General features: G+C 55.3%; 51 protein-coding genes, 1 pseudogene and 1 riboswitch (2 of these 53 running past the window's edge). Of the genes and pseudogenes, 22 read left to right on the plus strand and 30 right to left on the minus strand.

Annotation, left to right across the window (positions count from 1 at the left end; genetic code table 11):
- Nucleotides 1-252, plus strand: partial view of a precorrin-2 dehydrogenase/sirohydrochlorin ferrochelatase family protein gene (locus TH3_RS03360; protein ID WP_007091173.1) — the 3' end only. Its footprint begins 306 nt before the window's first position; the window shows 252 of its 558 coding nt (coding positions 307-558); its start codon lies beyond the left edge, outside the window; the stop codon is at nt 250-252.
- Nucleotides 252-995 (plus strand): phosphoadenylyl-sulfate reductase, encoded by a 744-nt coding sequence (locus TH3_RS03365; protein ID WP_139328108.1) that lies wholly within the window; start codon nt 252-254, stop codon nt 993-995. The genes TH3_RS03360 and TH3_RS03365 overlap by 1 nt, the downstream gene beginning before the upstream one ends.
- 114 nt (nt 996-1,109) lie before the next feature.
- Here TH3_RS03365 and TH3_RS03370 read toward each other — a convergent pair.
- The 3 genes and pseudogenes from TH3_RS03370 to TH3_RS03390 form a co-directional block, all read right to left on the minus strand.
- A pseudogene (locus TH3_RS03370) lies at nt 1,110-2,477 on the minus strand (IS1182 family transposase).
- A 1,125-nt stretch (nt 2,478-3,602) separates the two neighbouring features.
- Complete coding sequence (locus TH3_RS03385; protein WP_007092550.1) at nt 3,603-5,042, minus strand: deoxyguanosinetriphosphate triphosphohydrolase; 1,440 nt, start codon at nt 5,040-5,042, stop codon at nt 3,603-3,605.
- Nucleotides 5,043-5,152: 110 nt separating this feature from the next.
- Nucleotides 5,153-5,572 (minus strand): DUF4870 family protein, encoded by a 420-nt coding sequence (locus TH3_RS03390; RefSeq protein ID WP_007092551.1) that lies wholly within the window; start codon nt 5,570-5,572, stop codon nt 5,153-5,155.
- Nucleotides 5,573-5,813: 241 nt separating this feature from the next.
- On the opposite strand from TH3_RS03390, the gene gor reads away from it, so the two are divergent.
- The 4 genes from gor to pbpC all read left to right on the plus strand — a co-directional run bounded on the left by gor (nt 5,814) and on the right by pbpC (nt 16,068).
- Nucleotides 5,814-7,175, plus strand: a complete 1,362-nt coding sequence (gene gor / locus TH3_RS03395) for a glutathione-disulfide reductase (protein ID WP_007092552.1) — start codon at nt 5,814-5,816, stop codon at nt 7,173-7,175.
- A gap of 106 nt (nt 7,176-7,281) precedes the next feature.
- Nucleotides 7,282-8,650 (plus strand): IS1182 family transposase gene (locus tag TH3_RS03400; RefSeq protein WP_040059708.1). Its coding sequence is split into 2 segments (ribosomal slippage): nt 7,282-7,758 and nt 7,760-8,650, totalling 1,368 coding nucleotides; the frame shifts between segments, so codons are not numbered across the junction.
- 254 nt (nt 8,651-8,904) lie between these two features.
- Nucleotides 8,905-13,938 (plus strand): MG2 domain-containing protein, encoded by a 5,034-nt coding sequence (locus TH3_RS22215; protein WP_167710546.1) that lies wholly within the window; start codon nt 8,905-8,907, stop codon nt 13,936-13,938.
- Nucleotides 13,939-13,956: 18 nt separating this feature from the next.
- Nucleotides 13,957-16,068 (plus strand): penicillin-binding protein 1C, encoded by a 2,112-nt coding sequence (gene pbpC / locus TH3_RS03410; RefSeq protein WP_007091267.1) that lies wholly within the window; start codon nt 13,957-13,959, stop codon nt 16,066-16,068.
- A 21-nt stretch (nt 16,069-16,089) separates the two neighbouring features.
- Here pbpC and TH3_RS03415 read toward each other — a convergent pair whose 3' ends face one another.
- A complete protein-coding gene (locus TH3_RS03415; protein ID WP_007091268.1) occupies nt 16,090-16,578 on the minus strand; it encodes an Lrp/AsnC family transcriptional regulator in 489 nt (162 codons plus the stop codon).
- 179 nt (nt 16,579-16,757) lie between these two features.
- Here TH3_RS03415 and TH3_RS03420 point away from each other — a divergent pair, with 179 nt between their 5' ends.
- The gene (locus TH3_RS03420) at nt 16,758-17,774 is read left to right on the plus strand and encodes a 1-aminocyclopropane-1-carboxylate deaminase (protein WP_007091269.1); all 1,017 of its coding nucleotides are present in this window, start codon (nt 16,758-16,760) and stop codon (nt 17,772-17,774) included.
- Between the two features lie 164 nt (nt 17,775-17,938).
- Here the strand turns inward: TH3_RS03420 and TH3_RS03425 are convergent, their stop codons facing one another.
- From TH3_RS03425 to TH3_RS03440, 4 genes are all read right to left on the minus strand, one after another.
- Nucleotides 17,939-19,246: a TRAP transporter large permease gene (locus TH3_RS03425; RefSeq protein ID WP_007091270.1), complete on the minus strand. Its 1,308-nt coding sequence runs from the start codon at nt 19,244-19,246 to the stop codon at nt 17,939-17,941.
- A 73-nt stretch (nt 19,247-19,319) separates the two neighbouring features.
- On the minus strand, nt 19,320-19,943 hold the full coding sequence (locus tag TH3_RS03430; protein WP_007091271.1) for a TRAP transporter small permease subunit: 624 nt from the start codon (nt 19,941-19,943) through the stop codon (nt 19,320-19,322).
- Nucleotides 19,944-20,099: 156 nt separating this feature from the next.
- Nucleotides 20,100-21,128, minus strand: a complete 1,029-nt coding sequence (locus TH3_RS03435) for a TRAP transporter substrate-binding protein (RefSeq protein ID WP_007091272.1) — start codon at nt 21,126-21,128, stop codon at nt 20,100-20,102.
- Nucleotides 21,125-21,736, minus strand: a complete 612-nt coding sequence (locus TH3_RS03440; protein ID WP_007091273.1) for a gluconokinase — start codon at nt 21,734-21,736, stop codon at nt 21,125-21,127. Before TH3_RS03440 ends, TH3_RS03435 begins: the two co-directional genes overlap by 4 nt.
- 141 nt (nt 21,737-21,877) lie before the next feature.
- On the opposite strand from TH3_RS03440, the gene gntR reads away from it, so the two are divergent.
- On the plus strand, nt 21,878-22,903 hold the full coding sequence (gene gntR / locus TH3_RS03445; RefSeq protein WP_007091274.1) for an HTH-type transcriptional regulator GntR: 1,026 nt from the start codon (nt 21,878-21,880) through the stop codon (nt 22,901-22,903).
- 9 nt (nt 22,904-22,912) lie between these two features.
- Here gntR and TH3_RS03450 read toward each other — a convergent pair whose 3' ends face one another.
- From TH3_RS03450 to TH3_RS22780, 4 genes are all read right to left on the minus strand, one after another.
- Nucleotides 22,913-23,482 (minus strand): IMPACT family protein, encoded by a 570-nt coding sequence (locus TH3_RS03450; protein WP_007091275.1) that lies wholly within the window; start codon nt 23,480-23,482, stop codon nt 22,913-22,915.
- 48 nt (nt 23,483-23,530) lie between these two features.
- Nucleotides 23,531-24,280, minus strand: a complete 750-nt coding sequence (locus TH3_RS03455) for a sulfite exporter TauE/SafE family protein (protein WP_007091276.1) — start codon at nt 24,278-24,280, stop codon at nt 23,531-23,533.
- Between the two features lie 120 nt (nt 24,281-24,400).
- The gene (locus tag TH3_RS03460; RefSeq protein ID WP_007091277.1) at nt 24,401-25,198 is read right to left on the minus strand and encodes a hypothetical protein; all 798 of its coding nucleotides are present in this window, start codon (nt 25,196-25,198) and stop codon (nt 24,401-24,403) included.
- Nucleotides 25,199-25,210: 12 nt separating this feature from the next.
- Nucleotides 25,211-25,792, minus strand: a complete 582-nt coding sequence (locus TH3_RS22780; protein ID WP_139192060.1) for a hypothetical protein — start codon at nt 25,790-25,792, stop codon at nt 25,211-25,213.
- A 118-nt stretch (nt 25,793-25,910) separates the two neighbouring features.
- On the opposite strand from TH3_RS22780, the gene TH3_RS03470 reads away from it, so the two are divergent.
- Nucleotides 25,911-27,296, plus strand: a complete 1,386-nt coding sequence (locus TH3_RS03470) for a class II 3-deoxy-7-phosphoheptulonate synthase (RefSeq protein ID WP_007091279.1) — start codon at nt 25,911-25,913, stop codon at nt 27,294-27,296.
- Nucleotides 27,297-27,545: 249 nt separating this feature from the next.
- Nucleotides 27,546-28,031, plus strand: a complete 486-nt coding sequence (locus TH3_RS03475; protein WP_007091280.1) for a hypothetical protein — start codon at nt 27,546-27,548, stop codon at nt 28,029-28,031.
- Nucleotides 28,032-28,096: 65 nt separating this feature from the next.
- On the opposite strand, the gene TH3_RS03480 is transcribed toward TH3_RS03475, so the two are convergent.
- Genes TH3_RS03480 through TH3_RS03490 form a run of 3 tightly spaced genes read right to left on the minus strand, consistent with a single transcriptional unit; the run spans nt 28,097 to nt 30,384 of the window.
- Nucleotides 28,097-28,672, minus strand: a complete 576-nt coding sequence (locus TH3_RS03480) for a hypothetical protein (protein ID WP_007091281.1) — start codon at nt 28,670-28,672, stop codon at nt 28,097-28,099.
- A complete protein-coding gene (locus TH3_RS03485; protein WP_007091282.1) occupies nt 28,672-30,021 on the minus strand; it encodes a M48 family metalloprotease in 1,350 nt (449 codons plus the stop codon). The genes TH3_RS03480 and TH3_RS03485 overlap by 1 nt, the downstream gene beginning before the upstream one ends.
- An 18-nt stretch (nt 30,022-30,039) precedes the next feature.
- Nucleotides 30,040-30,384 carry a YbjQ family protein gene (locus TH3_RS03490; protein WP_007091283.1) on the minus strand — a complete coding sequence of 115 codons (345 nt, stop codon included), beginning with the start codon at nt 30,382-30,384 and terminating at the stop codon, nt 30,040-30,042.
- A 208-nt stretch (nt 30,385-30,592) separates the two neighbouring features.
- On the opposite strand from TH3_RS03490, the gene TH3_RS03495 reads away from it, so the two are divergent.
- The 3 genes from TH3_RS03495 (at nt 30,593) to cysS (ending at nt 35,081) form a co-directional block, all read left to right on the plus strand.
- The gene (locus TH3_RS03495) at nt 30,593-32,269 is read left to right on the plus strand and encodes an NAD+ synthase (protein WP_007091284.1); all 1,677 of its coding nucleotides are present in this window, start codon (nt 30,593-30,595) and stop codon (nt 32,267-32,269) included.
- Between the two features lie 12 nt (nt 32,270-32,281).
- Nucleotides 32,282-33,634 (plus strand): glutamate--tRNA ligase, encoded by a 1,353-nt coding sequence (locus TH3_RS03500; RefSeq protein ID WP_007091285.1) that lies wholly within the window; start codon nt 32,282-32,284, stop codon nt 33,632-33,634.
- A gap of 67 nt (nt 33,635-33,701) precedes the next feature.
- Entirely contained in the window at nt 33,702-35,081 is a 1,380-nt protein-coding gene (cysS, locus tag TH3_RS03505) for a cysteine--tRNA ligase (protein ID WP_007091286.1), read from the plus strand.
- 57 nt (nt 35,082-35,138) lie between these two features.
- Here cysS and TH3_RS03510 read toward each other — a convergent pair whose 3' ends face one another.
- Together TH3_RS03510 and TH3_RS03515 are read right to left on the minus strand one after the other, a co-directional pair.
- On the minus strand, nt 35,139-35,534 hold the full coding sequence (locus TH3_RS03510) for a carboxymuconolactone decarboxylase family protein (protein ID WP_007091287.1): 396 nt from the start codon (nt 35,532-35,534) through the stop codon (nt 35,139-35,141).
- Nucleotides 35,535-35,562: 28 nt separating this feature from the next.
- Nucleotides 35,563-35,928, minus strand: coding sequence for a MerR family transcriptional regulator (locus tag TH3_RS03515; protein WP_007091288.1), 366 nt, complete (start codon nt 35,926-35,928; stop codon nt 35,563-35,565).
- Nucleotides 35,929-36,099: 171 nt separating this feature from the next.
- Between TH3_RS03515 and TH3_RS03520 the strand changes: the two genes are divergently transcribed.
- Both TH3_RS03520 and TH3_RS03525 read left to right on the plus strand, forming a co-directional pair.
- Nucleotides 36,100-37,038 (plus strand): aldo/keto reductase, encoded by a 939-nt coding sequence (locus TH3_RS03520; RefSeq protein ID WP_007091289.1) that lies wholly within the window; start codon nt 36,100-36,102, stop codon nt 37,036-37,038.
- The gene (locus TH3_RS03525; RefSeq protein WP_007091290.1) at nt 37,038-37,745 is read left to right on the plus strand and encodes a DUF6064 family protein; all 708 of its coding nucleotides are present in this window, start codon (nt 37,038-37,040) and stop codon (nt 37,743-37,745) included. Before TH3_RS03520 ends, TH3_RS03525 begins: the two co-directional genes overlap by 1 nt.
- Before the next feature lie 17 nt (nt 37,746-37,762).
- On the opposite strand, the gene TH3_RS03530 is transcribed toward TH3_RS03525, so the two are convergent.
- The 3 genes from TH3_RS03530 to TH3_RS03540 all read right to left on the minus strand — a co-directional run bounded on the left by TH3_RS03530 (nt 37,763) and on the right by TH3_RS03540 (nt 39,740).
- Entirely contained in the window at nt 37,763-38,416 is a 654-nt protein-coding gene (locus tag TH3_RS03530; protein ID WP_007091291.1) for a LysE family translocator, read from the minus strand.
- Between the two features lie 146 nt (nt 38,417-38,562).
- The gene (locus tag TH3_RS03535; protein WP_007091292.1) at nt 38,563-39,249 is read right to left on the minus strand and encodes a DsbA family oxidoreductase; all 687 of its coding nucleotides are present in this window, start codon (nt 39,247-39,249) and stop codon (nt 38,563-38,565) included.
- 230 nt (nt 39,250-39,479) lie between these two features.
- The gene (locus tag TH3_RS03540) at nt 39,480-39,740 is read right to left on the minus strand and encodes a hypothetical protein (protein ID WP_007091293.1); all 261 of its coding nucleotides are present in this window, start codon (nt 39,738-39,740) and stop codon (nt 39,480-39,482) included.
- A 281-nt stretch (nt 39,741-40,021) separates the two neighbouring features.
- Here TH3_RS03540 and cimA point away from each other — a divergent pair, with 281 nt between their 5' ends.
- The gene (cimA, locus tag TH3_RS03545) at nt 40,022-41,635 is read left to right on the plus strand and encodes a citramalate synthase (protein WP_040060498.1); all 1,614 of its coding nucleotides are present in this window, start codon (nt 40,022-40,024) and stop codon (nt 41,633-41,635) included.
- A 62-nt stretch (nt 41,636-41,697) separates the two neighbouring features.
- Here the strand turns inward: cimA and TH3_RS03550 are convergent, their stop codons facing one another.
- The 5 genes from TH3_RS03550 to TH3_RS03570 all read right to left on the minus strand — a co-directional run bounded on the left by TH3_RS03550 (nt 41,698) and on the right by TH3_RS03570 (nt 46,379).
- Nucleotides 41,698-42,204, minus strand: a complete 507-nt coding sequence (locus tag TH3_RS03550) for a hypothetical protein (protein ID WP_007091295.1) — start codon at nt 42,202-42,204, stop codon at nt 41,698-41,700.
- 4 nt (nt 42,205-42,208) lie between these two features.
- Nucleotides 42,209-43,447, minus strand: coding sequence for an agmatinase family protein (locus tag TH3_RS03555; protein WP_007091296.1), 1,239 nt, complete (start codon nt 43,445-43,447; stop codon nt 42,209-42,211).
- 55 nt (nt 43,448-43,502) lie between these two features.
- Entirely contained in the window at nt 43,503-44,321 is an 819-nt protein-coding gene (locus TH3_RS03560; protein WP_007091297.1) for an ABC transporter ATP-binding protein, read from the minus strand.
- Nucleotides 44,321-45,142 carry an ABC transporter permease gene (locus TH3_RS03565; protein ID WP_007091298.1) on the minus strand — a complete coding sequence of 274 codons (822 nt, stop codon included), beginning with the start codon at nt 45,140-45,142 and terminating at the stop codon, nt 44,321-44,323. Before TH3_RS03565 ends, TH3_RS03560 begins: the two co-directional genes overlap by 1 nt.
- Before the next feature lie 166 nt (nt 45,143-45,308).
- Nucleotides 45,309-46,379 carry a putative urea ABC transporter substrate-binding protein gene (locus tag TH3_RS03570; RefSeq protein ID WP_007091299.1) on the minus strand — a complete coding sequence of 357 codons (1,071 nt, stop codon included), beginning with the start codon at nt 46,377-46,379 and terminating at the stop codon, nt 45,309-45,311.
- A 106-nt stretch (nt 46,380-46,485) separates the two neighbouring features.
- Nucleotides 46,486-46,593: riboswitch (guanidine-I (ykkC/yxkD leader) on the minus strand.
- Nucleotides 46,594-46,891: 298 nt separating this feature from the next.
- Between TH3_RS03570 and TH3_RS03575 the strand changes: the two genes are divergently transcribed.
- The 4 genes from TH3_RS03575 (at nt 46,892) to TH3_RS22600 (ending at nt 51,542) form a co-directional block, all read left to right on the plus strand.
- Nucleotides 46,892-47,683 carry an RNA methyltransferase gene (locus TH3_RS03575; protein ID WP_007091300.1) on the plus strand — a complete coding sequence of 264 codons (792 nt, stop codon included), beginning with the start codon at nt 46,892-46,894 and terminating at the stop codon, nt 47,681-47,683.
- Nucleotides 47,684-47,997: 314 nt separating this feature from the next.
- Nucleotides 47,998-50,097 carry a methyl-accepting chemotaxis protein gene (locus tag TH3_RS03580; protein WP_007091301.1) on the plus strand — a complete coding sequence of 700 codons (2,100 nt, stop codon included), beginning with the start codon at nt 47,998-48,000 and terminating at the stop codon, nt 50,095-50,097.
- 216 nt (nt 50,098-50,313) lie between these two features.
- Entirely contained in the window at nt 50,314-50,931 is a 618-nt protein-coding gene (gene rpsD / locus TH3_RS03585) for a 30S ribosomal protein S4 (protein WP_007091302.1), read from the plus strand.
- A gap of 200 nt (nt 50,932-51,131) precedes the next feature.
- Nucleotides 51,132-51,542, plus strand: coding sequence for a YbhB/YbcL family Raf kinase inhibitor-like protein (locus TH3_RS22600; protein WP_202965957.1), 411 nt, complete (start codon nt 51,132-51,134; stop codon nt 51,540-51,542).
- An 84-nt stretch (nt 51,543-51,626) separates the two neighbouring features.
- Here TH3_RS22600 and TH3_RS03595 read toward each other — a convergent pair whose 3' ends face one another.
- From TH3_RS03595 to TH3_RS03610, 4 genes are all read right to left on the minus strand, one after another.
- Nucleotides 51,627-53,831, minus strand: coding sequence for a mechanosensitive ion channel family protein (locus TH3_RS03595; protein WP_007091304.1), 2,205 nt, complete (start codon nt 53,829-53,831; stop codon nt 51,627-51,629).
- Between the two features lie 205 nt (nt 53,832-54,036).
- Entirely contained in the window at nt 54,037-54,372 is a 336-nt protein-coding gene (grxD, locus tag TH3_RS03600) for a Grx4 family monothiol glutaredoxin (protein ID WP_007091305.1), read from the minus strand.
- Between the two features lie 97 nt (nt 54,373-54,469).
- Nucleotides 54,470-55,378: an EamA family transporter RarD gene (rarD, locus tag TH3_RS03605; RefSeq protein WP_007091306.1), complete on the minus strand. Its 909-nt coding sequence runs from the start codon at nt 55,376-55,378 to the stop codon at nt 54,470-54,472.
- Between the two features lie 236 nt (nt 55,379-55,614).
- Nucleotides 55,615-55,848, minus strand: a complete 234-nt coding sequence (locus TH3_RS03610; RefSeq protein ID WP_007091307.1) for a BolA family protein — start codon at nt 55,846-55,848, stop codon at nt 55,615-55,617.
- Between the two features lie 329 nt (nt 55,849-56,177).
- Between TH3_RS03610 and TH3_RS03615 the strand changes: the two genes are divergently transcribed.
- Nucleotides 56,178-56,693 carry a glyoxalase superfamily protein gene (locus TH3_RS03615; RefSeq protein WP_007091308.1) on the plus strand — a complete coding sequence of 172 codons (516 nt, stop codon included), beginning with the start codon at nt 56,178-56,180 and terminating at the stop codon, nt 56,691-56,693.
- A 77-nt stretch (nt 56,694-56,770) separates the two neighbouring features.
- Nucleotides 56,771-57,160 (plus strand): GIY-YIG nuclease family protein, encoded by a 390-nt coding sequence (locus TH3_RS03620; RefSeq protein ID WP_139328299.1) that lies wholly within the window; start codon nt 56,771-56,773, stop codon nt 57,158-57,160.
- Here the strand turns inward: TH3_RS03620 and TH3_RS03625 are convergent.
- Nucleotides 57,157-57,671, minus strand: partial view of an FAD-dependent monooxygenase gene (locus TH3_RS03625; protein ID WP_007091310.1) — the final stretch only. Its footprint extends 622 nt past the window's final position; only the last 515 of its 1,137 coding nucleotides appear in the window; its start codon lies off the right edge, out of view; the stop codon is at nt 57,157-57,159. The genes TH3_RS03620 and TH3_RS03625 overlap by 4 nt on opposite strands.

The following is a 57,671-nucleotide window of genomic DNA, read 5'->3' on the forward strand; positions in this document are numbered from 1 at the left end:
GAATACTGTGATTTTTTCTCGCCAGCGCGGGTAACGCGCGGTGACCTGATGATTACGGTTTCGACCAACGGGCACAGCCCGCGTCTGGCTGGCCGTATCCGCCGCGCGATTGAAAACTGGCTGGTGCCCAAATGGGATCAGCGCCTGCGCGAGCTTTCCGGCCAACGTGAAAAATGGAAGGCCGATGGGGCGGACATGAAGCAACTCCTGAAAATGACGGACGATTATATCGACCGTCGGGGATGGTTGTGATGACCGTCATGCGCGAAGAAGACATTGTCACCGGCGGCTCTATGTCGGTCGAGGAGGCCGAGGTCCGCGCGGCCGATCTGCTGTCGCGATACGGCCACTTGCAGGGGATATCCCTGATCGAACCGATGGTGCACGAGGAATTCCAGGGCAAAATCACCATGACCTCGTCGTTTGGGACAGAGGCCGCGGCTCTGCTTGCCCTTGTCTCCGAAGTCGATCCCAACCTGCCGGTGATTTTCCTTGATACCCGCAAGCTGTTTGGCGAAACCCATCGCTATCGTGAACAGCTCGTTGATCAGCTTGGTCTGACCAATATCCAGATCATGCGCCCGGATGAAAAGCTTCTGGCGGCGGATGATCCCAACGGCATGCTGTTTGCCTCTGACACCGCCAAATGCTGCTATCTGCGCAAGGTGGAGCCACTGCAACGTGCGCTCAAGGGCTATGACGCGTGGCTGACCGGGCGCAAACGGTTTCACGGTGGCGAACGCGGGCAATTACCCGTGATCGAAACCGCCGGTACCCGGATCAAGATCAATCCGCTGGCCGGTTATAACCGGGCTGATATCGAAGATATCTTCGAAAACCGTGCTTTGCCGCACCATCCGCTGGAGGCCGAAGGGTTCCTGTCGATTGGCTGCATGCCATGCACGGATCGGGTTGATCCCAATTCGACCGATGTCCGTGCCGGTCGCTGGGCCGGGCAGGACAAAACCGAATGCGGCATCCACTACATCATCTGAAAAACCAAAGCCCGGTCCTTGTGCCGGGCTCAGACCGCTGACAAACCCCGTCATATTTTGGCGGGGTTTTTCTTTTAGAGGTGTTTGAAAGCTGGCTTGAGTGTGCCGAGGGGATTATCCCTCAGCGATTGGCCCCTTGGGGCCCAAAGCCAGGGCTATTTTCTTGATGTTTTGGGCGGCGGCGGCCAGCAGACATTGGCATTTGACATTGATCAGTCCCCGGAACCTTGCATATCGATGACCGTGAAGCTGTTTGGCATCTGCAAAAGAGCGTTCGACCGTCTCTTTTCGGCGCTTGTAAACCCGCTTACCCCACTCTGTCAGACGATAGGCGTCAGCCCGGTCTCTGGCGTCTTGCCAGACATGGCGCGTGACAGTTTTTCAGTGATGGGCGTTGGCGGTACAGGAAGCCAGCACAGGGCATGTGCGGCATTTTTCCGGCTCGCTTTGATAATGGCGATATCCATTTCGGTCGGTTGTCGCATAAGACAGAAGCTGACCTTCGGGGCAGCGATAAGCATCACGTTCAGGGTCATAAACGTATTTGCGTTTGGGGATGTAGCCTTCCCGAAGGTTCGGGCGGCGATAGCCCGTCACGCCAAGGATGTCACGATCTTCAAGGCCTTTGGCAATCGCGGCGGTCGCATAGCCCGCATCCAGTCCGACGGCGATAACATCAAGGTCAAAACGCTGCCTTTGTCGGTCAAGACGGTCGAGATAGGGAATGCTGTCATGCAGATTGGCCGGGGTGGCGTAACTGTCGGTAATGATCCCAAGCTTGCCATCGACCGTGCGGTGATCGAGATAGAAAAAGCCCTTGGGCTTGCCGTCGCGCACCATATATCCGCTGTCGGGATCGGTTCGGCTGATCTTGGTTTCTTTCTCAACCGGCTGGCGTTCCTTGGCTTTGAGCGGCTTTTTCGCATGAGCCGCCCGGTCTTCCTCAATCGCCAGATCCAGATCATCCCAATAGGCCGCGCGCGATTTGGCAACCACTTCGCGGTCCCATTTGTTCTTGTTGGCATCGGCCTTCAAATGCGTGCTGTCGGTATAGAGAACCTTACCATCCACCAGCCCGTGCCTGATCGCCTGCTCGACGATCTCGTCAAAAATATCCTGCGCAACACTGGCATCATGATATCGACGCCGCCGGTTCTGCGACAGGGTCGAGGCATCAAAGACCTTGTCGGTCAGCTTGAGTTGCAAAAACCAGCGATAGGCGACATTGACCTCAATCTCGCGCACAAGCTGGCGCTCCGAGCGCACGCCAAACAGATAGCCAATGAACAGCGCCTTAAACATCATCACCGGATCAAGGGCGGGACGGCCATTGTTCGCGCAGTACAAATCGGCCACGCGCGCATGGATAAAACTGAAATCGATCACGGCATCGATCTTACGAAGCAAATGATCGCTGGGGACCAAACTGTCGAGTGTCACCATCTCAAGTTCGGTTTGATGTGGGCTGGGTTTCTTAAGCATTCCCCATTGAATCAAAAATCCCCGCCAATGGCGAGGACTTTGTCAGCAGTCTGAGCCCGGTCCTTGTGCCGGGCTTTTCAGATTGCGGGCAAAGCCTTCCCGACCTGATCGTCATTCCCGCGACGGCGGGAATCCAGTCTCTTTCAACGGGGCATGGATTCCGGGTCTGCGCTGCGCTTCGCCCGGCATGACGGTTTTGATCCATCGCCAAACCAGTCCCGCCAGCCAACCCCGGACCGCTGACAAAGCCCTCCCAACCAGATCGTCATTCCCGCGAAAGCGGGAATCCAGTCTCTTTCAACGGGGCATGGATTCCGGGTCTGCGCTGCGCTTCGCCCGGAATGACGGCTTTGATCCATCGCCAAACCAATCCAGCCAGCCAACCAACCCCGGACCGCTGACAAAGCCCTCCCAACCTGATCGTCATTCCCGCGACGGCGGGAATCCAGTCTCTTTCAATGGGGCATGGATTCCGGGTCTGCGCTCCGCTTCGCCCGGAATGACGATTGTGATCAACCGCCAAGCCAATCCAGCCACCCCGGCAACCCGGCAACCCGGCAACCCGGCAACCCGGCCAGACGATCCCGTGCCGATCCAATCCGGGCGCAATTCGGGCCCGCTGATTCTCGGCATTGTCACGCTTCAACGACCGGACTGGACTGAACTGGACCGAACCAACTTCGTCCCGGCTATCGCTGCCCCAAACAAACGCCCTTGCCCCAAGGGCACATTTCTCCCGTCATGATAAATCACAGTTTTTCGCAAATTTCCCGCGGCCTTACGGCCCGGACGCACCACCGCCGTAATGGCTTTTCCATGCGCCAGTGACGGCCCGTTGGCGATACCGCCAGCGTCCTTTCAGACAATCAGATCGCTGTCCCGTCATCATCCCATTCCTGTTTTTGCCGCCCGAAACGCAAAAAACCCGCAAAAGCGAATCACGCTTTGCGGGTTTTGTCTCCGGACCCATTTGTCCTGTTGACTTTATCTTTATGCCACAACGAAAAGAACAAATCAAGAACTTTTTCAAAAAAAAACCGGAAAAAGTTCCCAATCAAAGCTCGGCACGGAAAGAATGGTATATTTATCAATGTCTTATGTGGGCGAACCTGCCGGGCTTTTGCGTTAAATCGTAATGCCCTGAAGCTTGCGAAACAGCGTGACCGCATAGCGGTCCGTCATGCCGGAAATATAATCCATCACCCGCATGATCCGGGCATAAAGCCCATCGGCTTCCGAAAGCTTGCCCGACAGAAGCTTGTCGATCCGGTCGGCCTGCGGCGGCAGGCGTTTGCCGTGGGTTTTATGTTCCTCGATGTCGATTGCCGCCCGGACAAAGCTGTCAAGCAGGCCATTGATCACCTCGAACCCGGCCATTTCAATCGGCAGGACATGCGGCGCGTTATAAATCCGTTCAACCGCCAGCATCTTGCAGTTTTTGGCATCCTTGCCAAGCGCCGTATTGGCCAGCAGATCACCTTCCAGCGTGCCCGCCAGCAACGCATCCTCATACGCGATAAAGGCATCGACCGCCGCCTTCACCAGATTGCCAATCGCCTTGCCGCGCAAAAAGCCGATCCGGTCATCTTCGGATTTCTCGGCATACCACGGCTCGGCCCGCAAATCGGCCCAGCGTTTTTCGGCATCACCCGGATATTTTTCCGGGTGGCGGGCAATCGGGGCAAGGGCGCGTTCGACCTGCTCGAAACTCACACAATTAAGTTCCCAGCCATCTTCAAGATCGACCACCGAATAACAGATGTCATCGGCCGCCTCGACCAGATAGACCAGCGGGTGGCGTCGCCACGCGCCGTCAAACCCGTCAAGCGGCGATAACCCGCAAACATTGGCAATCGCATGGGCAATGTCGCGTTCTGCCTGATAATATCCGGGTTTCTTAAGCCCGGTATATTCCTTTCGGCGCGCATCGGGCACCGACGTGCTGCGCGGATATTTGATAAAGCTGCCAAGCGTGCCGTAAGTCAGGTTAAGCCCGCCGTCAAACCGCTTCATTTCAAGCTGGCTGATGATGCGCAAGCCTTGCGCATTCCCTTCGAAATGCCGCAGATCTTCAAGCTCCGGCCCGGTCAGCCGCCCGGTCAGTTCTTCCTTGGCAAGGCGCGAGGTGGTGAACCATTCATTGATCGCATCTTCGCCCGAATGGCCGAATGGCGGGTTGCCGATATCATGGGCCAGGCAGGCGGCCTGCACCATGTAACCGATATCGGCGATGGTGATCGGGCTGTCTTTTGGTAGGTGCTTGACGATATGCCCGCCCGCCATAAGGCCAAGCGACTGCCCGACCGATCCGACCTCGATCGTGTGGGTCAGGCGGGTATGCACATGGTCATTTTCCGACAGCGGATGAACCTGTGTCTTGTTCTGAAGACGGCGGAACGAGGATGAAAAAATGATCCGGTCAACATCGATCTGGAACGGGCTTCTGCCATCCGGGCTTGGATGCGGATCGCCATCGGGCAGGCGGATCTTGCCATCCCGAAAATCAAGCCGGTGTGGTGAAAGCAGATTTTCCCAGCGCATTTTGGCCGGTTGCATCGAACCCATGGCGATGCGACTCCCTGTCCGTGTCGTGTGTGCGTCCGCAAACCCGACTTTAACGGGGTGGGGAGTCGGGCGCAATCGGACAAAACCGATTGCGCCAAATCAGTGTGATCTTATCCGAAGAACCAGCTTTTCGGATTATCAATCGGGCTGCCGTTAAGGGCGCGCAAAAGACCGATCACGTTGCGCCCGATGAACCACGCGGTGGTATAAAGCGCCATCAGCCCGACAATCGCCCAGCCCAGAAGCGGCACCCAGCCGATCACCAGCGTGAAAAAGCCCAGAATGATCGCATAAAGGATGCTGATCCAGAATGTGCGGATGACGAATGTGTAATGGCTGTTGGTCCAGTGATCATCATCCTCGCGCGCGACATAGGCAACGATCAGCGCGATCAGACCGGTGGCAAAGGCGGTAAACAGGGTCGCGATCATCAGGCCGTAACAGACGACAGCCGTATTGCCGCCGCGCGTATCTGCATATTGCGGGGCATTGTCAAACGATGCGTCCTGACCTGTCATCCGGTCACTCATGGGCGTTGTTCCTGTGTTGTGGGGCCGTTCATCAAATCACCGGCTCTTTTCAGCATATAGCGAGAAAATTACCAAATGCTATCTTCGGCTGGTCAACCGGCATCACAGGGGCGGTTTTCAGCGCGATAACACGAAATTCATCGCAAAGGCGCGGCTTTTGCCTCGACTCTTGTGATTTCCGCCCTACATTTGGCCCCATATCACGCAATGATCACAATGATCGAGAAATAAGGATTTCCGCATGTCGGATTATGATTATGACCTGTTTGTCATCGGTGCCGGATCGGGCGGGGTGCGGGCCGCACGCGTTGCATCTGGCTATGGGGCAAAGGTCGCGATTGCCGAGGAAAGCCGCGTTGGCGGTACCTGTGTCATTCGTGGCTGTGTGCCCAAAAAGCTTCTGGTTTACGGCGCACATTTTGCCGAGGATTTCGAAGACGCGGCAGCCTATGGCTGGACCCTTCCGCGCGAACCCAGCTTTAGCTGGAAAAAGCTGATTGCCAACAAGGATGCGGAAATTGATCGCCTGAATGGCATCTATAAAAAGCTTCTGGCGGGATCGAATATCGAACTGTTCGAAAGCCGCGCGGTGCTTAAGGATGCACACACCATTGCGGTTGGCGATAAAACCGTAACGGCGGATCGTATCCTGATTGCGGTGGGTGGCACGCCATCACTGCCCGATATTCCCGGTGTCGAGCACGCGATTTCCTCCAACGAGGCCTTCCACCTTGACGATCTGCCCGAACGTATCGCCGTTGTCGGCGGCGGCTATATCGCGGTTGAATTTGCCGGGATTTTCGCAGGCCTTGGCGCGCAGGTGACGCAATTCTATCGCGGCGATCAGATTTTGCGCGGTTTTGATCATGATATTCGCGAACACCTGGCCCGGGAAATCGTCAAAAAAGGTATCGACCTTAAGCTGAACACCAATGTCACCGCGATCAGCAAAAATGACGACGGGACGCTTTCCCTGACTCTGACCGGCGGCGGACATCAGGTTGTCGATGCCATCATGTTTGCCACCGGCCGCAAACCGAAAACCCATGGTATGGGTCTTGAGGAGGTCGGGGTGGAGCTTAAGGATAATAGTGCCATCATCACCAATGCGGGTCTGCAAACCAGCGTGCCAAATATCTATGCGGTTGGCGATGTTCGCGATCATGTCCAACTGACCCCGGTCGCGATCAAGGAAGGCATGGCGTTCGCCGATACGGTATTTGGCGGCAAACCGTGGTCGATGTCCTATAACGCCATCCCGACCGCGGTGTTCAGCCAGCCACCGGTCGGCACGGTTGGCCTGAGCGAGGAAGAAGCCCGCGCGAAGGGGGGCGAAGTCGTCATTTACAAATCGACCTTCAAACCAATGCGCCATACGCTTTCGGGGCGCGATGAAAAAACGCTGATGAAACTCATCGTCGATAAAACCACCGACGTCGTTCTTGGTGCGCACATGGTCGGCCCGGACGCCGCCGAAATCATCCAGGGTATCGGCATTGCGGTCCGCATGGGCGCAACCAAGGCCCAGTTCGACCAGACCGTCGCGGTGCATCCGTCGGCGGCGGAAGAATTCGTCACCATGCGCTTCCCGGTTGGCGACTAAATTCCGGTTTCCGGCCAGTCTTCTGAAAACAGGTGGTTTCCCGTAAACCACCTCAGACTGCTGACAAAGTCCTCGCCATTGGCGGGGATTTTTGATTCAATGGGGAATGCTTAAGAAACCCAGCCCACATCAAACCGAACTTGAGATGGTGACACTCGACAGTTTGGTCCCCAGCGATCATTTGCTTCGTAAGATCGATGCCGTGATCGATTTCAGTTTTATCCATGCGCGCGTGGCCGATTTGTACTGCGCGAACAATGGCCGTCCCGCCCTTGATCCGGTGATGATGTTTAAGGCGCTGTTCATTGGCTATCTGTTTGGCGTGCGCTCGGAGCGCCAGCTTGTGCGCGAGATTGAGGTCAATGTCGCCTATCGCTGGTTTTTGCAACTCAAGCTGACCGACAAGGTCTTTGATGCCTCGACCCTGTCGCAGAACCGGCGGCGTCGATATCATGATGCCAGTGTTGCGCAGGATATTTTTGACGAGATCGTCGAGCAGGCGATCAGGCACGGGCTGGTGGATGGTAAGGTTCTCTATACCGACAGCACGCATTTGAAGGCCGATGCCAACAAGAACAAATGGGGACCGCGAAGTGGTTGCCAAATCGCGCGCGGCCTATTGGGATGATCTGGATCTGGCGATTGAGGAAGACCGGGCGGCTCATGCGAAAAAGCCGCTCAAAGCCAAGGAACGCCAGCCGGTTGAGAAAGAAACCAAGATCAGCCGAACCGATCCCGACAGCGGATATATGGTGCGCGACGGCAAGCCCAAGGGCTTTTTCTATCTCGATCACCGCACGGTCGATGGCAAGCTTGGGATCATTACCGACAGTTACGCCACCCCGGCCAATCTGCATGACAGCATTCCCTATCTCGACCGTCTTGACCGACAAAGGCAGCGTTTTGACCTTGATGTTATCGCCGTCGGACTGGATGCGGGCTATGCGACCGCCGCGATTGCCAAAGGCCTTGAAGATCGTGACATCCTTGGCGTGACGGGCTATCGCCGCCCGAACCTTCGGGAAGGCTACATCCCCAAACGCAAATACGTTTATGACCCTGAACGTGATGCTTATCGCTGCCCCGAAGGTCAGCTTCTGTCTTATGCGACAACCGACCGAAATGGATACCGCCATTATCACAGCGACCCGGAAAAATGCCGCACCTGTCCTGTGCTGGCTTCCTGTACCGCCAATGCCCACCACCGAAAAACTGTCACGCGCCATGTCTGGCAAGACGCCAGAGACCGGGCTGACGCCTATCGTCTGACAGAGTGGGGCAAGCGGGTTTACAAGCGCCGAAAAGAGACGGTCGAACGCTCTTTTGCAGATGCCAAACAGCTTCACGGTAATCGATATGCAAGGTTCCGGGGACTGATCAATGTCAAATGCCAATGTCTGCTGGCCGCCGCCGCCCAAAACATCAAGAAAATAGCCCTGGCTTTGGGCCCCAAGGGGCCAATCGCTGAGGGATAATCCCCTCGGCACACTCAAGCCAGCTTTCAAACACCTCTAAAAGAAAAACCCCGCCAAAATATGACGGGGTTTGTCAGCGGTCTGAGGTGGTTTCCCGTAAACCACCTGTTTTTTTGTGTGATGTTTATGCTGGACGACGGACCACAAAAAACCTTTATTGTGCAGAAGGATAAAAATCAGAATTCTGCCAATAAAATAAAAATACAGAGGTTCGGATGCGTTGCGTGAAATGGCTGACAGGCCTTTTTTTCTTGATGGTTACCTTGCCGGCTTTAACGGCTCTTGCTCAGGAAAAGGGGCCGTCACAGACGCCCGTGATCTATGCCGCAAGTTTCCCGTGCGAACGCGCATCAACGCTTGTTGAACATGCGATCTGCCAGAACGAAGACCTGGCAAAACGTGACCTTGAAATGGCGCGACGTTACCAGTCGGTAATGTCCATGTCAGACCCGGATCAGCAAAACAGCATCGAAAGCGATCAGGTGGGCTGGCTTTGGGAACGCAACCGCGCCTGCAGTTTTGACGCATCGGAAACCGCAAAAATCCATGACTGCCTTGCGGGGCAATATGATGCCCGGATTGCGGTTCTTGCCGGAATGCTGCGCGGGGATATTGTTCTTCAGAATGTGTCGGTGGCATCGGACAAAGCGGTGAGCGAAACCTGCTTTGTGTTTGATCACGAATTGCGTGCCGATCAGGATCTTGAATTGCGTGCCTATATCGAATTGTCGCCAAAACGGGACTATTCGGCGCGCATTTCCAACGGCGCGCTGTGTCTGTTTGGCCTTCCGCATTCGCAAACCACCAATGTTACCCTGCGCAAGGGCCTCAGAGGCCCCCACGATTTTGCCCTGTCAGAGGATATCAGCCACGATGTGAAGGTCGGGACGCGCCGTGCCACGATTTCACTGGGTACAAACAGCTATATCCTGCCAAAAAGTGATACACCGGTCTTGCCGGTTACAACGGTCAATCATGATCGTGTGGCGCTTAAATTCTATCGCGTGGTGGAACGAAACATCGTTACGACGCTGACCCGCAATCTTCTGGCGCGTGAACTTGATAATTGGGACATGCGCCAGATCGGCAATGATATCGGGGCGGAAATCTGGTCTGGAACGCTTGATATTCGCAATCGTCCGGATCAGGACGTCGTCACCCAGATTCCCCTGCGCGATATGGTTTCGGACTTCAAGCCGGGGCTCTATGTTCTGGTCGCAAGCGATCCGGATCAGGATGAAAGCTGGGCCAATCAGCCGACTCAATGGTTGGTGGTCACCGATCTTGGTCTTTCGGCCTATAGCGGCGAAAATGGTCTGTCGCTTCAGGTCCGGTCGCTTAAATCGGCTGAACCGGTCGGTCGGGCGACGGTGCGGCTTGTCGCCCGCAATAATGAAATACTCGGTGAAGCCGTCACCAGGGCGGATGGCTGGGCGGACCTTTCGGGGGCATTGTTAAACGGCACCGGCGGCAAACAGGCGGTTTATCTGACCGCAGAAACCAGAGACGGTGATTTTTCGTTTATTTCGCTGACCCAGCCAGCACTGGAGCTGTCGGACCATGGTGTCGCGGGCAAGGCGCCGCCCAAACCGCTGCAAACCTATCTGTACTCGGAACGTGGTATCTATCGACCGGGCGAGACGGTGAAGCTTGGTTATTTGCTGCGTGACGACAAGGCCAATGCGCGCGCCCAAATCCCCCTGACCATTGTTTTGTACCAACCCGATGGCAAGGAAGTTTTCAAAACCGTTCAGTCCCCGGATGATTTGGGCGGCGGGCGTGTCGATATCCCCATTTCAGGCGCTGCCGCGACCGGGAAATGGCGGATTGCTGCCTATAGCGATCCAAAGGCCGATGCCATCGGCAATCTTGAAATTCAGGTCGAGGAATTCGTTCCCGAACGTCTTGAAGTCAGCGCGCATGTATCGGCCCCCTATATGGCCTTTGGTGCATCCATGCCGGTTGATGTTCAAACCGATTATCTGTTTGGGGCCCCGGGAAGTGGCCTTCGGGTCAGCGGGGATGCCTTGCTTCAGGTTGATCACAAACCGTTTGAGACCTATGGCGATTATTATTTTGGCTTGGCATCGGAAACGGCGCAAATCCGCAATGCTTTCGACCCTGTAAAAAGCGATGACAGTGGTTACGCCGAACTGAAGGTTCCGGCCTTTGACGAGGTTGATGTTTCCTCGCCGCTGCGCGTCCGGCTAAACATCGAGGTTGCCGATATCGATGGCCGTCCCAGCCGGGCGACCGTCAATCTGCCGCTGCGCAATAGCGACACCTTTGTTGGTGTAAGAGCCCGCTTTGATGGCGATACCCTGTCTTATGGGCAAGCCGCGACATTTGATGCAATCGCGCTGAATGCCACGGGTGATCCAATCGCCAATCATGAATTGCAGATCGAATGGGTCCGCGAGGAACGCGATTACAACTGGTTCTATCAGGATGGTCGCTGGCAATCGAGTTACGAAAAATATGACATTCCCGTTGATCGGGAAATCGTCACGACCGGCCCGGATGGCGTTGTTTCGTTCGATCGCGGATTTGATGACTGGGGATATTATCGCGCGGTCATTCGCGATACCCAGACCGGCAGTGCGGCCGATCATACCTTCCATGTCGGCTGGTGGTCGAACGGGCAATCCCCCGACCGCCCCGATCAGCTTGCCCTGACGGTTGAGGCCGACGACGTCAAACCGGGTGATACGATCAATGGCTTTGTCAAAGCACCGTTCGAAGGCAGACTTCAGGTAACGGTTGCCCACAAAAACATTCTCTGGCGTCAGGAATTTGATCTTTCGGCGGATGGCACGGAATTCAGTATCCCTGTCCGCGCGGAATGGGGCAGCGGCGCCTATGTTCTTGCTACGGCCTATCGTGCGGGTCTTGATACCGATCAGCACGGTCCGTTCCGTGCCGTCGGGGCCAAATGGATTTCGTTTGACAGTGAAAGCCACAGATTGAAAGTCGATTTTGACCTGCCCGACGAAGTCCTGCCATCCAGTCATCTTTCGGTGCCGGTCACGGTTTCGGGCGAGGTGGTTGGTGATGAAGACCTGCGCGTCAATGTCTTTGCCGTTGATGAAGGCATCCTGCGTCTTACCGGTTTCAAGACACCGCGCCCTGATCTTGATCTGCTGGCACAACAATATCTGCAACTTGGCTATTATGATCTTTATGGTCATCTGATCGCCCCGCAATCCGGGGATGCCGGAACGATCCGGTCCGGGGGGGATGAAACGGATTCTGGGAATCTGGGGTCATTGCGTGCCCGCGTATTCAAATCGGTGGCACTGGCCAGTGATACCTTGAAACCCGATGAAAACGGTGTGGCGACCGCACAGTTTGATCTGCCTGATTTTAACGGCAAACTGCGTTTCTTTGCCGTGGCCTATAGCAAAACCGCCACCGGTGGTGGGGCGGCAAATATGCTGGTACGTGCCCCGATTGTCGCCGAACTTTTACCCGCCCGTTTTCAGGCACCGGGGGATGTCTCCAATGTGGCTCTGCGTCTGCAAAATCTAAGCGGTCCGGCTGGCGATTATCACGCCCGCTTGTCGGCCAGTGATGAATTTTCCATCGCCCAGCCCGACTGGAACGGTGTTTTGGCGCAGGGCCAGCAAATTGAAACTGCATTTGACATTACCGCGCGAAAGATCGGTGTCGGGACGCTGACACTTGATGTTTCCGGGCCGGATGGCTACCGCCAGCAGCGCCAGTGGGATATGGAAGTCCGCCCAGCCCAGCCTTGGGAAAACCACACCGCACAGGCGGAATTGACCGCGGGTGATGTCCTTGATTTCGATGCTGACATCCTCGGTCAGTATTTGCCTGAAACGGTCAATATGAACCTGACCCTGTCCTCGGTTCCCGAAATCAGGGTTCAGGACCTGATCACGGCACTTGATCGCTATCCCTATGGTTGTCTGGAGCAAACCACCAGCCGGGCGTTCCCGTTGCTGTCGTTTGGGGATGCCCAGTCACGCTGGAATGACGTCCGTTTCGATGCGGCCGGTCTGGACGACAAAATCCGTGACGGCATCGTGCGCATTCTTGCCAAGCAGCGCGGCGATGGCAGTTTCGGTTTCTGGGATCGCCATAATGATCCCGAACCGTGGCTGACTGCGTACGCCACCGATTTCCTGACGGCCGCGCGTGCGCGCGGATATACCGTGCTGGATGACCGTTTTGATGATGCGCTGGATTGGATGCAGGACGTTGTGCGCTATGAACAATACCCGCCCGAAGCACGCGCCTATATGGTGCTGGTGCTGGCGCGCAATGATCGGTATTCCGTGTCGAACCTGAAATACGAAGCGGAAAAACTGCTCAATACCGGCATCGGGTCGCTGTCGCGCGCTCAGGTGAATGCCGCCCTGGTGACAGTTGGCGCGGACGCCGATCCGGTTTCAATGGATGACATCCTTCAAAATCTTGGCTCGACCGGGCGCTATTATCACAGCTTCGGCTCGTCCTTGCGCGATCTGTCGGCAATCCTGACCCTGCCAAAGGAAATCTTTGCCAGCGAAACGGAACGCCTGGCCCTTTTGCGGGCTGTCACCGAACAATCCGATCAGGAACGCTATACAAGTACCCAGGAAAAAGGCTGGCTGTTGCAGGCGGCGACCAGCATTACCAAAGATGCCAGCCAGCTGGTTTCCCTGCGTCTGAACGGACGAGACATGGAACCGGCGCGAAGCTATCGCCTGACATTACTGCCCGAACTTGTGACACCGGGATACAAGGTGGAAAATATCGGGGATCACACGGTTTTTGCCCGCTGGTCCGTTACCGGCATTCCGGCCAGCCCACTGGCACCAGAGGCCCATAACCTGTCGATCAAGCGCCAATATTTTGATCTTGATGGCAAACCGGCCTCTTTGGAAAATGTCAAAACCGGTGACCGGTTGATTGTGGTTCTGTCGGGGAAAAGTACGGCCAAACTGTCGCACCGTGCCTTGGTGGTGGATTTGCTGCCTGCCGGGTTTGAAATTGAAAGCAACGCGCATTTCCCTGAACTGGATGGCAAGCTTTCTCTTGGCCCCGATGACGTCTCCTGGACCGATTTCCGCGCCGAACGCGATGACCGGTTCGTCGCCTCGATCAATATTGGCAGTGGCGGTTACGGGCGTTACGAGAAAGCCGATTTCCGCCTGTCTTACGTTGTTCGTGCGGTGACGCCGGGGACCTATATCCTTCCGGCACCTTATATCGAAGATATGTACAAACCGGCCTTCTTCGCCCGTGGTGCGGTGTCCTCGCTTGTGGTCAAACCGATCAACTAACCGCGAAAGACACCCGCCGTGACATTGACATGGCCCAAACCCGGACGCGCTTCTATCATTGTCGGCAGTTTTCTGCTGGCAATGGCGTGTCTGTGGGGGCTTGATCGGGTTTTCCCGCCCAATCTTTCCCGGTTGGATGATCTTTCAACCGTGGTTGAAGGTGAAAATGGCCGCCCGTTGCGGGTTTTTGGCACCGCCGATGGATTGCTGCGGCTGGAAACGCGGATTGCGGAAATTGATCCGAAATATATCCGGTTTCTGAAATCCTATGAGGACCGCCGTTTTGACAGTCACTTTGGCGTTGATCCGCTGGCCCTTATCCGCGCCGTCGGGCAATGGGTGCGGGCAGGGCATGTCGTGTCGGGCGGATCAACACTGACGATGCAGGTTGCCCGCCTTCTGGAGCCGCGTGATCGCACGATCCTATCAAAAATCGTCGAAATGCTGCGCGCCATCCAACTCGAAGCCCATTATTCCAAAACGGAAATCCTTGATATGTATGTCACGCTGGCTCCGTTTGGCGGGCGTGTCGAAGGTATTCGAAGTGCCACCCATGTCTATTTCCGCAAAGAACCCGATCACCTGACAATTGCCGAGGCGGCCTTGCTTACCGTGCTGCCGCAATCGCCCGGCCGTCTGCGCCCGGATCGTTTTCCCGAAACGGCGCGTGCTGCCCGTGACAAGGTGCTGGATCGGCTATATTTAACGAATGCCATTTCCCGGGCCGATTATATCGAAGCTTTGGCGGAACCTTTGCCCGTTGCGCAATATCCGTTGCCGATGCTTGCCCCGCATCTTGCCGAACGGTTGGTCGCAACCAATCGCGATCAGACCCGTATCGTCACGACGATTGATCCGGCCCTTCAGGCTGACCTTCAAAAGCTTGTTGAATTTCAAGGTGGGGATCAAGCCCCCGAACGTTCTGTGGCCATTATGGTTATTGAAAACAGCACGTCAAAGGTCCGTACCCATCTGGGGGCTCGCGATTATCTGGATCGGGCCAGTCACGGGTTCGTCGATATGACGCGTGCCATCCGTTCCCCCGGATCAACGTTAAAGCCGTTCATCTACGCCCTGTCATTTGATGATCACCAGACCCATCCCCAGACCATGATCTGGGATCGGGAAATTGCCGATGGCAGTTACCACCCGACCAACTTCGATCACGGCGAATATGGGCAGATCAGCATTGCTGACGCCCTGCGATTTAGCCTTAACATCCCGGCCGTCAAGGTGCTTGAACGATATGGCCCGATCCGGTTTGCGCAAAGCTTGCGCCGAAATGGCCTTGAAATGCGGTTGCCCGGTGAAGCGCAAAGTCCCAATCTTGCCATGGCGCTTGGCGGGGTTGGCGTGCGCCTTGAAGACCTGATCGGGTTTTATCGGGCGCTGGCTGCGGATCGTAAAAACTGTCCGTTGCAATATCTGCGTGATCGGGCGCCCGTTCCGTGCCTGTCCGACAGCGATATGTTTTCAGTTCGAACTCAAAACTGGATCACGGGTATTTTGCAAAATACGCCGCGTCCTGCGGGATATCGTTGGCAATCGTCGGACAATACCAATGCCCCGCCGATTGCCTTTAAAACCGGTACCTCATATGGCTATCGCGACGCTTGGGCATTTGGCTATGCCGTGGATTATACCGTTGGCGTTTGGGTGGGGAAGGCATCCGGGCAACCGATACCGGGCCAAACCGGCCTTGGCGCTGCCGCCCCCATTTTGTTTTCCGTGTTTGAAAAACTCCCTCGTCCGCCTTTGCCACCGGCCAGGAAAGCGGCCTTTAACCTTTGGAAAGCACCGCCGCCCGACCTTCTTAAGGACTTTTCGCGTCAACAGAAGGGCACGACAAAACAGGGTGCCAACGGCCTTGATATCATTTCCCCTGCCGAGGATGCGGTTTTCCTGCTCGGCGATATTCAGCAGCGCGGCGTGCCGCTGCGTGCCCGCAACGGCCTGCGCCCTCTGATCTGGATCATCAATGGCGTGCCGCTTGTTTCCGACCCTTGGAAACGCAGCGTAAACTGGATGCCCGATGCACCGGGTTTTTACGATATCACCGTGCTTGATCGTCAGGGAGCAGCGCACCATCGCCGCATCACCATTCGTACAGCGTTGCCGTCCGACCGCTAACTCTGTTGATCTTGTTCTTGGTCAAAACGCCAGCGGTGCATTGTCGACGACCTCTTTCATCACAAAAAACGTTCGCGTTTGTCGGACACCGGGAAGCGCAATCAGCTGATCGCCATGCAGGTGATTGAAATCGGCCATGTCGCGGACCCGGATTTTCAGAAAGTAATCGAAATCCCCCGCCACCAGATGGCAATCAAGGATGAACGGAAGTTTCCGGCACGCGGTTTCGAACGCGGCGAAGCTGTCAGGGGTTGAGCGGTCCAGTACCACGCCAACCATCACCAGTGCGGCGCGATCCACCTTGTCCGGGGCGATCTGGGCGCGGATGGAGGTGATATATCCTTCTTCGAACAGGCGTTGCATCCGGCGGTGGCAGGTGGCCGGGCTGACATTGACCCGTTTGGCGATATCGGCATTGCCCATTCGTCCGTCAGTTTGCAGCAGGCGCAAAATCTTTTGATCGATGCGGTCTATCGGGCTGGCATTCGCGGGATTGGCATGCTGCGCCATGAAAGGACCTTCCGTAATTCTGTAAATTTTCGAAATTCTAGGCATATTTTGACGCACGATGAAAGCTTCGCGTGAAAAATTGGTGCGAAGTTCGAGAACACCTTTCACGCGGTTGGCGGTAGCATTTCCCCTTCATGAGGTTCGTTTCCCATGTCGTTCTGCAAATCAGGGAGTGCGCGATGCGCCTGGATAAATTTGAAAAATACAAACTGACCTTTGGCCCGACCCCGATTGAGGCCCTGCCGCGTCTTTCCGCCCATCTTGGCGGCGATGTCGAGCTTTATGCCAAGCGCGAGGATTGCAATTCCGGGCTGGCCTTTGGCGGCAACAAGGTCCGCAAGATGGAATATATCATCCCCGATGCGATCAAATCCGGGGCCGATACCCTTGTCACCATCGGCGGTGTGCAATCCAACCACACAAGGCAGGTTGCGGCCATCGCCGCCAAGATCGGCATGAAATGCCGTCTGGTGCAGGAAAGCTGGGTGCCGTTTAACGATGCGGTTTATGACCGGGTCGGCAACATTCTGATGAGCCGCGTCATGGGGGCGGAGATCGAGCTGGTCGATGAGGGCTTTGATATCGGTATCCGCGAAAGCTGGGAAGCCGCCCTTGAGGATGTGAAGGCCAAGGGCGGGGTGCCTTACCCGATCCCGGCCGGGGCATCGGTGCATAAATATGGCGGTCTTGGTTTTGTCGGCTTTGCCGAGGAAGTCCGCGCCCAGGAAGCCGAGCTTGGCTTTAAATTCGATTATATCGTGGTCTGCACCGTGACCGGTTCCACCCATGCCGGGATGGCTGTCGGTTTTGCCGCCGATGGCCGTGCGGATAAGGTGGTTGGCATTGATGCGTCGGGTACCCTCGAACAGACCCGCGCGCAGGTTCTGGCGATTGCTCAGAAAACCGCCGATCTGGTCGAACTTGAAGGCGGTATTTCGGATCGCGACATCACCCTGATCGAAGATTATGCCTATCCGGCTTATGGCGTGCCGTCCGATGAAACCAACGAGGCAATTCGCCTGTGTGGTCGTCTGGAAGGCATGATGACCGACCCGGTTTACGAGGGCAAATCGATGCAGGGCATGATCGATCTGGTCAAAAAGGGCTATTTCCCCAAGGGGGCCAAAGTCCTGTACGCCCATCTTGGCGGTGTGCCGGCGATCAATGCCTATAGTTACCTTTATCGTAACGGCTGACTGGCCGTTCACAACCCTTGCACCCGCGCCACCCTGTCATTCCCGTTCTGGCGGGAATTTGGTCTCCCACAGCTCTCCCTCGAGGATGGGGTGGTGCGAACGCAAAGGGGAAGCCGTTATGGCTTCCCCTTTGTCGTTTTGGGTCTCTATCGGTCCGGATGATCCTATCGCCCTGTAATTCCCGGGAAGATGATCAGAATGGCCACGGCCAGCACCTGCAGGCAGATGAATGGCACCAGTGCCTTGAAGATCGTGCCAAGCGTTATGTCCGGTGGTGCCACGGATTTCAGGTAAAACGCGGCAGGGCCAAACGGCGGGGACAGGAAGCTGACCTGCATGTTCATCGCAAACAGCACCCCGAACCATACTGGATCAAAGCCAAGCTGTTTGATGATCGGAACAAAGATCGGCATGGTCAGAAGGGCGATCCCGACCCAGTCAAGGAACATGCCCAGCACGAACAGGATCAGCATCATGAACAGGATGATGATCATCGGGTCATCGGAAATGCCGGTAATCAGGACGGATACAAACTTGATCCCGCCCATCAGGTTGAATACTCCGACCAGTGCCGATGCGCCAATCCCGATCCAGACGATCATGCCGCATGTCGACAGTGTCTGAAGCGATGCGGCCTTGAGCATGGAAAGCGAAAATTCGCGCCGGACAATCGTCGAGGCAACTACCCCGGCAACACCGACGGCCGAGGCTTCCGTGACCGACGCAATTCCGCCATAGATCGACCCCAAAACACAGATCACGACCAGGAACGGCAGGATCAGGCCCTTGAGCAGGCGGATCTTTTCTTCGTTCGGGATTTTTTCGGTGCGCGGCGGCGGAGCGATATTATCCCCCGTGTAGCTTCGAAACAGCACATAGGCGACATAGAACCCCGCCAGCATGAAGCCCGGCAGGAAGGACGCGGTAAACAGATCGCCAATCGACACATTCGCCGTCAGGCCATAGATGATCAGAACGATGGATGGTGGCACCATCGTGCCCAGCGACCCGCCAGCACAGACAACCCCGATGGCCAGGTTCTTGTCATATCCCTGACGGAGCATCTGTGGCAGTGCCAGCAAGCCCAGCAACACGATCTCGCCGCCGATGATGCCGCTCATGGCGGCCAGAATGACGGCGACAAAAATCGTCTGGACCGCAACCCCGCCCTTAAGCCGGCCACCAAACAGGCGCATGGCTTCGAACAGGTCCTTGGCAATGCCGGATCGATCAAGGATTGCTGCCATCATCACGAACATCGGGACCGAGACAAAGACAAAGGATGACACAAACGAATAGACCCTGCTTGTGATCAGCGGTACCGCCATCGGTCCGAACCAGCCAAGGGTAAACAGCAAGGCAATCAGCAGGGTCACAAATGCCAGCGGCATGCCGGTCATCAAAAAACCAAGCAGCAGCACGAACATCGCAAGCGTGCCATATTCAATGCCAAGGGACTGCAAATCAAACATCGGGATTTATCCTGTTGCGCCGGATATAACGGTCTTCATGCTGTGCATGGGCGAGTTTGGGCAGGAGTTCGGGTCAGTCATTGTCTTTTGCCGCCCCGGAATTTGCGCGCACATCATCAGGTTTGGCGCGGACATAATTGATCGCCAGAACGACAAACTGGATCGTTAACGCGATCAGAACCAACAGCATGAAGATTTTCAGTAATCCCGGATAAGGCGCGTTAAAGGCGCTGCCGGTGGTTTCCAGATGGATGCTACCATCGGGTTTGAAGGCGGCACGCTGCACCATCAACCACCCCGCCCAGGCGAAAAAGCCCGACGAAATGGCACAGACGATTGATATGCCGATATCAAGTGCCCGACGCAATTTTGGCCCGGCAATGTCATAGATGATGACAACCCGGATATGTTTGTCGCGCGATGCACAGTAAAGCCCGGCAAAAACAAAGCCGATGGCCGATAAAAACGTTGTGGTTTCATGCGCCCAAAGGGTCGGGCTGTTAAAAACGTGACGCATGAAAATCTCGAAAATCAGGATACCCATCGCCAACAGGAAACCCAGCGCGAAAACCGTGCTGATCTTGTCGACAATCCGGCCAAAAATGCCGGAAACCTCTGGTACGGGGGTTAATGCGCCATCCGGTTCCAGGGCAGGGGGAATTTCGCTATGCGCCATTTTTTCTGCGCTCGGGGCCATTTTCAGCATTCCTTGTCACGACAAAGAATACAATCCGGCAACGGGGAGGACCGCATCACCCGATAGCGTCTCTTCTATCTGGCTTGGCCGGATTGTACCGGGTCGTTCCGGCGGGCCTTTGCGGGCACCGCCGGAAACGGATGTATCAAGGCAGGCTCAGATCATGCCCTGTTCGGTCAGGTATTTGACGAGTGTATCATAAACCTTCTGGGCATTTTCCGAACGTGCCGCGACTTTTTCCCACTGGCTGGTTGCGATTTTACGGAATTTGTTGCGTTCCTCGGCTGACCAGTTGTGGATGGTAACCCCACCTTCGGCACGGGCCTTGGCAACGGCTTCCATGTCTTTCATGGCCAGCTGTGCGTCCATATCGCGCGCAAGATCACGGACCGAAACTTCCAGAATGGTCTGGAGGTCTTCGGGCATGGAATCCCATTTCGCCTTGTTGACCGAAACTTCAAGCATCGGCATGGAATGGAAGCCCGGATAGACCGGATGTTTGGCGACGTCATGCAGACCCATTGCCTGGTTGGTCGAGAACACGGTCGCATCCGCAGCATCAATCACCTTTTTATCAAGGGATGTGAAAACTTCGGACTGCGGAATGTTCACAGGCGACGCACCGGCCGCGGCAAAGACTTCCTGCACCATACCTTCTGGTGCGCGCATTTTCAGCCCCTTGAGATCGGCAACGCCATCAAGCGGTTTTGACGAAACGAATGCCTCAAGGCCCGGTGTCACCGCCCCGATGAAATGCAGGCCATAGGGTTGCAGCAGTTCATTCATCAGTTCCTTGCCGCCACCATATTCAACGAAACGCAGCATTTCGGACGGTGCCGACCATGCACCTACCGGATTGGCGATCAGGCCGAATGCCGGGTCTTTACCGGTGAAATAGCTGGTATCGGTGATGTGGCCGTCAATGATGCCAGCAGCAATTGCGTCCTGGGTTTCGGCATGTTCAACAACCGAGTTAACCGGCAGCATTTCAATCGCAATGCGTCCGCCCGACATTTTGCCGACACGCTCGGCCCATTCCTGCTCCAGTACAAAGTTCGGCACGCCAGCCGCATCGCTTGACTGGACTTTAAGGGTGAATTCCTGTGCATTTGCGATCAGCGGTGATGCCATCATCAGGCTGGCGGCAAGTGCGGTTCCGGCGAGTGTCTTGAACGATAGGGTCATCTGTCTTCTCCCTGGGTTACCGGTTTTCCGGCGGTGTTATGCGTTTTGGTGGATGGACTGTCGATTTCGCCGGCTGCAAGACGGGCAGCAGCGGTCGAAACCACGGCTTCAATCGGGGCGTCGATGGAAACAGTCACGCTTGTCTCGTCCGGCCCCAGCGGTTCGAGATCGGCCAACTGACTGTCAAGCAATCCGGGCGGCATGAAATGGCCGACCCGGCGATCCAGCCGGGACCGGATCACTTCGCGCGAACCGTCCAGAAAAACAAAAGTTACGGGTGCCATGTGATCGCGCAGGAAATCGCGATAGCGCCGTTTCAGTGCCGAACAGGCGATAAAGATTTTCGGCGATACATGGTTTGACTCAATTCCATGCGCGACTTCTTTGGCAGCCGCCCCAAGTGATGCCAGCCACGGCCAGCGCATCTCGTCATCAAGCGGGATGCCATTGCGCATGTTTTCGACATTTTGCGGGGGATGATAATCGTCCGCGTCAAGCCACACACCATTCATGATGCTGGCAAGGCCCTTTGCGACCGCGGTCTTGCCTGATCCGCTGACACCCATCACGATGACAAATTCGGCTTTGATGGCTAATCCTCCCGCCACTTTTATTTCGTCTTTTCTTGAGCGGGTCTTGCCCGCCTTGCTTTGTTAGCGCTAACATAATGATAGCGCTAACATCGAGTCAACAGATATTGTGCAACGCCGGGATCGCGGATATGAGGAACAGGGCATGAGAAGGAAGACATGAGAAAACGCAGAGGGGCCGGGCGGCCGACCATCGCTGATGTGGCTGATAAGGCCGGGGTCAGTACGATCACCGTTTCACGGGCCTTGCGTGATCCGGCCAAGGTATCCGCCCCGTTGCGCGAACGCATCGATGCCGCCGTTCGCAAGCTTGATTATGTTCCCCATTCCCATGCCAGTGCGCTGGCATCATCGCGGTCCAACATTGTTGGCGTGATCGTGCCGTCGCTGACCAATAACGTGTTTGCCGATACGCTGCGCGCGATTTATGACGAGCTCGAACAGGGGCCGCTTCAGGTGCAGCTTGGCAATTCGCGCTATGTCGCGGCAGAAGAAGAACGCCTGATCCGCATTTTCCTTGGGCAGCGTCCGGCTGCCCTGATTGTTGCGGGTGGGGATCAGACCCCGGCGGCGCGGGCCTTGCTGGAAAGTGCCGATTGTCCGGTGGTGCAGGTCATGGAAGTCGATCCCGATCCGATTGATATGATGGTCGGATTCTCGCATTTCGAAGGCGGGCGCGCGGCCGGATATCACCTGTTGCAGCGCGGATATCGCAATATCGGTTTCATCGGTGCACGCATGGACCCGCGATCACGCCGCCGCATGGAGGGCTTTGCCGAAGCACTGCGATCAGCAGGCCGGTATGATTCGGAGCTGTTCATGACAACAACCCGGTCATCAAGCACATCACTGGGCGCAGAACTGATCGCAACGTTGCGTGCAAAGCGCCAGGATATTGAAGCGGTTTTTTGCAACAACGATGATATGGCGCTGGGCGTTCTGTTTGGCTGCCAGCATGCCGGGCTGCGTGTGCCCGAAGACCTTGGCATTATCGGTTTCAACGATCTTGAGATGATGGCAGCGGCCTGTCCGTCATTGACCAGCATTCGCACAAACCGCTACGGGATCGGCAAAACGGCGGTTGATATGATCCGTTTGCGGCTGGAGGGGGAGGAGCCGGAAAAGCCGGTTGTCGATCTTGGTTTCCAGTTGCAGGATCGTCAAAGCACCGCGCGGCGGGGCTGATATCCTGTTCTAATCACGGTTGATCGGGAAACGGTCGGCCAGTTCGGCAACCAGATCCTTTGGCCCTGAAATCCGGATATGTGTGCCGTTGCTATTAAACTGCCGGTCCAGAACCGTGATCCCATCCTGTGCGCAGGCCTGTTCGAGCGTTCCGGCGTCGGAAAATCCGGCAAACAGTTCGGCCTCTCCCTGTGGGACATAATCGATGAAATCAGCGACGCTGCAAACTGCATTTGCCGCCCCGCTATAAGCGCGCACCAATCCGCCGGTGCCAAGCTTCACCCCGCCAAAATAGCGCGTGACGATCACCGCAACATTGATCAGATCACGCCCCTGAAGCACCTTCAGGCACGGTACGCCAGATGTGCCCGATGGTTCGCCATCATCCTTGCCATGTTCGATCAACTGGTCTTCGTCATTCAGGTATCGATAGGCGGTGACATGATGATTGGCCTTGGGATGGGCCGCGCGCAATTCCGCAAGCCGCGTCGCGAGATGGTCATAAGGGACCAGCTCGGCCAGGAAGCGCGATTTCTTTTCTTCGGTTTCGGCAAATGCGGCGCGGGCGATGGTTTTCATCACGACTGGATAGCAAAGGCAGGCGCATTGCACCAGCGTGCTCAAGCGTTAAGGGTGAAACAGCGCGAATTTGCCGATCAGGATCACCCCGAAGATCACCAGCATGATCAGAACCAGCCTGCGGAAACTTTCCGCATCCATGCGTGATCTGACAATGCCGCCAAGCTTGGTGCCCAGATAAACCGGGATCAACCCGGCAAGAGATATCCAGACAGTTTCAAGCGTCATCAGGCCAAGTTTTGACAGGCCAATGGCCATAACGATGCTCGACAGGCTGAAGGAAATATTGATCGCCTGTATGAAACGTTTCGGGTCCAGACGAAGGGTCAGAAGGAAAGGCAGAACCGGCATGACCTGTGATCCGGTAATGCCATTGACAAGCCCCGTTGCGAACCCCATCACCGGGGCCAATGGTTTTTGCAGTTTTTCCGGTACTGGCCGCCCCGGCCGCCATAACGTCAATGCGCCGTAAACCATCAAAACAACGCCAAGAACCGCCCCCGCCATCAGGCTGTTGACCAGATCAAGCACCACAAGCCCGATGACAAGCCCTGGCACGGTGGCAACGAACATAGGCCAGAACCGCTTGACGGTTTCGTGAAAATGCCCGGCCTGTGCCATGACGATGCTGTTGCTGACCAGTGATGGAATGATCACCAGCGGCATCGCGGCTTTTAACCCGATACCAAGGGCGAGAACCGGCAAGGCGGATGTTGAAAAGCCAAGCCCGGTTGCCCCTTTGACAAAAGCGGCAATGAAATAGGCGCAGGCAATGATCACTGCCGTTTCTATTGTCATAGGGGTTCCGTTGATCCTGCTTGGAATACCCTTGTCTAATAGTTGATAAGTTTATCGATTAATACTGGTTTTCAGGATGTTCCGGGGTTAACGCCGGAATCTACAAGGCGGTTACGAGGACTAAGTATCCTCGTCTTGCATATCGACATCATCGTCATTCTGATAAGGTGAGGGAGCGTTGTTGCAGTCTCCTTCCGGGGGAACGGTATAGGTTACGCCCTGATTGGTTGGCATTGCGTTTGCCTGCCGAATGTTTGCGCCGGGTAGTTGACGCACTTCTTGAGTAAAAGGCTCGTGGGCTGGATAAAGTGCATTGGATTTTGCCTGATTGCAGGCCAAACAGATCATGCAAAGATTATCGTGGTCGGCGCAGGCCACATCGACCAGAGAATGGGTGATCGGGTTCTGGAAGGCAGGCACATTGAACCTGAACCGTGTTTGCCCATTGACGCGTGTGGCGGTCAATATTTCTATTGGATCGTCTTCATCGTCATTGCGCCATGTTTCGTAGAATGTCTTGTCGGTCTCCCCGTAACCGAGGACGTAATATTGAACAAAACTGAAATCGGGGAGACTGATGGTCGTTTCCCCCAATGTGTTGCCCCAGGAGCCGTTGCCAGCCATAGGGTTATTATTGTGCTGCGCAGCCAGATTACTAATCTGTTGGTATCTGTTTTGATTTGCACCGGTAAACATGTCTTTTAATAGGCTGTCGGGAAAATTGTGATCTGCCTGTGCAAAGGCATTGGCAACTTTGCGTTGGCAGGCAGGGCAGGTAAACCATGCCTCGCATCCGGATCCAAAATCGAAGTCGCCCGACGTGCCGGCTGTTCCCGGGTACCAGTATGAATTGTAAGCTGTTGATGCTTCAGGTGTCGGGCGTAAGAGATTTCCATTTGTGTCCAGAAGAACAAACATGGCGTTACATCCCTATAAAATCTGGCTGACATAGAGGCGCCAATTCATGATCGGCGGATCAAACGGTCCCGGTGCCATGGATGGCAGGCTGGGCTTGTATTGCTTGCTGGCTTTTTCAAGCCGCCACTCAAACCGCATCTCGGATGTGGAAGTTGGCAGGGGTGGCGGAACCGGATTATCTGAACTTTGGCAGGGGGCCACGCTGTCGGTCGGTTTCCATGGCCCCCAAACCGGACGCGGTATTGGAATTGCCGGGCCAGGCGGACCCATCAATGATTTGCGAAAGGCAAAACTATTGCTGTTGGTTGCGGGCATGGCCTTTATCTTTCCAAAGTTGCTGGCCTTTTGCCGACGGACGCGAGGTAAGTTTGTGATGGACAGATACGAAAACCGGAAGTGCTGATAGGGCGTTGATGGCATGAAGGACAGCCGGATTCGCAAGATTTCCAGAGCCCCGACGAGAACGGGCATCCTCCCAAATCCATCTGGAATGGCGGATTGGGGTGGAATTTTGCGTTTTGTTTGTGGGTATTGGTAAAAATTTGCGGGTTTTTCTTTGCGAATTGCACGGAAGGGGTGGAAATGCGGTTGCAAAACCCGTATCAAGTTTGGCCCGGTTGACAGCACCGGCGATACGGGCGGAAATCCGCTGTGACGCTGATTATATGGTATAGTAACGGCATGATGGACATGCCGGATTGAGAGGAAGCAAATGAGCAAGAGCTGGAGCATTGATAGTTGGCGCAAACTGCCTGTGAAGCAGATGCCGACATATCCGGATGCACAGGCCGTCAAGGCCGTAGAGCAAGAGCTCGGCAGCTATCCTCCTTTGGTATTTGCTGGCGAAGCGCGCGCATTGAAAGAAAAGCTTGGTGAAGTTGCCGAAGGCAACGCATTCCTGCTGCAGGGCGGGGACTGTGCCGAGAGCTTTAAGGAATTTCACCCGAACAACATTCGCGACACCTTTAAGGTCATGTTGCAGATGGCGGTTGTCCTGACCTATGGCGCAGCATGCCCGGTGGTCAAGGTTGGCCGTATGGCGGGGCAGTTTGCCAAGCCGCGCTCGGCGGATACCGAAACCATTGATGGCGTCGAACTGCCAAGCTATCGCGGTGACAATATCAACGGCATCGAGTTCACATCCGAAGCCCGTGTTCCGGATCCGCAGCGCCAGATCCGTGCCTATAACCAGTCGGCATCGACGCTAAACCTTTTGCGTGCTTTCGCGCAGGGCGGGTTTGCCGACCTGAGCAAAATACACCGTTGGAACCTGTCATTTGTCGATAACAGCCCCGCGGGCGAACGATATCGCAAGATGACAACCCAGATTGACGAAGCTGTTGCCTTCATGCAGGCGTGCGGCATCACGGCCGAAACCGCCCCGCAGATGCGCGAGACGGATTTCTATACCTCGCACGAGGCGCTTTTGCTGGGTTACGAACAGGCCCTGACCCGTCAGGACAGCCTGACCGGTGACTGGTATGACTGTTCGGCGCATATGCTGTGGATCGGTGATCGTACCCGTCAGCTTGACGGGGCGCATGTTGAATTCATGCGTGGTGTGAACAACCCGATTGGCATGAAATGCGGACCGACCACCGAAGAAGATGATCTGATCCGTCTGATCGATGCGTTGAACCCGAAAAACGAAGCCGGTCGTCTGACTCTGATCGCGCGCATGGGAGCGGGCAAGGTTGAAGATCACCTGCCCCGTCTGGTGCAGCGGGTCAAGGCAGAGGGCCGCAAGGTTGTCTGGTCCTGCGATCCGATGCATGGCAACACGATCAAGGCGGCGAACGGTTATAAAACCCGTCCGTTCGATGCGATCCTGTCGGAAGTCAAATCGTTCTTTGATGTGCACAAGGCCGAAGGCACCCATGCCGGTGGCGTTCATTTTGAAATGACCGGTACGGATGTGACCGAATGCATTGGCGGTGCACGTGAAGTGACGGTCGACAGCCTGTCGGATCGTTACCACACCCATTGCGATCCGCGTTTGAATGGCGGGCAGGCCCTTGAACTTGCCTTCCTGATCGCCGAAATGATCAAAAAAGAACGCGACAGCGTTCGTGCGGAGCAGCTTGCAGCGTCAGCATAATTGAACATCGAACAATTGATGCGAAAAGGCGTTCGGGAAAACCGGACGCCTTTTTTATAGGTGGCATGTCTTTTTGAGAGTTGAGTTCGTGGTTTTTTCTATTTTTAAGGGATGCGTGGCTGGAGGATGTTTCGTGAATTCTGACAGTGAGTATGCATTTTGCCTCTACACTGATTGGCACAACATCCTTAAGTATAGACAATCGCGGCACGATATCGCGGGGATTTTGGGGAAGGGGTCGCACGAAACATGGTGGATGAGGCGGATTTCGCCGCATGGCAGAAAAAAGTGGAGGGAACCAACATTTCCTCGACCACGCTGCTTGCGACCGATTACCTGAACCATTTCAATGAAATCGTGATGCTTCTGGAAATGGTTCCGGACATGCCCGACATGATTGAGGACTGCAAGGAATGGGCGCCGAAAAGCTATCAGGACCATTTCCGTGACAGTGCCTTTTCCGACAAGGAATTGGCGATTGAGGCCTATGATCATGTGCCGGCTCGTTTCCGACGCCCGTTCGAGGAAACCATCGAGCATATGAACGCAATCGTGTTTCGCGCCAACGAGCAGCTTGATGCGCTGATTGCCGAGGGTAATGAAGACCTTTTACGCGAAACTGCCAGTACGGTGACATTGTCCCTGCAGCGTTTCATGGATGTCGCAAGTGGCATCATCCATGGGTCGGCCAAAACCATGAGCCAGGATGAAATTGACGCTGCACTGGCGCTGTAAAAATTCCGCATAAAAAAGGCCGGGTGTTTTATGCTTCCCGGCCTTCGCATTGTCGGATCGGTCGATCAATCCATCATCTCGGCCAGTTCTGCATCAAGCGTTTCGATTTCGCCACGCAGTTTTGGCAGGATATCGTTGCGTGCAGCCGCGACCTGCTGTTTCATGTTTTCAATGGCGCGACGGGAATAGCCGTTGGCTGACTGTTGCTGGAACAGACTGGTCATCTGGGCTTCTATACCGGTATAGAAACGACGCACGCCGGTAATGATTTCCGGATGGACCTCGAACGTACGCGGTGAATAACGCATCGTCGACCAGACCATATCGTCAAGGCGATGCGTCGCTTCTGGCGTCAGTTCGCGGGCGTGCCATTTCATCGGGGCTTCGGGATATTCCGCGATCCATTGTTCTACACGCTCGATATTGTCGACAAACTCGGCCTCAAGCGATTTTTCCAGATAGCTGACATCCGACAGACTTTGATAACGGTCGAAATCAACCGCAATCCGGAAGCCGGCAAAGCTTGCCAGATACACACCAAGAACCGTTGATGCCAGAATGATGCACTGGGTGAACCAGAATTCGATATTGGGTTTGCCGCTGACGCTAAGAAAGCGGAACGGGGATAAAAAGAGACGCATTATTCTGATCCTTCCGGAGCTTCGTATTCGTCGTAGATTGCTGATTGCGCTTCGAGGGCATCGACATAGCGTTCGAAAGCTGTCTGTAGCGGTATCGGTTCACCAAGCGGCAGATTGCGGTCCGCGACCATTTTATTAAGGCGTCGTACGCGATCCATTGGATGAGGGTGCGTGCCGAGATAATCAAGCATGCTCTCATCCTCCTGCATCATTGCAAGCTTGGCAAAGGTGGTTGCGACATCGGTGGCATGGCCATATTTCGCCATGACGATATCGAGTCCCCATTTATCGGCATCAAGTTCCTGGGATCGGGAATAATCCAGGTCGGCCAGCATTTTCGGCCAACCAGCGATCCAGGTGGTCAGAACCGCATCGGCCTGGAACATCATCGCCGACAGGGCAACGCCAACCGCCTGCCGCCCTAGCCCTTCAAGATGATCACGGCCATTATAATGGCCGATTTCATGACCAAGGATGGATAATAGTTCGTTTTCGGTATCGACCAGTTCAAGCATGCCGGTATGCACAAGGATCAGCCCACCGGGCAGGGCGGCGGCATTTGGCGTGTCATCGGGGATAATGACAACTTCGAAATCATAGGCCGCAGCCGGGCCAAGGGCTGATTTCGGGATCGAGTTGATCAGATCAAGGATATAGCGTTCCGGCAGGCTGCGTTGATCATCGCTGCGGCGTTCGGTGATGTAGTCGCCTTCAAGCTCGGACCAGATGGCGATTTCATCCTTGATCGAAATCTGGCGGGTTGCCCATTCGACAGCAAAACCGCTGGCAGCGTAAATGCCCCAGCAGATAAACAGAAACGCCGCACTTGCCGATGTAAATTCAACCAGCAGGTTTTTATGGCTGATATTGATGCCATCATCAGGCAGGGCAGACGGAAAGCCGCCGCTGGGGCGTTTGTCGGTATAAAGGGCCGTGCCCGAAACCATCATTTCAACCATGCCGCGGCCAAGCTGGGCGGTGGTCATGCGGATGCCGGTAATGTGGGATGCACCCTTGGCGTCGGTCCGCATGCGCAGCATGGCTTCGCGTTTGGCACGCGTGATGGTGGCTTCGTGTGCCCCCAGTCGGCCGCCAACGAAAATGCGCAGACGCGCAAGCAGATTGCGGAACCGGTCTTCGCCGATCACAACCTTGCCGGTGACCATTCTGCTATAACGCAGAACGATGTCTTCGGGGGCATGGTCCTCGGTGCTCAGGTGCTGATTTGGCAAAAGTTGCTCGTCACGGCGCAGGGCGCGTTCGTGGGCGGCTTCAGCCAGACGGCCTGTCACAAAGGCGATCCCGATCAGGATCATTAGCATGATCCCCGGAACAAATAGTTCCTGCATTGGAAAAGACTCCGGGGATTATTTCAGGCGAACAGCCGTGCCATAGGCAAAGATTTCAGCCGCCTTGTATGCGACCTGCGATGTGGAAAAATGCACATCAACAACCGCATCGGCATCCATCACACCGGCCTGTTTGACCAGGCGTTCGAGGGCCTCGGTCTGGGCCTGTTCTAGAAGGCGGGTATAAGAACGCACTTCGCCGCCAAACAGGTTTTTGAAAAAGGCAAAAATATCAAACAGGAAGCTTCGGCTGCGAACCGAACTGCCAAATACGATGCCCAGATTTTCGCTGATTTCACGGCCCGGAATATGGGATATTGTCACGACCGGCAATTCTGCCGCCGTGTTTTGGTTTTTCGTCATTTGTTTGCTCGTCTCAAATTATTGTTTTTGGTGCCGATTTTTCGGCTGGCGCAATAAAGCCACTTTGCGAACGTATTGCAAGCGATTATCAAGTGACGGTGAATGAAGTTGCGGTGACAGTGCAAAAATACGGCATTGTTGCCGATGCAGTGCTGCTATCGCGCATTCGGCAATTGACACCAAACCGGACGCCTCCTATTCCAACATCATGACAAATATGCTTGCCATCGCGATTGCCCAGCTTAACCCCATTGTCGGCGACGTTGCCGGGAATGCCGAGAAAGTTGTGGCTGCCTGGGAAACTGCGGCCGATCAGGGCGCGGATATTGTCCTTTATTCCGAACTGGTTCTGTCGGGCTATCCGCCCGAGGATCTGGTGATGAAGCCTGCCTTCATGCGCCATCTGCGTCATGCGGTCGAAGATATCTGCGAACGCACCAGGTCGCGCAAAAACGGCCCGGCCTTGTTGTTAACGACACCGTGGGATATTGACGGGGAACGCTTTAACGCGGTTCTTCTGATCGATCAGGGCAAGATCGAAACGGTGCGGGCAAAAAACGACCTGCCGAATTATGGCGTGTTTGATGAAAAACGCGTGTTCAGCGCCGGACCGATGCCCGACGTCGTGTCATTCCGGGGGGTAACACTTGGTGTGCCAATCTGCGAGGACGTCTGGACGCCAAAGGTTGTTGCCCATCTGCGAGATCGTGGGGCGGAAATTTTCCTGGTGCCGAACGGATCACCGTTCGAGGCCGACAAGGGCGATCTGCGCCGTAATCTGATTGCGGATCGGGTCCGTGAAACCGGCGTTCCGATGATTTACTGCAACGAAGTCGGTGGTCAGGACGAACTGGTGTTTGATGGCGGTTCATTTGGTCTTAACGGTGATGGATCATTGGCCGTGGCCCTGCCGGGCTTTGCCGAGGATGTCGCCACCAGCACCTGGTTGCGTGGTGAAGATGGTAGCTGGCGGTGCGATGAAAATGCACCAAAGGCCGATTATCCAAGCGGGCTTGATGCAGTATACCAGACATTGGTTCTGGGGCTTCGGGATTATGTGAACAAAAACCGGTTCCCCGGTGTTGTGATCGGCATGTCGGGCGGGATCGATAGCGCGCTTTCGGCCGCCATTGCCGTTGATGCGCTGGGATCAGATCGGGTGCGGCTGGTGATGATGCCGTCACCCTATACATCGCGCGAAAGCCTTGAGGATGCCGAACAATGCGCCGGGATGCTGAAAACCGGGATTGAAAGCATCAATATCGGGCCTGCCATGGAAGCATTCGAACAGATGCTTGCCCCGGCATTCGAAGGCCGGGACCCGGATATTACCGAAGAAAACATTCAGGCCCGTTCGCGCGGGATCATCCTGATGGGGCTTTCAAACAAGTTCGGCGATATGGTGCTGACGACGGGCAACAAGTCGGAAATGTCCGTTGGCTATGCCACGCTGTATGGTGACATGTGCGGTGGCTATTCGGTTTTGAAGGACCTTTACAAAACGACTGTGTTTGCGCTTTGCCATTGGCGTAATGCCCATCATCCGGCGGGCGCGCTTGGTCCGGACGGCATTGTGATCCCGGAACGGATCATTACCAAGCCGCCATCGGCCGAACTGCGCCCGGATCAGAAAGACGAAGATAGCCTGCCGCCTTATGACGTTCTTGATGATATCCTTCATCAGATGATTGAAGGCGAACGGTCTGTTTCCGAGATTGTCGAAAGCGGCCATGACGAGGCCACGGTGCGCCGGGTCTGGCGGTTGCTGGACCGGGCGGAATATAAACGCCGACAGGCACCACCCGGGGTCAAGATTACTCCGCGTGCCTTTGGCCGCGACCGCCGCTATCCGATTACCAACGGTTTCACGAATTTAGTGACCTGAAAAAAGTTTGAAATGACAAAACCTGTCCTGCGATTTGCACCCAGCCCGACCGGGCTTCTTCACGTCGGCAATGCCCGTGTTGCCATGATGAACTGGCTTTATGCCCGTAAACATGGCGGCGAGTTCATCCTGCGCTTTGACGATACCGATCCGGTCCGTTCCAAAGACGAATATGTCGATGCGATCCGTGAAGACCTGAAATGGCTTGGCATTGACTGGGACCGCGAAGAACGTCAAAGCCTGCGTCAGGATAAATATGACGCGGCGATTGACGACCTGAAATCGCGCAACATGCTTTATCCATGCTATGAAACCGAAGGCGAACTGAACTGGAAACGCAAAGCCGCACGCCAGCGTCATCAGCCGTTCATCTATGACCGCAAGGCATTGACGCTTTCGGATGATGAAATCGCCCATCTGGAGGCGGAAGGGCGCAAACCGCACTGGCGCTTCCTTCTGACCGATGGCGTGGTTGAATGGGATGACCTGACGCGCGGGATTTGCACGTTTGATACCGAACATGTGTCCGATCCGGTTCTGATCCGCGAAGACGGATCGTTGCTGTATATGCTGGGTTCGGTCGTTGATGATCTTGAAATGGGTGTTACCCATATCATCCGCGGCGAGGACCATGTGACCAATACGGTGTCACAGATCCTGCTTTATATGGCGATGGGTGGTAAGCCCGGTGCGCTTGAATTTGCCCATATGCCGCTTCTGGCGGGGCCGGGTGGTTCGCAGCTGTCGAAACGTCTGGGCAGCCTTTCGCTGCGTGAATTGCGCAATGACGGGTTCGAGGTCGCATCACTTGTCGGGCTTCTGACCGGGCTTGGTGCATCGGACAAGATCGAACCTGCGACCTTGACCGAGGTTCTGGGCAAATTCGATCTGTCGCATTATGGCCGTTCGACCCCGAAATTTGATCCGGCAGAACTTGCCAGCCTGAACGAAAAAGTCATTCATGACATGTCGTTTGAAACGGCAAAGCCAAAGCTTGAGGCCCTTGGCCTGGGCGACGCACCCGAAGAATTCTGGAATGCGGTGCGCGGAAATTGCTGGCGCGTGGCAGAAGCGGTTGAATGGTGGGATGTGATCACCAAACAGGTCATCCCGCAGATTGACGACGCCGATGCGGAATTTTTAAAGCAGGCGGCCGATCTGATGCCCGAAGGCGACCTTGACACAACCAGCTGGAAAGCATGGACCGGTGCGATCAAGGATGCGACCGGCCGCAAGGGCAAGGATCTTTTCATGCCGCTTCGCAAGGCGTTGACGGGGCGTGAACATGGCCCGGAAATGTCGGCGATGCTGGTTCTGATCGGACGTGAAAAGGCGTGTGAACGGCTTTGTGGAAAGGCGGTCTAAAGCAAACAGCTTTGACCGCCGGAAATATCCCGCAAAACCGAAAACACAAGCCATATGGACCGAAAACATGACCAAGACCACATTGCGTATCTATGACACCTTAAGCCGCGAAAAGCAGGTGTTCGAGCCGATTGATGCCAACCATGTCCGGCTTTATGTCTGCGGCCCGACGGTTTACGACTATGCCCATGTCGGCAATGCACGGCCTGTTGTGGTGTTTGATACGCTGGTGCGTGTATTGCGCCATATCTATCCAAACGTGACCTATGTGCGCAACGTGACCGACGTTGATGACAAGATCAACGAACGTGCCCGCCAAAGTGGCGAGCCGATTTCGGAAATCACCAAACGTACCCATCAGGCATATCTGGATGATATGGGCGCGCTTAATGCCGCCAAGCCCGATATCGAACCGCGCGCGACCGAACATATCGCGGAAATGATCGCGATGTGCGAAAGCCTGATCGAACAGGGCTTTGCCTATGCCGCCGAAGGGCACGTGCTGTTTTCCGTTGGCCAGTATGAAGAATACGGCAAGCTGTCGCGTCGCGACCGCAAGGAAATGATCGCCGGTGCCCGGGTTGAAGTCGCCCCCTATAAAAAGGACCCGGCGGACTTTGTGCTTTGGAAACCGTCAGATGACGAGACGCCGGGCTGGGAAAGCCCATGGGGCCGCGGACGTCCGGGCTGGCATATTGAGTGCTCTGCCATGTCGACGCGCTATCTGGGCGAGAATTTCGACATTCATGGCGGCGGATCGGATCTGGTCTTCCCGCACCATGAAAACGAAATCGCGCAAAGCTGCTGCGCGAACAAGGGTTCTAGTTACGCCAAATACTGGATGCATAACGGCCATCTGATGGTCGAAGGTGAAAAGATGTCCAAGTCGCTTGGCAACTTTGTCACCGTGCATGAGTTGCTCGAAAGCTGGCCGGGCGAGGCGATCCGTCTGGCGATGCTGGGAACCCACTATCATCAGCCGATCAACTGGACCGAAGAAAACCTGCGTCAGGCCAAAGAGGCGCTGGACCGGTTCTATACCGCCCTCCGTCAGACCACCGATATCGAACCGGAAAACACCCCGGTGCCGGAATCTGTTCTGAATGCGCTGTGTGATGATCTTAATACGCCGCTTGCGATTTCGGAGTTCCATGAACTGGTGACCGAACTTAACAAGGCGACGAAGAAATACGATAAGGCCGAAGCCAAGGGCCGTGTTCTGGCGGCGGCAACTTTGCTGGGGATTCTGGAAAATGATCCGGAAGCCTGGTTCACCGGTTCTGCCGATGAAGACGAAGCTGCCGAGATTGACAGCCTGATCCAGCAGCGTGCCGAAGCGAAGAAAAACCGCGACTTTGCCACCGCCGATCAGATCAGAAACGATCTTTTGGCGCGTGGTATCCTGCTTGAAGACTTCAAGGAAGGTACGAGCTGGAAGCGCGTTTGATCCGTCGGATTTGAATTGGAAAAGGCACCGCAGGGAGACCTGCGGTGCCTTTTTGCTTTAATTGGCGGTGGCGTCCAGTTCGTCAAACAGTTCCTGTGCGGCATTCAGGCCGTTGATCGCGGCGGGAAGACCGCCATAAACCGCCATCTGCCAGATCGCTTCGATGATTTCTTCGCGTGTCGCCCCGGCAGCAAGAGAATGTTTGATATTGACCTTAAGCTGCGGTGCGGTTTGCCCGCCCAGAACCGTCAGGGCGGAAATCGTGCAGAGCTGACGGGTTTTCAGATCAAGGTTGGGCCGGGCGTAATGACGGCCATAGGCCCATTCAACAAGACTTTCGGCAAATCCGGGCACCAGGGTATCGTATTTTTCGGCCAAGGCGCCTTCAAGCGGCGGGTTCAGACGTGCGACAACATCGCGCCCGGCGTCGAGCGCGCTTTTATGTTCAGCCATAAGGGGCTCCTGTAAGGTATTTTTGAGGTCAGGCCGTTTTCTTGCGGCCGATTTCGTCGTAATTGGCGATTTTGTAATCAAGCACTTCGAGGGTTTCGGTCAGTTCGGTGATTTTCTGGGCCAACCCGGTCCGATAGATTTCAAGAAGTTCGCGCCGTTCGCCAACCGTTTGTTCGCCTTCGCTGCGCAGACGGGCAAACCGGACCCGGTCGCGGATCGGCATGCCAAGATCCTTAAGCCGGCTTATGAAAGTCAGCCAATCGAGAATTTCCGGATCATAGTACCGTCGACCGCCCGCATCACGGGATGGTTTGGGCACAAGACCGATTTTTTCGTAATAGCGCAGCGTGTGAATGGGCAAACCGCTTTTGGCCGAGACTTCACCAATCATCATGTCGGTCACCTTTCAGCTTGGGGAACTTTCAAAAGGCTAGCTGCTGGAGTGTACTTTAGGTCAAGCGTAAATTTTTTGCCAGTTTGTGCAACAGCTTGCAGTTGCGCAGACATGACATTCTGACCACCTTCTATCCTGTGACCGGTTCGAAACGACAATGTTGGGATTGCGATGTTTTTACTGGGGCGACGGAATTTCCTGCGCGGTGCGACGGCAATTGGCGCAACAGCGGGCTTTGGCGCGATCAAGCCGCTTTGGGCACAAACGCTTGATAATCGTGCGGTGCTTGATGTGATCAAAAAGCCGATCCCGTCAACGGGTGAAATGATCCCGGCGGTCGGTCTGGGAAGCTGGATCACGTTTAATGTCGGCAATGATCCGGTTTTGCGCGACCAGTGCGCCAATGTCATGCAGGCCTTTTTTGACGGAGGCGGACGGATGATCGACAGCTCGCCGATGTATGGATCGTCCCAGGATGTGATCGGTTACGGGCTTGATAAACTGGGTGCGCGTGATCGGGTATTTTCAACCGATAAGGTCTGGACATCGGATGACGGTGCAGACCAGATCGCCGAAACATCCGATTACTGGAACATCGAAAAGTTTGACCTGTTGCAGGTCCATAATCTGGTGGGGATCAATGACAATCTGCCGCTTCTGTTCGATATGAAGGATGAAGGACGACTGCGTTATGTCGGCGTGACGACGTCGCATGGCAGGCGTACCGATGATCTGATCGCGGTGATGAAAAACGCGCCGCTTGATTTCGTACAGGTCACCTATAACCCGGTGGATCGCAAGGTCGAGGATTACCTGCTGCCGCTGGCCTTGGAACGCGGGATTGCCGTGATCGTCAACCGACCGTTTCAGGGCGGCCATCTGATTGATCGGCTTGAAGGTGAAAAACTGCCGGACTTTGCCGCCGAGATCGAAGTACGAAGCTGGGCGCAGTTGATCCTGAAGTATCTGATTTCCCATCCGGCGGTGACCTGTCCGATCCCGGCAACGACACAGCCGATGCACGCCATGGAAAACATGCAGGCGGCCACCGGCCCAATGCCCGATGATGACATGCGCCAACGTATTGCTGCCGTGATCGGGGTTCTGTGATGAGCGAGTGGTGGAGCTACAGTCTGGCAGATTTTCTGCTGTTTTCGCCGCGCGTTTATTACCGGCTGTTTGAAACGCTGAATACCACATGGTGGCTTGCGGTTACCGCCGCATTGGTAGCAGGGATCATCACCTTTGGCCTTTCCATCCGGCACGGCAATCGCGGCAACCGGGTGGCGCTTGTACTGTTGGCGATGATCTGGGGCTGGGTGACTGCGGGCTTCCTTTGGTATTATTACCAGCCGATCAACTGGATAATCCCTTATTTCATTCCGGCATTTATCACAGAGGCATTGTTGATGGTGATGTTTGCCGCGCGCCGGATGCCGTTGCGATTTGGCTGGCGCGGTGATTTTTCCAGCATTGCCGGGGTGGTGATGATCGTGATTGCGATTTTCGTCTATCCCTTTGTCGGTCTGATCGAAGGGCGCGACCTGATACAGGCGGAACTGTTTGGCAGTGCCGCCGATCCGACGGTAATCGGGACGCTTGGCTTTATCCTGCTGGCGCGCGGGTCGTGGCGCTGGGTCCTGTTGCCTGTGCCGTTGGTGTGGTGTGTACTGTCCAGCGGGACATTATGGGTGATGGACCAGAATATCGCGCTGCTGCCCCTGATAGCTGTCTGGTTGACGGTGCTTGGCGGCTGGATGGATCAGAAAAGCGGTGTCACCCGCCGGTCATTGCTTGATACCGGCGGGGATGACTAGAGTTCGTGTCGCGCGATTCAACGCCCGGCAAGCAGGCGAATACCAACCGCGGCAAAGAACACACCCAGCAAACCATTGATCCAGCGCGCCGCGCGACGATACAGCGAAATCGCCGGTGCGGTCGAAAAGGCGGTGGCATAGGCGAAATGCACAAGTGTTGAAATCGTGCCACAGCCAATCACGATCACCCATCCTACCCAAAGTGGCGTGCCATCGGCAAAGCCGATGGAGATGATGGCAATCCATGTCAGGATTGCCTTGGGATTTGTCAGGTGAAGGCTCAGCCCACGACTGAAATACCCGACCGGCGAGATGGTTTTATCATCGCGCGCAATGGCATCGCCAGCCGGTTGGGTGGGCCGGAAAGCGGAACGAAATGCCTTGAAAGCCATCCATAAAAGATAAATCCCGCCGGCAATGCGAATGATGGTCATGGCATCAGCCCAGCTTGCCAGAAGGGCAGAAAGACCCGTCAGGGTCAGAATGCCGATGCAAAGCGAACCTGTTCCGATCCCGATGGCAAAGCAATGACCGGCACGGCGACCGCGTTCAAGCGAGACACCCATCAGACCCAACAAGGCAGGGCCGGGGCTGATCAAGCCCATCAGAAGGGCGGCATAGGCAAGAAATATTCCCGGCAAATAGGGGGCGATATCGGCAAAGTCGATCATGGGGCGATCCTTTGTCAAACATGGTGGCAAACATGCCGTGGTGGCGGCATGAAAACTGTACGCCCCGGTTGTAGTTCTGTCGAGAATGCAAAAGCCCCGGCGCGAAAGGCAACCGGGGCTTTGGATGATCATATCCGATGACGGTATCAGTCTTCAAAAATGACTTCGTCGTCGGCAACCTCGACCTGACGGGCGATTTCGGACAATGCCTGTTCGAAAACTTCGGGCGGATGGCCGCCGGAAATGGCGTATTTGCCGTTCACGACATAGGTCGGAACCGATGAAATACCGGCATTGCGGAATTCTTCCTCTTCGGCGCGGACTTCCTTGGCGAACATGTCGCTGCCAAGAATTTCGTCTGCCTTTTCCGGTGACAGACCAACCTCCTCGGCGGCGCGTTTGATCACGCCGTGATCGCCGGGATTTTCGCCTTCCTGGAAATAGGCGCGGAACAGGGCCAGTTTCAGTTCGGTCTGTTTGCCTTCCTTGCCCGCCCAATAAAGCATCCGGTGCGCATCAAAGGTATTATAGATGCGGCTGTCCGAGCTAAAGCGGATGTCGAAGCCGACATTTTCACCCATCATCGAAATACGGTCGCGATTTTCCGCACTTTGATCCGGGGTAAGGCCGTATTTTTCCTTGATATGTTCTGACAGGTTCTGCCCTTCCGGACCCATATCCGGGTTCAGTTCGAACGGGTGCCAGCGCAGTTTGATGTCGACCTGACCGTCCAGACGCTCAATCGCCTGTTCAAGGTTTTTGTAGCCGATGATGCACCAGGGGCAGACAACGTCGGAGACGATATCGATCTGCATCGGGATGCCGTTGCTCATGAATTGTGCCTTGTCTTATGAATATCTGGATGGGTCACACATAAGCGGTATGAAGCCAAACGCAAGGACAGAAATGCGTAGGCTTAAAAGAAACGGCCTGTCCGGGGGAGACAGGCCGTCATATGTGCAACAACTCGGCGGGGGGAGGTAGATTAATCATCTAATCCGAGTTTCGGGGGGTGCACGTGGGACGCTTCTGATGGCAGCGCGGCCAACAGGGGAGGCGAACTTCAATCCATGCCGTCGATATTCTGGCGACGGGCGTTGTCGACCATATATTCGGCAAAGGTTTCAAGGGTAGGACAGGACCAGTCTGCCGCCGTTTTTTCGCCGTCACGTTCCCATTGACCATACCAGCGGTCATCAGGTTCGAGAGAGATCGTATAGGCGGCGAAACGGTCGGACGCCGTCCAGCTGTTTTTGCCAGCACGGTGCCAGGTCAGACCCGCAAGCAGCATAACGTCAAAATCTTCGGCGGCTTTCAATGCCATCTTGGTGTCCCTATCCATGCGAAGCCCGAAGAAATGGGGGGTGTATTCCCAGTCACTTCACAATGTATGGTAGAGTTAATCATTACTACCATGCCTTTACAACCATTCAGGGGGACAGGTTTGCTATCCTAAAGGTGGGCAATTAGGCGATTTTGGGCAAAAAGAAGCGCATAATTGGCATGTCTTGTAATGCGGTTGCGTAAATGACGGTTTTGCGGCAATTTGCCAGACCGTCCGGCACATGCCGGAACAAGAGAAGATCGATCAGTTTTGGAATGAATATGTCAGACAAGCGCGTCTATCTATACGACAGTACCTTGCGCGACGGGCAGCAGACCCAGGGCGTGGATTTTTCGGCAGCGGACAAAACCGCAATTGCCAAGGCACTGGACGAGCTGTCGATTGACTATATTGAAGGCGGTTGGCCAGGTGCAAACCCCACCGATGACGCATTCTTTGCCAATCCACCGAAACTTAAAAATTCGAAACTGACGGCATTTGGCATGACGCGGCGCGCGGGGCGTTCGGCATCAAACGATCCGGGATTGACGACGCTTGCACAAAGCGCGGCGATTGTTTGCATGGTCGGTAAAAGCTGGGATTTTCAGGTGACCGAGGCGCTCGGGATCGAGCTTTCGGAGAACATTGCGATGATTTCGGAATCCATCGCACATCTCAAAAGCCAGGTTTCCGAAGTCATGTTCGATGCCGAACATTTCTTTGATGGCTACAAGGCCAACCGCGACTACGCGCTTGCCGCGATCAAGGCGGCCTACGAGGCCGGTGCGCGCTGGGTTGTCCTGTGCGATACCAATGGCGGTACCCTGCCCGATGAGATTTTCGACATTGTCACCGATGTTTGTTCCCATGTTCCGGGCGAGAATGTCGGCATTCACTGCCATAACGATACCGAGAATGCGGTGGCGAACTCTTTGGCGGCGGTCCGGGCCGGGGCACGGCAGGTGCAGGGCACGCTGAATGGTCTGGGCGAGCGGTGCGGCAATGCCAACCTGGTTTCGATCATCCCGACATTGATGCTGAAGATGGGCTATGACGTTGGCATTTCACACGAACAGCTAGCCCATCTGCGCCGGATTTCGCACATCCTTGATGAACGGCTTAACCGCGAACCAACCCGTCAGGCGGCCTATGTCGGGGATAGTGCATTCGCGCATAAGGGCGGATTGCATGTGTCCGCCGTGGAAAAGAACCCGGCCTGTTACGAGCATATCGAGCCGGAGCTTGTAGGAAACCAGCGTCATATCCTTGTGTCAGATCAGGCGGGGCGTTCAAACATTCTGGCCCGGTTCCGCGAAATCGGGGTCGAGGTCGATCCGAAATCCGATGCAGTCGGCAAGCTTGTCGAAGCGGTCAAGCAACGCGAATTTGATGGTTATGCCTATGACGGTGCCGAAGCAAGTTTCGAACTTCTGGCGCGCAAGGCACTGGGCGAGCTTGACCGTTATTTCCGTGTGACATCGTTCCGCGTGATTGACGAACGCCGCTGGGTGGACGAGCAGGATGAACAGGTCATCACCATGTCCGAAGCGACCGTCAAGGTCGTGGTCGGCGATGGACAGTTCATGTCCGTGGCCGAGGGCAATGGCCCGGTCAACGCGCTTGATGCCGCGTTGCGCAAGGTGCTTCTGACCGTGCCGGAATATGTCGAGCCCGTGCAGCAGATCGAACTGATCGATTATAAGGTCCGCATCATAACACGTGGTGATGGCACGCGCGCAGTCACCCGCGTCATGATCGAAAGCCGCGATGCCGAGGGCAATAGTTGGTCAACGGTGGGGGTTTCCACCAACATTATCGAGGCGTCCTATAACGCGCTTCGGGATTCTATTACCTATAAACTGTTCAAGTCCGGCGTACGCAGCCAGCATGCGTGACGGTTGGTTCAGGCGATAAAATGGCAAAGGGCGCGTTTTTTTTGATCCGCGCCCTTTGACGTTTAGATTTGATGGTGATGCGGGTGGTCATGACTTTGATCGTGATGATCGTGTCCATGTTTGTGCCCATGCCCAAAGCGTGCGGCCATGAAGCTTAGCAGGTCGATATCGGCCCGTTCGGTCATCGACACATAGGTGAATGTCATGGTTTCGCGTTCCTCGATCATGCTGCCGGGGAACGGCAGATAAGCCAGTTCGCGGGTAGCAAAGGCCGGGCAGGCGGTGCCGATTTGCCAGTTGGTTGTGATTTTGGCATCGACCAGATGCATGGTCAGGCCATCCTTGCCGATCTTTTGAAACGGGATATCGGCAAGGCGAAGGTAGCTTGCCTTGTCATCGGCTTTGCGGAAGCCTTCGACGAAGCTTGAGGACAGGACCTGTAATTCCTCGGCATGGTCGGCGTCGCTTTGGCCGTGGACATGGGAATGCAGGTGATCGTGGTCCGGGGCGTGATTATGCCCCGGTCCGTGAGAATGGTTGTGGCCGTTATCGTGATGATCATGGGGCATCTGGTTACTCCACGTCCGGGCCGGCGGGGATGTTGACCGGTTTGTCGATGATGCCGCGATGCGATCCCATTTTGCCATGTGACACCAGTGTACCCAGCACATCGACAATCACGCGCGTTGCCAGCAGGGCGGTAATGTCCGAGCAATCATAGGGCGGCGAAACTTCAACGACTTCAAGGCCGCAAATTCCCTCTGCCGCGACAAGCGATACAAGCTCCAATGCCTCGCGCGGCAGGAAACCGCCAGGTTCGGGCCAGCCGGTGCCCGGAACGAAACCGCAATCGACACTGTCGATATCAAACGAGATATAGACCGCATCCGCATCCTTCCATGCCAGTTCAAGCGCGCGCGCGGCGGTTTCGGCCAGTCCGAGTTCCTCGACATCGCGCATGGTGAAGATGTTGGTATTGCGATTGCGTGCAACTTCGACCCCTTCGCGCGGCACCTGCCAGCCGCCAATGCCGACCTGCACAAGGTTCACCGCCGGAACATTGACCAGATCGGTGGCATGGAACCACGGCGTGGTGTGCATGCGTTCATCAAGGTCTTTTTCCTGAATGTCGATATGGCGGTCGAAATGCACGATGCCGATACGTTTGGATGTGCATTGCGCAATGCCACGCACGCACGGGAAACCGATGGAATGATCGCCGCCGATCATGATCGGCAGTGCGCCACTGGATGCAACGTGGCTGACCGCGCGCGTAATCTGATCAAAGGTTTTTTCGATATTGGCCGGGATGGTGAAAACATCACCTACATCGCAAAGCGTCATCTGTTCGCGAAGATCGACCCCCATTTCATAGTTATAGGGCGTGTAAAGGGCGGATATCTTGCGAACCCCCTGCGGGCCGAAACGCGTGCCGGGGCGGTATGTCGTGCCGCCATCAAACGGGATGCCTATAACCGCCGCGTCATAGGCACCGACCTTGGTGACGTCTTCGATATAGGGTGCCTTCAGAAACGTGTTGATCCCGGCATAATGGGGCAGTTCGCCCCGGGCAAAGGTCGGGATCGATTTATCGGTCAGGCAATCCGAGCCGGTCAAACCCATGCGAAGCGCCCACTGCTTTTCCTTTTCCCAAGCGGCAGATGGCAGCAAGGCTTCTTTTTCCGCCGATTTCCAACCACGCAATTGCAGCTTGTCGAAATTCGGGTGGTGGTGACGGGTTGCGGCGGGGGCGGGCAATGTTCCGGCCACGCGATGTCGGCGGACATTTTGGGGGGCAAAGAAATCGCGCATAGTTGTTTCCTTCGGGTTGCGTCAGTCTTTGTTGGGGTGGCTTTCGGGTTTGAAATCAGGGAACCGGCGCGGTCGCCATCAGGGCGGCCGAGAAATTCATGCCGTCGGTTTCATCGGTTTCGCCATTGGCACCGGGAAGCGGTGCGGCAGACAGGTCAATCGGCAGGTCGTATGTGATGGTCGCGCCATAGGCTTCTGGCGCGTGCGGATCATCGCGCAACTTGTCAAATACCAGCATCCGGGTGCCGAGTTTGAAGGCCTCGTGGATGTCGTGCGTGACCATGAAGATCGTCATGTCATGCGCCTTCCACAGGTCCAGCAGCAATTCATGCATGTCATTGCGAATACCCGGATCAAGCGCGCCAAATGGCTCGTCCAGCAGCAGCACGCTGGGTTTCATTGTCAGGGCCTGAGCAATGGCAAGGCGTTGCTGCATGCCGCCCGAAAGCTGACTTGGATATTTGTTGGCCGCTGGTGACAGGCCGATGGTTTCAAGTAGTTCGGCAACATCATCGCGGGCCTTCTTGCGCGCGCGACCAAACAGGCGCCCGGTCAGTTTGCGGGCGGCAAATTCCGCGCCGATCATGAGGTTTTCAGCAACGGTCAGATGCGGAAAAACCGAATAGCGTTGAAAGACAATGCCGCGATCAGGGGTGGGTTGTTGCGGCAGTGGTGCGCCATCCATCAGGATATCGCCGCTGCTTGGCAGCTCCTGGGACAGCAGCATGCGTAAAAAGGTCGATTTGCCACAGCCCGATGCCCCGACCAGCGTGCAAAACGCCCCGGCTTCGATATCCAGATTGATGCGTTCAAGCACCGGATATTCGCCGTAAGACTTGGTCAGGTTGCGGATCATGAATTTCGGGTCGCGCATCACAGGCTATCCCCCGAAAGGTGGTTCCAAGGGAGAGCCTTGCGCGATGCCATCAACAGCAACCGGTCAAGAATAAAGGCCAGAAGCGTGATCCAAGCGACATAAGGCAGGATCACATCCATCGCGAGGTAACGACGCACCAGAAAGATGCGATAGCCAAGGCCGCTGGTTGATGCGATGGCCTCGGCGGAAATCAGGAAAATCCATGCCGGGACAAGGCCAAGCCGGATGGCAATGATCAGTTTTGGCATGACTTGCGGCAAAACCACACGCGCGATCATTTGCCAGGTCGAGGCGCCCAGCGTTTCGGCCTTGATGATCAGTTCGCGCGGGATATCCATCACCGCCTGCGCGATGGTCCTGATCATGACCGGGGCGGTGCCAATCGCGATCAGCATTACCTTGGAAGTCTCGCCCAATCCGAAAATGATGAACAGGATCGGCAGGATGGTGATCGGTGGGATCAGGGACAGGGTGGCGACAAAGGGCGCCAGCCCGCGCCTTATATGCGGAATGAAGCCAATGGAAATGCCAAGCCCGATGGCAAGCAGGGTGGAAATGAAAATGCCGACCGCAAGGCGCGACAGGCTATCGATCGTATCAAGCCACAGAAGGTAATCGCCCGACCGTTTGTCGGCCTCGAACCCCATGCGCCAGATCGCATCTCCCAAGCTGCCAAGCGACGGCAAAAGCTTGTCGGCCGGATTATTGATCCGGCGCAGATGGCTTGCGATGGCATAGGCCCCGATCAAAAGCGCAAACGGGATCGAGCCCAGCAATATGGCTGCGCGCCGGGAAAGGGTGCGATTGATGATACGCATGGCCGTCACCTTGCAATTGCAAAAACGGGGCAGTGGTCAAGACGGGGCAAAAATCTGAAAGGTCGGCCATCCGAACCTGATGCAACTGGTGCAACGAATGTTACAAGGCCGGATGGCCGACAGAGTTAATCAGCGAAGCGCTTGGTGGCGTGGAGAATACACGGTTTCAAAGCTCGCCCTTGGCGGCCATCTCCATATAGGTCGTGTCAAATTTCAGCTTCACATTGGCGCTATCGCCATAGATGCTGCCATCCGGGAAGCTGACGCCGACGAATTCCGGGCTTGGTGCGCCTTCACCAAGGATGCCCTTGTCGAACAGGAATTCGGCGACGAATTTCATGGTTTCGGGAAGCTCGGTCGATTTGGTGAATTCAACCGCCTTGTCCGGGGTAAAGAACATCGCCGTGCTGGCAAGCTGGGCATCGTATCCGGCAAGATCGGTGCCTGATGCTTCGGCCATCGCAGTGCGTGCGGCAATGCCTTCGTCGGTGTCGGATGCCATGATGCCCATCAATTCATACCATGCGCCAACCAGTGCCTTGCCGAAAGCCGGATTGTCGGCAAGGGTTTCGGTGTTGACCATCATGATATCGATGATTTCGCCGGGGATACCCGCACTATCAAAGACGAGTGTCGCGTTATCGTTGGCGGCAATTTCCGACAGAAGCGGCTTCCATGTCACGACCGATGTCACATCGTCGGTGGCATAGGTCGCGATCATGTCGGCGTCGGATGTATTCACGACCGTGACGTCCTGTTCGGACAGGCCGACCTTTTCAAGTGCACGCGCCAGCAGGTAATGGGAAACGGAAAGTTCAACCAGATTGACGTTTTGCCCCTTGATGGCGGCAAGGTCAGTTGCGTTTTTCAGGATGATGCCGTCATTGCCGTTGGAATAATCGCCAACAATCAGGGCGGTGGTATCAACGCCGCCACCGGCCGGGATCGAAAGCGCGTCCATATTGGTCATTGAGCAGCCGTCATATTCGCCGACGGTATATTGGTTGATCGATTCAACGTAATCGTTGATCTGCACGATATCGACCGAGATGTCGTATTTGTCGGCCCATTTTTTCATGATGCCGCTATCTTGCAGATACCCCCACGGCATCCAGCCAACATAGATCGACCAGCAGACTTTGAAATCGGACTTTTGTTCGGCGTGGGCGGGTAGGGAAGCCAAAGAGGCAGAAAGGACGGCGGCAAACGAAAGTGTTTTGAAAAACGTCTTTAACATGTGTGCGCTCCTGCTTGTTTTGCGGATCACTTCGGATCAGTCAATTCAAGAAAGGCTCTTGCACACAAACCGGGAGAAGGCTTGTGCGCGACAAACCTGTGCAGTTGTCTCCCGGGATTTTGGCCCGCCGTGTCACCAGCCTGTGAAACTCTGGCTGGCTTGCGCCTCTTGGACCAGCATTCCTTTCGGAACCGGAACCCTAGGCGCGCTGCACACTCAAACAGAAGCAATGCATATGCCAGTCACCTGAAATACGTCTTTGGATGTTGGTAATGCTATGGAAATAAAGGATAATACTAATGTTAGTGACGCTGCCTGTTGCGCGAAATGAATATATGCAGCGCACAAATTTTGATTAAAAAATGACCATAAAAATAAATATGATCAAAAATAATGCATCTTCCGTGCGTGTAATGTGTGCTGGCATCGTGCATTGGCTTTTGGTAAAGAAGCGCCAATATTGACGGGCATGCCCGCACTTTACCCCATGCAAAGACCGGAGAATTCAAGCGATGAGCGACGTCGCAGACGCGGCTATGCCGGATGGCGCAAGACCCGAAACCGGCGGTATCGCCAATCCGCCTGTCATCATCCTGATCGAACCGCAGCTTGGTGACAATATCGGCAAGGCGGCGCGCGCCATGCTCAATTGCGGTTTGGTTGATTTGCGCCTTGTGCGACCGCGTGATGGCTGGCCCAATGAGCGGGCAACCGCGAATGCGTCGGGGGCTGATATTGTCATCGACAATACCAAGGTGTTCGAGCGCGAAGAAGATGCGCTCGCGGATCTGAACCGGGTTTATGTGACGACCGCGCGGGCGCGCGACGCGATCAAGCCGGTTTTTACCCCAAAGGGACTGGCACCTGAAATGCGCGCCAATGTCGCGCAGGGGGAAAAGGTCGGCGTGATGTTCGGGCCGGAACGCACCGGTGTGCGCAACGAACATATTTCGATGGCCGATGCGGTCGTGACAGTGCCGCTGAACCCGGGCTTCACATCGCTTAACCTTGCGCAGGCTGTGCTGCTGATCGGGTATGAATGGTGGCAGGCCGGTGTCGATGTGCCCGATTACCAGATGATGATGAACGATACCTTCCCGGCAACCCGGGACGAGTTGGATCGTTTGTTCGAACATCTCGAGGCGGAACTGGATAATTCCGGTTTCTTCCGGGTCGAGGCAAAACGCCCGAATATGGCACGCAATATCCGCAATATTTTCAACCGCGCTAACCTGACCCACCAGGAAGTTCAGACACTTCGCGGCATGATCGTCGCGATGCGGGGCGGTAAGCACAAGCCATAGCTGCATGTCTGCTTCTGTGCAGATTGGTACACAACACCCGCCGATTTTGGCGGGTGTTGTTGTTTGGGGTGCTTTCAGTATTCGGTCGACAGCTTGGTGCTGCCCCGTGAGTCATGACCGGCTTTATGTGAATTTTTTTAGACAAATGTAATAATGTAAGGCGATTTGTAATTGTAGTTACAAAATTATCCGTGACATCGCCTGTTTTCCCGACCTATCCTTGAGTCTGGGGTTCATAACACAATCTTATAAGAGATGGGTCACCCGGACGGGGGTTCAGAGGTTTCTCAAATGTTTGAGCATTGGGGTGGGGTATGAAGGGATTTCTAAATCTTTCGGTCAAGGTTCAGCTGCTGATTTCGATGGCGGCACTTGCGTTTTCTGCGGTTGCGGTGGTTTTGCTGGTTACGCAATCTTCGTCATTCGATGCCATTCACAAGGTATCGGTCGAACAGGCGCGCGAACAGGCTTATCGATATGCCAATTCGGTTTCGGAGGAATTGAATATTCCGGCGGAAGCCGTTCGTTCGACAGCCTCGGCGCTAAAAGGCATGGTTGCGGCAGGTAAGCCTGACCGCGAAGTTGCCGGTGAAATCATTTCCGAATTACTGCGTCAGCATCCCGGGATTGTCGGCAGTGGAACGGTGTGGGAACCGAACGCCTTTGACGGTGCCGATAGCAGCAACGCCAATGTGGCAGGCAGCGATGATGCCGGTCGGTTTGTGCCCTATTTCTATCGTGATGCATCGGGCAAGATCGCGTTTGAGCCGCTGATCGGGTTTGAAACGCCGGGGGATGGCGATTGGTGGTTGGTTCCCCGTGACGAACGACGTGAAACCATTGTCGAACCTTATGTCTATCCCGTGAACAATGTCGACGTGTTAATGACAACCATCAGTGCGCCGGTATTTGAGGGGGAACCGGGCAGTAAGGTGATTGGCGGCGTAACCGTCGATCTGGCGCTTGAAACGCTGCAGGGCATTATCGACCAGATTGCCTTGCCCGAGAGTGGTATGGCTACCCTGATTTCAGAAGGGGGCTATGTTGTCGCACACAGTGCCAAGGATCGGGTTGGGCAGAATATCAGCGATATTGATCCGGCACTGGCACCGGTCCTGGAAAGTATTGGCAAAGGTGAGGCTTTTGGCCGTGAAATGAAGCTCGGTGCCGATAGTGCGTCTTACTATGTGACCTTTACACCGATATCGATTGGCAAAACGGGTACGAACTGGGCATTGGGTACGGCGATCCCGATGAAAGCTATTCTGGCAGAGGCAAATAACCAGCTTTATATCGCCCTCGTCGTCGCGGCTGTTGCAGTTCTTGCGGTTGCGATTATCGCCTTTTGGCTTGGCGGTGCGTTGGGGCGTCCGGTGTTGCGGATGACCGAACGGATGAATGCGCTGGCGCAGAATGATGTCGATGTCGAGATTCCCTATACTGATCGTTCGAACGAGTTTGGCCGCATGGCACAGGCCGTTGCGGTGTTTCGGGAAAATGCCGTGCGTGTTCGCAATGCCGAGGCCGAAAAACTTAAAGCCGATCATGTGGCCGAGGAAAGGCGCCGTGCCCAGTTGAACGAGCTTGCAGACTCGTTTGAAAGTTCTGTTGGAGGAGTGGTCGGCTCGGTGAGCAATGCTGCGGATCGTTTGTCGTCGTCTTCCGGGGTCATGAACCAGATCGCTGTTGACACGCGATCACAGGCCGCAGCGGTGAATGCAGCCGCCGAAGAAGCATCCAATAATGTACAGACTGTGGCTTCCGCGACCGAAGAGCTGTCTGCGTCTATCCGTGAAATTTCGTCGCAGGTTGCGCAATCAAACGAGATTGCGGGCAATGCCGTAGAAGAAGCCAACAGAACAAACCAGTTGATCGGTGGTCTTGCCGATGCGGCGGAAAAGATCGGCGATGTTGTAACCTTGATTCAGGATATTGCGTCGCAGACAAATCTTCTGGCGCTGAATGCGACAATCGAGGCTGCGCGTGCCGGGGATGCCGGCAAGGGCTTTGCGGTTGTTGCAAATGAGGTCAAGAATCTTGCCAGTCAGACCGCGCGTGCAACAGACGATATTTCCGGTCAGATCGGCGGTATTCAGGGGGCAACCAGGGATGCGGTCGAGGCAATCGGCGGGATCACTGAAACCATCGGTCGCATCAGCGAAATCGCATCGACGATTGCGGCCGCTGTTGAACAGCAGGGGGCGGCGACCGAAGAAATCGCGCGCAACGTCGGGCAGGCGGCACAGGGCACGACCGAGGTTACGTCAACGATCGGACAGGTGACGGCATCGACCGGCAAAGTTGGCGAATCTGCAAGTGATGTTGCAAGTGCTGCTGAGGAACTGACCGGGCAGGCTGCAAGCTTGCGTCAGCAGGTCGAGCAATTCCTGCGAGATATTCGGGCAGGCGTCTGATTTTGCATTGAAAATCGGCTAAACGGTTATCAGGGGCATTCGGGTTGGGAAACCCGGATGCCTTTTCGTTTGACTCTGCGGTCTTGATCTCTATATTGCGCCTCACTTCCGAGAAAGTGGGGCGAAACAGGTGTTTTCGTCCCCGTTCCTGTTTGGGTTAACCGAAACAAGAAACTATCGGGACAATAAAGTGATCTTAAAAAAGAGAGTTACAAAATGTCGAAACGTATTGCTGCAAAGCATAAGATTGACCGCCGCCTTGGCGTGAACCTTTGGGGCCGTGCAAAATCGCCGCTGAACAAGCGCGAATATGCACCGGGCATGCACGGCGCGACCCGCCGTAAAAAGCCGACCGATTACGGCACCCAGCTGTTCGCCAAACAGCAGCTTAAAGGCTATTACGGTTCCATCTCCGAGAAACAGTTCCTGCGTTACTACAAAGAAGCATCGCGTCGTCCGGGCGATACTTCCGAAACGCTGGTCGGTATTCTCGAGACCCGTCTCGATGCTGTTATCTACCGCATGAAATTCGTTCCGACCGTGTTCGCAGCGCGTCAGTTCGTTAACCACGGCCACATTCTTGTCAATGGCAAGAAAGTCACCATTCCTTCTTACCTCGTTAAAGAAGGCGACGTTGTTGAAGTCAAACCGGCTTCGCGCGAAATCCCGATGGTTATGGAAGCTGCCAACCTGAACGAACGCGACGTTCCGGAATATCTTGACGTTGACGCGAAGGCCTTCAAAGGCACCTTCGTTCGCGTTCCGAAATTCGCAGAAATCCCGTACCCGGTTCAGATGCAGCCGAACCTGGTCGTTGAATTCTACTCGCGTTAATTCTTATCGGATTTCGCGAAGACGAACACAAAACGCCCGCTGGAAACAGCGGGCGTTTTTGTTTTGCTGATGCGTTATCTGAGCAGGTGTTGGTTTACTTCAAGTTGCATTCTACTCTTGAGGGCGGGTTGACACCTTTGCCTGCTTCCTGAATGCTGATCTGTGCTCTTTATGTATATTTTCAGGTTGAGGATGAAGTCATGAAGATGTTGAAAATGGCAGCGATTGTTGGGCTGTCTGTGCTTGGGTTAACTGGCTGCCAAACAACAAAAGAGGCTGCAAATATGGTTGCTTTGGATGTGTCATTCGATTGGCATGGAACTTCCGCCTGCTCCACCAAGCCGCCTGCGTTTGTCATTTCAAACATTCCTGCTGATACAGCATCACTCCGCTTTAAAATGGTTGATCTGGACGTTCCAACCTACAATCACGGAGGAGGGACGATCGATTATTCTGGTTCCAGTAAAATTCCTGCAGGTGCCTTTTCCTATAAAGGACCGTGTCCCCCGAGCGGATCGCATGACTACCGCTTTACCGTCACGGCTTTGAATGCCGATGGCAGCATGATTTTGGGTAAAGGCGAAGAAACCCAGGCATTTCCACCCAAGTAAGCCAAATTGTCTTACTTTGGGCATCAAGCTCTGTAATCTCGAACTTCCGAGCCATTCGGTTCGGAAGTTCGTTTTGGGAATGGATCAAGCATACGGCTTGTTAACCTGTTCGGATGCCTGCTGGGCAGCGGCGGCAATCGCTTCTTTCTTCTGTTCCGGTGTGGCGTCGTCGGGCACATCGACCTTCACATTGCGCGATGCCATGTGGATGCCGTTTTCCTTGAACATCGCCAGAACGCTTTGATAGACGGTTTTGCGGATGGTGAATTGTTCGCCGGGCTTGGCGGTATATTTAAGCCCGATCACCATGTTGAATTCTTCCATCCGGCGCACGCCCTGAGATTTCAGCGGTTCGATAAAGCTGTCACCGATCAGCGGATCTTCAAGCAGTTCGGCAGAAAGCTTTTTGACCAGCTTCTTGATCTTGTTGACGTCGGTTTCAAACGGCACACGGAATTCAAGTTTGACGATCACCCAGTCGCGGCTGTGATTGATGATCGATTTGATTGCGCCAAAGGGCACGGTTTGCAGGGGGCCACGATGATGGCGCAACTGCATCGACCGGATCGAGATATTTTCAACCCGTCCGCGCAGATTATCGACTTCGATATATTCGCCAAGCCGGAAGGCATCATCAAGCAGGAAGAAAACCCCTGCGACAACGTCGCGTACGAGCGCCTGACTGCCAAAGCCGATGGCAAGGCCAACAACGCCAGCACCGGCAATCAGCGGGCCGATATCAACCCCAAGGGCGGACAATGTCACCATCACCACCATAATGACGATGACGGTCAGCGCGAAGTTTTTCAAAAGCGGTAACAGGGTTTCAATCCGCGATAACCCGGTGCCGCCCCCTTCGCCGTCGCTATGTCCGCCGCCCGCGCCGCTTTGGCTCATGCGCTCGTCAAGGAACGCCTTGATCAGGGACCAGACCAGATCGGCGATCAGCAGGATCATGATGATCTCGGTCGAGGCATCAAGCGCTCGCGCGATGATCCCGGCATCTTCGGCAAGCGCAAGTCGATCAAATCCCCAGATACGCCAGAAACTGGCAAGAACAAAGACGATGGCCAGAAGCCGCACACCGCGTTTCAGAACCGGGGTAAAGACCGGAAGGTCCGGCTGAACAGGTTTGAATTCTTCCCCGGCTTCAATTGTCGCTGCTTCGGCGCGGGCATTGATGGCATCTGCTTTGGCCTCGGCCATTCTGGATTTTTTGCGATGCTGGCTTTCGATGATGTTGCGGAAAATTACATCAAACAGGCAGGCAATGCCAATCGCCAGCAGGCACTTCATGAAACGGTCTGCCGCCAGAATGGTCGTCGCGCCGAGTGCCATCAGATAGGCGCAAACAATGACGGGCCATAAGCGGGAAAGCGATACGGGCAGGGCAATCTTTTCAACTGCGCCCGTGAGCCGGTGAGTAGCGAAATAACGCGTCAGCGAAACCGTCGCGATGCAAAACGCCAGAACACTGATCACGACCGCGATATCAAAAAGAATGATGTCGCTATGGACCATTGCCGGTGACTGCCGGAAAACCCCGGCCAGTGCAAAGGCAAATAATGACACGCCGCTTGCGATGGTGATGGTACGTGCCAGTGTCGCTGCGGTCTGCGGATCGACATCGATCATCCGAAGGCCTTCAGCCTGCGGCGCAAACAGGAATTGCAGCACGATCATGACAAGACGCAGAACAAAGAACGCGGCGAGCATCGACAGAAGCGCTCCCTTCATCAGGGGCGGCCAGTCAAAAATCATGAAGGCACCGATTGAGCCGATGGCAAAGACCGTCAAAGACAGTAGCGACAGGACGGATAAAAGCGCCATCTGACGCAGCCGGTCGAAGAAGCGGGTAGGGTGTTGTGCTTCAAGATAACTACAGAGCGGGGCAGCAGCCCGGCGATACAGAAATTCGACGATCAATCCTGTACCAACAAAAATCACGGTGAACAGGGCAAGGCGCATCAGCCCTCTACGGCCGATATCTGATGACAGAAAATCGCCGGTTTGTGCCATTTCATCGGGAAAGGTTTCAAGGCCGGTAATCGTATCTGCAATCTGTTCGCGGGTGCGTGCCACCCCGGCATCAAGGAAGTCGTAATAGCTGAAGGTCGTTTCAGCCGTATCGGACAAGGCATCATCGGACGGATCGGTTGTTTCCGTGGTCTGTTCTTCGTTTTGAGCGGCCATTGTAGCCAAGGCAGGCTGTGCATGTGCCCAGTCTGGCATGTCCGCCACAAGCAGCCAGAGGCCGAAACACATCAGGATTTTTGTTGTGATTTTCATAATGTCCCGCCCAACGTCCTGTTCGTAAAAACGAATTCCTTTTGGCAAGATGATACAGCCAAACAGGGGTATTAAGGAATGGTTTTACAGCATCGGCCCATATGCACGCAGGGCTTGGGGCAATAAAAAACGCGCCGGGCATCTGCGCGGCGCGTTTTAAATCATCGGGTGTCAGACCGGTTCGGGTCTGCGCCATCCGCCTTGATCAGGCAGCGACAGCAACGCCCTTGTCTTTGAGGTGCTGGGCCAGTTCGCCCGAGGCATACATTTCACGAACGATGTCGCAACCGCCAACGAATTCGCCTTTGACGTAAAGCTGCGGAATGGTCGGCCAGTTCGAGAAGTCCTTGATGCCCTGACGGATTGCCGGGTCGACCAGAACGTTGATGTCCTTGAACGGCGCGCCGAGCTCGGCAAGGACCTGAACGACGGCGGCCGAGAAACCGCATTGCGGGAACATCGAGGTGCCCTTCATGAACAGAACGACGTCGTTATCGTTGATGTCTTTCTGGATGCGATCAAAAACCGGATTGTCGGTCATGTTGGTTGTCCTTGGCTGCAAAGGCGGCGATCTCTCTGCCGCGATATTTCGGGTTATGGTTTTATGGCCGAAGATATGGCTGGAAGGGGCGGTTCTGTCAACTCTTGCGGCGTAATTGCCGTGCAGTCCGCAGATTATCCCAGGTGAAAATGCCAAGTCCGATCCAGACCAGCGCGTAAGTTATCATATGCGCCTGGGTAAAAGTTTCGCCGAGCAACAGAACCGCGACAAAGAACTGGATCGTCGGATTCAGATACTGCATCAGGCCAAGCGCGGAAAATTTCATGTTCCGGGCGGCAAAGGCAAACAGCACCAGCGGAATGGTTGTGACAGCACCCAGCGACACCAGCAGGGCATCATGGCCGATTCCCAGATTGGAGAAGGCCATGGTGCCCGATGCATTCAGCCAGACCAGATAGCCAAATGCCATCGGCGACAGCAGCAGACATTCGACAAACAGACCGGCAATCGGATCGGCCGGAACAAATTTGCGGATGACGCCATAAAAGCCGAACAGCAACGACAGGCTAAGCGCAATCCACGGCAGTGATCCGAAAAACACCAGAAGGTTCAGAACCCCGGCAAAGCAGATCAGTACCGAGACGATCTGAATGCGATTAAGCTTTTCGCCAAAGAAGATGCGACCAAGGATCAGCATGATCAGCGGCATGATGTAATAGCCAAGGCTGGCTTCAAGCGCATGTCCGATATGGACCGACCAGATATAGATCACCCAGTTCCCGGCGATCAGCAGGCTGCTTATGAATAACAGTCCCATGGTGCGCCTAGACGACAGCAGGTCCCACAATCGCGCACGACGTTTCAGGACAAAAACCAGTGTCAATGTCAGGATCGCCGACCATAGGATGCGATGGGCGAGAATTTCAAACGGGCTCGCGAAATCGATGATTTTGAAATAGAAACCCAGAAAGCCCCAGATGACAAAGGCACCAAGCCCCGCCAGCGGTCCGGCACCGATCAAAGCCGGTTTTTGGGATGAGGACATCGTTATTGAACCATGGTCATTTTGTGGGGCCAAACGGCAGGTGCCCGATGGGCAGAACGATATTCAAGCCTGAACTCGAGCGGAAACCTGGATATTGATCCGGGTTCGAATACGGGTAGTCATTCTGGTCTAGGTCGGGAATTATCAAGGGCACCGAAGCTGATCGGTGCCCGTAATTTTCTGGCGGCCTTGCAAGGATGGTGGTAAACGCAAGGCGGCCCTGTGTGGCAAGGAACTTATTCCGGTGCGGAAGTCTGAAGCGCAAGGGCGTGCAGGTCACCGCCCATTTTGCCTTTGAGGGCCGAATAGATCATCTGGTGCTGCATCACGCGGGTTTTACCGCGGAAGGACTCGGACACAACGATTGCCGCATAATGATCGCCATCACCGCGAAGGTCCTCGATGCGGACCTGTGCATCGGGAAGGGCTTCCTTGATCATCGTTTCGATTTCGTGGGCTTCCATGGCCATGGCGCTAATTCCTTATAATTGGTCGAATACCCTTGCGCCCTGTTTGGCGCATTCATCCGGGTGCCCGGCGATATTTGTTAATTCTGGTATATGTTGTCCCTGTAGGGGCTGTCAATTTCTGCAAGCGGTAATGCGCTTCGCGCGGTCAAAGATATGGTGATGCTTGTGTTTTGCGGCACATTGCGCTACGAAATGCACGGTTGCACACACCGGCCGTTCGCGGGGCTTTGGCTCATGGTAAAGTGATGCAGACGATTTTATCGGTTCCCCGTCTTCTTGTGACGTCGGACCGGCAATGCGGACACCCGGCCTCCTGTCAGGAGACGAAAATGACCCAACCCGTTCATAACCCGCCCGAAAAGCCTGAACGCACACCTGTCGAGCTTGCCGATTTTGCGAAAATCGCATCGGGCGATCCGGCGGAAATGCTTAAGCAGCAGGCAAAGCGCCTGCGCAAGGCACTGGCCAGCCGCAAGATGACGGTTTCCCACACCGGAAGCCTGGAGCTTCTGGCGCAAAGCCACGGATTTCGTGACTGGAACACCGCGATTGCCATGACGCGCAAACGCGAACCGGTCCGGATTGCCGATCTTGGTATCGGCAAACGCTTTGCTGGGTCCTATCTCGGCCATGCGGTGTGCGGCCAAATCCGCGGTGTCACCAGAACCCCGGTTGGCGGTGTTTACCGGATCGAGGTTCATCTGGATCAGCCTGTTGATGTCGTGACGTCGGAACGTTTTAGTGCCTTGCGACAGCGCATCGCGTCACGGATCAACGAGGATTGTGAACCCGTGCTTGCCAATGGCACGCGCGGCCCCGGTCTTTCGGTTGATCTGCTGCTGTGACTTTGACGCGGCTTGTTGCTGACATAAATGATGAAACCCTCCGGCAGCTTCCCAAAGTTGCCGGAGCCTACATTCTCGTGATTGATCTTTCTGCTGATCTGGTTTTACGGAACAAACGCTTCGCCGGGGCCATCCTGCGCCGGGGCACTTATCTTTATTGCGGTTCTGCCAACGGATCGGGTGGCATTGCGGCCCGTGTCAAACGTCATTGCCGGACGAAGAAAAAACAGCATTGGCATGTCGATGAACTGACCAACGGCACCGGGCACGTGGTTGCGATGCTTGTCATGCCCGATGGGTGTGAATGCGATTTGCGTGCTGCTTTGGGTATGGTGCCGGGCATTTCCATTCCGATTGCCGGGTTTGGCAGTTCGGATTGCGCGCGTTGCCCTGCACATCTGCTGGCGGCGGAAAGCCATGCCGTTGCGATGACGGCAATCGCGCAGGTCCGAAAGGCGTTCACCTAGTCCTTGCGGTTGCCTGCCGTGCCGTCAATCAGCGGACGGAAGCCCGATGCAACAATCTTCGAGCCGATCCTGCGCATAAGGGTATTGCGCAACCAGACACCGGTCTTGCCGCGGATTTTGGCGAAACCCATGCGTTGCAGGGATTGTTGCTGGACCCAGTGTGCTTCGGGCAGTCGGGCGGCCTGCCAGTCGGCAAGCGCGGTTGTGATATCGGATTGCGCGCGAAAGGCATTGGCCAGTGCCAAGCCATCCTTGATCGATTGCGTTGCCCCCTGTGCCATGGTCGGAAGGGTGCCATGTGCCGCATCCCCGATCAGGGCCACACGCCCCGCAACCCATTCGGGCATGACCATTTGCTGAAGACGGCCTTCGTGAATGATGGTGTCCGTTCCGATTGTGCCGAGCATATCGCGCACTGGACCATCAAACCGGGCAAAATGGGCGGCAAGCTCGCTTGTCGGCAAGTCGTGTATTCTTTCGCCCGGATCATAGGTGCTGGCATAGATATAAA

It is taken from the genome of Thalassospira xiamenensis M-5 = DSM 17429, from assembly GCF_000300235.2.
GTDB classification, from domain to species: Bacteria; Pseudomonadota; Alphaproteobacteria; order Rhodospirillales; family Thalassospiraceae; genus Thalassospira; species Thalassospira xiamenensis.

Excerpts from the sequence above, each read along its gene's own strand:
- TH3_RS03365 (WP_139328108.1), top strand. The coding sequence starts at position 252 with ATGACCGTCATGCGCGAAGAAGACATTGTCACCGGCGGCTCTATGTCG.
- TH3_RS03385 (WP_007092550.1), bottom strand. The coding sequence starts at position 5,042 with ATGGGTTCGATGCAACCGGCCAAAATGCGCTGGGAAAATCTGCTTTCA.
- TH3_RS03390 (WP_007092551.1), bottom strand. The coding sequence starts at position 5,572 with ATGAGTGACCGGATGACAGGTCAGGACGCATCGTTTGACAATGCCCCG.
- gor (WP_007092552.1), top strand. The coding sequence starts at position 5,814 with ATGTCGGATTATGATTATGACCTGTTTGTCATCGGTGCCGGATCGGGC.
- TH3_RS22215 (WP_167710546.1), top strand. The coding sequence starts at position 8,905 with ATGGTTACCTTGCCGGCTTTAACGGCTCTTGCTCAGGAAAAGGGGCCG.
- TH3_RS03415 (WP_007091268.1), bottom strand. The coding sequence starts at position 16,578 with ATGGCGCAGCATGCCAATCCCGCGAATGCCAGCCCGATAGACCGCATC.
- TH3_RS03420 (WP_007091269.1), top strand. The coding sequence starts at position 16,758 with ATGCGCCTGGATAAATTTGAAAAATACAAACTGACCTTTGGCCCGACC.
- TH3_RS03425 (WP_007091270.1), bottom strand. The coding sequence starts at position 19,246 with ATGTTTGATTTGCAGTCCCTTGGCATTGAATATGGCACGCTTGCGATG.
- TH3_RS03430 (WP_007091271.1), bottom strand. The coding sequence starts at position 19,943 with ATGGCCCCGAGCGCAGAAAAAATGGCGCATAGCGAAATTCCCCCTGCC.
- TH3_RS03435 (WP_007091272.1), bottom strand. The coding sequence starts at position 21,128 with ATGACCCTATCGTTCAAGACACTCGCCGGAACCGCACTTGCCGCCAGC.
- gntR (WP_007091274.1), top strand. The coding sequence starts at position 21,878 with ATGAGAAAACGCAGAGGGGCCGGGCGGCCGACCATCGCTGATGTGGCT.
- TH3_RS03450 (WP_007091275.1), bottom strand. The coding sequence starts at position 23,482 with ATGAAAACCATCGCCCGCGCCGCATTTGCCGAAACCGAAGAAAAGAAA.
- TH3_RS03455 (WP_007091276.1), bottom strand. The coding sequence starts at position 24,280 with ATGACAATAGAAACGGCAGTGATCATTGCCTGCGCCTATTTCATTGCC.
- TH3_RS03460 (WP_007091277.1), bottom strand. The coding sequence starts at position 25,198 with ATGTTTGTTCTTCTGGACACAAATGGAAATCTCTTACGCCCGACACCT.
- TH3_RS03470 (WP_007091279.1), top strand. The coding sequence starts at position 25,911 with ATGAGCAAGAGCTGGAGCATTGATAGTTGGCGCAAACTGCCTGTGAAG.
- TH3_RS03475 (WP_007091280.1), top strand. The coding sequence starts at position 27,546 with ATGGTGGATGAGGCGGATTTCGCCGCATGGCAGAAAAAAGTGGAGGGA.
- TH3_RS03480 (WP_007091281.1), bottom strand. The coding sequence starts at position 28,672 with ATGCGTCTCTTTTTATCCCCGTTCCGCTTTCTTAGCGTCAGCGGCAAA.
- TH3_RS03485 (WP_007091282.1), bottom strand. The coding sequence starts at position 30,021 with ATGCAGGAACTATTTGTTCCGGGGATCATGCTAATGATCCTGATCGGG.
- TH3_RS03490 (WP_007091283.1), bottom strand. The coding sequence starts at position 30,384 with ATGACGAAAAACCAAAACACGGCGGCAGAATTGCCGGTCGTGACAATA.
- TH3_RS03495 (WP_007091284.1), top strand. The coding sequence starts at position 30,593 with ATGACAAATATGCTTGCCATCGCGATTGCCCAGCTTAACCCCATTGTC.
- TH3_RS03500 (WP_007091285.1), top strand. The coding sequence starts at position 32,282 with ATGACAAAACCTGTCCTGCGATTTGCACCCAGCCCGACCGGGCTTCTT.
- cysS (WP_007091286.1), top strand. The coding sequence starts at position 33,702 with ATGACCAAGACCACATTGCGTATCTATGACACCTTAAGCCGCGAAAAG.
- TH3_RS03510 (WP_007091287.1), bottom strand. The coding sequence starts at position 35,534 with ATGGCTGAACATAAAAGCGCGCTCGACGCCGGGCGCGATGTTGTCGCA.
- TH3_RS03515 (WP_007091288.1), bottom strand. The coding sequence starts at position 35,928 with ATGATGATTGGTGAAGTCTCGGCCAAAAGCGGTTTGCCCATTCACACG.
- TH3_RS03520 (WP_007091289.1), top strand. The coding sequence starts at position 36,100 with ATGTTTTTACTGGGGCGACGGAATTTCCTGCGCGGTGCGACGGCAATT.
- TH3_RS03525 (WP_007091290.1), top strand. The coding sequence starts at position 37,038 with ATGAGCGAGTGGTGGAGCTACAGTCTGGCAGATTTTCTGCTGTTTTCG.
- TH3_RS03530 (WP_007091291.1), bottom strand. The coding sequence starts at position 38,416 with ATGATCGACTTTGCCGATATCGCCCCCTATTTGCCGGGAATATTTCTT.
- TH3_RS03535 (WP_007091292.1), bottom strand. The coding sequence starts at position 39,249 with ATGAGCAACGGCATCCCGATGCAGATCGATATCGTCTCCGACGTTGTC.
- TH3_RS03540 (WP_007091293.1), bottom strand. The coding sequence starts at position 39,740 with ATGGCATTGAAAGCCGCCGAAGATTTTGACGTTATGCTGCTTGCGGGT.
- cimA (WP_040060498.1), top strand. The coding sequence starts at position 40,022 with ATGTCAGACAAGCGCGTCTATCTATACGACAGTACCTTGCGCGACGGG.
- TH3_RS03550 (WP_007091295.1), bottom strand. The coding sequence starts at position 42,204 with ATGCCCCATGATCATCACGATAACGGCCACAACCATTCTCACGGACCG.
- TH3_RS03555 (WP_007091296.1), bottom strand. The coding sequence starts at position 43,447 with ATGCGCGATTTCTTTGCCCCCCAAAATGTCCGCCGACATCGCGTGGCC.
- TH3_RS03560 (WP_007091297.1), bottom strand. The coding sequence starts at position 44,321 with ATGCGCGACCCGAAATTCATGATCCGCAACCTGACCAAGTCTTACGGC.
- TH3_RS03565 (WP_007091298.1), bottom strand. The coding sequence starts at position 45,142 with ATGCGTATCATCAATCGCACCCTTTCCCGGCGCGCAGCCATATTGCTG.
- TH3_RS03570 (WP_007091299.1), bottom strand. The coding sequence starts at position 46,379 with ATGTTAAAGACGTTTTTCAAAACACTTTCGTTTGCCGCCGTCCTTTCT.
- TH3_RS03575 (WP_007091300.1), top strand. The coding sequence starts at position 46,892 with ATGAGCGACGTCGCAGACGCGGCTATGCCGGATGGCGCAAGACCCGAA.
- TH3_RS03580 (WP_007091301.1), top strand. The coding sequence starts at position 47,998 with ATGAAGGGATTTCTAAATCTTTCGGTCAAGGTTCAGCTGCTGATTTCG.
- rpsD (WP_007091302.1), top strand. The coding sequence starts at position 50,314 with ATGTCGAAACGTATTGCTGCAAAGCATAAGATTGACCGCCGCCTTGGC.
- TH3_RS22600 (WP_202965957.1), top strand. The coding sequence starts at position 51,132 with ATGAAGATGTTGAAAATGGCAGCGATTGTTGGGCTGTCTGTGCTTGGG.
- TH3_RS03595 (WP_007091304.1), bottom strand. The coding sequence starts at position 53,831 with ATGAAAATCACAACAAAAATCCTGATGTGTTTCGGCCTCTGGCTGCTT.
- grxD (WP_007091305.1), bottom strand. The coding sequence starts at position 54,372 with ATGACCGACAATCCGGTTTTTGATCGCATCCAGAAAGACATCAACGAT.
- rarD (WP_007091306.1), bottom strand. The coding sequence starts at position 55,378 with ATGTCCTCATCCCAAAAACCGGCTTTGATCGGTGCCGGACCGCTGGCG.
- TH3_RS03610 (WP_007091307.1), bottom strand. The coding sequence starts at position 55,848 with ATGGCCATGGAAGCCCACGAAATCGAAACGATGATCAAGGAAGCCCTT.
- TH3_RS03615 (WP_007091308.1), top strand. The coding sequence starts at position 56,178 with ATGACCCAACCCGTTCATAACCCGCCCGAAAAGCCTGAACGCACACCT.